This window comes from Myxococcales bacterium (assembly GCA_016720545.1).
In the GTDB taxonomy this organism is placed as follows: domain Bacteria; phylum Myxococcota_A; class Polyangia; order Polyangiales; family Polyangiaceae; genus JAAFHV01.
The window spans coordinates 1-48,341 of record JADKKK010000020.1 but is presented as its reverse complement, the minus strand read 5'-3'; the positions used below and the strand labels follow the sequence as shown (position 1 = coordinate 48,341).

At 72.5% G+C, this 48,341-nt stretch carries 38 protein-coding genes and 1 pseudogene; 11 read left to right on the top strand and 28 right to left on the bottom strand.

All coding sequences use genetic code 11. From position 1 onward, the window contains the following. The 5 genes and pseudogenes from IPQ09_25040 to IPQ09_25020 all read right to left on the bottom strand — a co-directional run bounded on the left by IPQ09_25040 (position 1) and on the right by IPQ09_25020 (position 5,535). A pseudogene (locus IPQ09_25040) lies at positions 1–2,056 on the bottom strand (elongation factor G). A 222-nt stretch (positions 2,057–2,278) separates the two neighbouring features. Beyond that, positions 2,279–2,752, bottom strand: a complete 474-nt coding sequence (locus tag IPQ09_25035; protein MBL0197435.1) for an acyl-CoA thioesterase — start codon at positions 2,750–2,752, stop codon at positions 2,279–2,281. 198 nt (positions 2,753–2,950) lie between these two features. Then, the gene (locus tag IPQ09_25030) at positions 2,951–4,045 is read right to left on the bottom strand and encodes an endonuclease/exonuclease/phosphatase family protein (protein MBL0197434.1); all 1,095 of its coding nucleotides are present in this window, start codon (positions 4,043–4,045) and stop codon (positions 2,951–2,953) included. Positions 4,046–4,084: 39 nt separating this feature from the next. Further along, positions 4,085–5,008 (bottom strand): hypothetical protein, encoded by a 924-nt coding sequence (locus IPQ09_25025; protein MBL0197433.1) that lies wholly within the window; start codon positions 5,006–5,008, stop codon positions 4,085–4,087. A 209-nt stretch (positions 5,009–5,217) separates the two neighbouring features. Continuing rightward, positions 5,218–5,535 carry a hypothetical protein gene (locus tag IPQ09_25020; protein MBL0197432.1) on the bottom strand — a complete coding sequence of 106 codons (318 nt, stop codon included), beginning with the start codon at positions 5,533–5,535 and terminating at the stop codon, positions 5,218–5,220. Between the two features lie 111 nt (positions 5,536–5,646). Here IPQ09_25020 and IPQ09_25015 point away from each other — a divergent pair, with 111 nt between their 5' ends. Together IPQ09_25015 and IPQ09_25010 are read left to right on the top strand one after the other, a co-directional pair. Continuing rightward, the gene (locus tag IPQ09_25015; protein ID MBL0197431.1) at positions 5,647–6,888 is read left to right on the top strand and encodes a hypothetical protein; all 1,242 of its coding nucleotides are present in this window, start codon (positions 5,647–5,649) and stop codon (positions 6,886–6,888) included. Then, entirely contained in the window at positions 6,885–8,207 is a 1,323-nt protein-coding gene (locus IPQ09_25010; protein ID MBL0197430.1) for a sigma 54-interacting transcriptional regulator, read from the top strand. Before IPQ09_25015 ends, IPQ09_25010 begins: the two co-directional genes overlap by 4 nt. Before the next feature lie 37 nt (positions 8,208–8,244). Here IPQ09_25010 and IPQ09_25005 read toward each other — a convergent pair whose 3' ends face one another. From IPQ09_25005 to IPQ09_24985, 5 genes are all read right to left on the bottom strand, one after another. After that, positions 8,245–9,363: a YdcF family protein gene (locus tag IPQ09_25005; GenBank protein ID MBL0197429.1), complete on the bottom strand. Its 1,119-nt coding sequence runs from the start codon at positions 9,361–9,363 to the stop codon at positions 8,245–8,247. A 226-nt stretch (positions 9,364–9,589) separates the two neighbouring features. Beyond that, positions 9,590–9,847, bottom strand: coding sequence for a hypothetical protein (locus tag IPQ09_25000; protein MBL0197428.1), 258 nt, complete (start codon positions 9,845–9,847; stop codon positions 9,590–9,592). A 43-nt stretch (positions 9,848–9,890) separates the two neighbouring features. Further along, entirely contained in the window at positions 9,891–10,118 is a 228-nt protein-coding gene (locus tag IPQ09_24995; GenBank protein MBL0197427.1) for a hypothetical protein, read from the bottom strand. 125 nt (positions 10,119–10,243) lie between these two features. Continuing rightward, entirely contained in the window at positions 10,244–11,641 is a 1,398-nt protein-coding gene (locus IPQ09_24990; protein ID MBL0197426.1) for a protein kinase, read from the bottom strand. A 25-nt stretch (positions 11,642–11,666) separates the two neighbouring features. Next, complete coding sequence (locus IPQ09_24985; GenBank protein ID MBL0197425.1) at positions 11,667–13,202, bottom strand: protein kinase; 1,536 nt, start codon at positions 13,200–13,202, stop codon at positions 11,667–11,669. A 478-nt stretch (positions 13,203–13,680) separates the two neighbouring features. Here IPQ09_24985 and IPQ09_24980 point away from each other — a divergent pair, with 478 nt between their 5' ends. Together IPQ09_24980 and IPQ09_24975 are read left to right on the top strand one after the other, a co-directional pair. Then, a complete protein-coding gene (locus IPQ09_24980; protein ID MBL0197424.1) occupies positions 13,681–14,634 on the top strand; it encodes a hypothetical protein in 954 nt (317 codons plus the stop codon). Continuing rightward, the gene (locus tag IPQ09_24975) at positions 14,627–15,616 is read left to right on the top strand and encodes a hypothetical protein (protein ID MBL0197423.1); all 990 of its coding nucleotides are present in this window, start codon (positions 14,627–14,629) and stop codon (positions 15,614–15,616) included. The genes IPQ09_24980 and IPQ09_24975 overlap by 8 nt, the downstream gene beginning before the upstream one ends. A gap of 80 nt (positions 15,617–15,696) precedes the next feature. Here the strand turns inward: IPQ09_24975 and IPQ09_24970 are convergent, their stop codons facing one another. The 7 genes from IPQ09_24970 to IPQ09_24940 form a co-directional block, all read right to left on the bottom strand. Continuing rightward, on the bottom strand, positions 15,697–17,355 hold the full coding sequence (locus tag IPQ09_24970; GenBank protein MBL0197422.1) for a hypothetical protein: 1,659 nt from the start codon (positions 17,353–17,355) through the stop codon (positions 15,697–15,699). Beyond that, positions 17,280–18,260, bottom strand: a complete 981-nt coding sequence (locus tag IPQ09_24965) for a VCBS repeat-containing protein (protein ID MBL0197421.1) — start codon at positions 18,258–18,260, stop codon at positions 17,280–17,282. Before IPQ09_24965 ends, IPQ09_24970 begins: the two co-directional genes overlap by 76 nt. Further along, positions 18,257–19,663: an FG-GAP repeat protein gene (locus IPQ09_24960; protein ID MBL0197420.1), complete on the bottom strand. Its 1,407-nt coding sequence runs from the start codon at positions 19,661–19,663 to the stop codon at positions 18,257–18,259. Before IPQ09_24960 ends, IPQ09_24965 begins: the two co-directional genes overlap by 4 nt. Before the next feature lie 1,057 nt (positions 19,664–20,720). Continuing rightward, entirely contained in the window at positions 20,721–21,659 is a 939-nt protein-coding gene (locus tag IPQ09_24955) for a serine/threonine protein kinase (protein MBL0197419.1), read from the bottom strand. A gap of 11 nt (positions 21,660–21,670) precedes the next feature. After that, positions 21,671–22,588, bottom strand: coding sequence for a hypothetical protein (locus IPQ09_24950; GenBank protein MBL0197418.1), 918 nt, complete (start codon positions 22,586–22,588; stop codon positions 21,671–21,673). Positions 22,589–22,612: 24 nt separating this feature from the next. Then, the gene (locus IPQ09_24945; protein ID MBL0197417.1) at positions 22,613–23,857 is read right to left on the bottom strand and encodes a sigma 54-interacting transcriptional regulator; all 1,245 of its coding nucleotides are present in this window, start codon (positions 23,855–23,857) and stop codon (positions 22,613–22,615) included. A 176-nt stretch (positions 23,858–24,033) separates the two neighbouring features. Then, a complete protein-coding gene (locus tag IPQ09_24940; GenBank protein ID MBL0197416.1) occupies positions 24,034–24,348 on the bottom strand; it encodes a hypothetical protein in 315 nt (104 codons plus the stop codon). Between the two features lie 729 nt (positions 24,349–25,077). Here IPQ09_24940 and IPQ09_24935 point away from each other — a divergent pair. Next, on the top strand, positions 25,078–25,638 hold the full coding sequence (locus tag IPQ09_24935; protein ID MBL0197415.1) for a hypothetical protein: 561 nt from the start codon (positions 25,078–25,080) through the stop codon (positions 25,636–25,638). 116 nt (positions 25,639–25,754) lie between these two features. On the opposite strand, the gene IPQ09_24930 is transcribed toward IPQ09_24935, so the two are convergent. The 3 genes from IPQ09_24930 to IPQ09_24920 form a co-directional block, all read right to left on the bottom strand. Beyond that, complete coding sequence (locus IPQ09_24930; protein ID MBL0197414.1) at positions 25,755–26,525, bottom strand: hypothetical protein; 771 nt, start codon at positions 26,523–26,525, stop codon at positions 25,755–25,757. Between the two features lie 388 nt (positions 26,526–26,913). Further along, positions 26,914–28,338, bottom strand: coding sequence for a benzoyl-CoA 2,3-epoxidase subunit BoxB (boxB, locus tag IPQ09_24925; GenBank protein ID MBL0197413.1), 1,425 nt, complete (start codon positions 28,336–28,338; stop codon positions 26,914–26,916). Positions 28,339–28,346: 8 nt separating this feature from the next. Then, positions 28,347–30,008, bottom strand: coding sequence for a benzoyl-CoA-dihydrodiol lyase (locus IPQ09_24920; GenBank protein MBL0197412.1), 1,662 nt, complete (start codon positions 30,006–30,008; stop codon positions 28,347–28,349). Positions 30,009–30,153: 145 nt separating this feature from the next. Here IPQ09_24920 and IPQ09_24915 point away from each other — a divergent pair, with 145 nt between their 5' ends. Both IPQ09_24915 and IPQ09_24910 read left to right on the top strand, forming a co-directional pair. Next, on the top strand, positions 30,154–30,966 hold the full coding sequence (locus IPQ09_24915) for a helix-turn-helix domain-containing protein (GenBank protein MBL0197411.1): 813 nt from the start codon (positions 30,154–30,156) through the stop codon (positions 30,964–30,966). Between the two features lie 63 nt (positions 30,967–31,029). After that, positions 31,030–32,565, top strand: coding sequence for a 3,4-dehydroadipyl-CoA semialdehyde dehydrogenase (locus IPQ09_24910; protein MBL0197410.1), 1,536 nt, complete (start codon positions 31,030–31,032; stop codon positions 32,563–32,565). Between the two features lie 9 nt (positions 32,566–32,574). Here the strand turns inward: IPQ09_24910 and IPQ09_24905 are convergent, their stop codons facing one another. The 8 genes from IPQ09_24905 to IPQ09_24870 form a co-directional block, all read right to left on the bottom strand. Further along, positions 32,575–33,339: a hypothetical protein gene (locus tag IPQ09_24905; GenBank protein ID MBL0197409.1), complete on the bottom strand. Its 765-nt coding sequence runs from the start codon at positions 33,337–33,339 to the stop codon at positions 32,575–32,577. Positions 33,340–33,510: 171 nt separating this feature from the next. Next, complete coding sequence (locus tag IPQ09_24900) at positions 33,511–35,400, bottom strand: methyltransferase domain-containing protein (GenBank protein ID MBL0197408.1); 1,890 nt, start codon at positions 35,398–35,400, stop codon at positions 33,511–33,513. Further along, a complete protein-coding gene (gene psd / locus IPQ09_24895) occupies positions 35,397–36,227 on the bottom strand; it encodes a phosphatidylserine decarboxylase (GenBank protein ID MBL0197407.1) in 831 nt (276 codons plus the stop codon). The genes IPQ09_24900 and psd overlap by 4 nt, the downstream gene beginning before the upstream one ends. 99 nt (positions 36,228–36,326) lie before the next feature. Next, a complete protein-coding gene (locus IPQ09_24890; GenBank protein ID MBL0197406.1) occupies positions 36,327–37,946 on the bottom strand; it encodes a hypothetical protein in 1,620 nt (539 codons plus the stop codon). Continuing rightward, on the bottom strand, positions 37,943–40,723 hold the full coding sequence (locus tag IPQ09_24885) for a DUF4175 domain-containing protein (GenBank protein MBL0197405.1): 2,781 nt from the start codon (positions 40,721–40,723) through the stop codon (positions 37,943–37,945). The genes IPQ09_24890 and IPQ09_24885 overlap by 4 nt, the downstream gene beginning before the upstream one ends. Before the next feature lie 191 nt (positions 40,724–40,914). Further along, positions 40,915–42,576, bottom strand: coding sequence for a serine/threonine protein kinase (locus tag IPQ09_24880; protein ID MBL0197404.1), 1,662 nt, complete (start codon positions 42,574–42,576; stop codon positions 40,915–40,917). Positions 42,577–42,795: 219 nt separating this feature from the next. Continuing rightward, positions 42,796–43,566 carry a hypothetical protein gene (locus IPQ09_24875; protein ID MBL0197403.1) on the bottom strand — a complete coding sequence of 257 codons (771 nt, stop codon included), beginning with the start codon at positions 43,564–43,566 and terminating at the stop codon, positions 42,796–42,798. A 79-nt stretch (positions 43,567–43,645) separates the two neighbouring features. After that, positions 43,646–43,894: a hypothetical protein gene (locus IPQ09_24870; protein MBL0197402.1), complete on the bottom strand. Its 249-nt coding sequence runs from the start codon at positions 43,892–43,894 to the stop codon at positions 43,646–43,648. A gap of 184 nt (positions 43,895–44,078) precedes the next feature. Between IPQ09_24870 and IPQ09_24865 the strand changes: the two genes are divergently transcribed. The 4 genes from IPQ09_24865 to IPQ09_24850 form a co-directional block, all read left to right on the top strand. After that, positions 44,079–44,495 (top strand): Rrf2 family transcriptional regulator, encoded by a 417-nt coding sequence (locus IPQ09_24865; protein MBL0197401.1) that lies wholly within the window; start codon positions 44,079–44,081, stop codon positions 44,493–44,495. A gap of 2,301 nt (positions 44,496–46,796) precedes the next feature. Next, a complete protein-coding gene (locus tag IPQ09_24860; protein ID MBL0197400.1) occupies positions 46,797–46,958 on the top strand; it encodes a hypothetical protein in 162 nt (53 codons plus the stop codon). Between the two features lie 354 nt (positions 46,959–47,312). After that, on the top strand, positions 47,313–47,468 hold the full coding sequence (locus IPQ09_24855; GenBank protein ID MBL0197399.1) for a hypothetical protein: 156 nt from the start codon (positions 47,313–47,315) through the stop codon (positions 47,466–47,468). Between the two features lie 662 nt (positions 47,469–48,130). Continuing rightward, positions 48,131–48,341: hypothetical protein (locus IPQ09_24850; protein MBL0197398.1), on the top strand; the 211-nt coding region annotated here is incomplete at its 3' end.

Here is a 48,341-nt window from a genome sequence, read left to right as displayed (position 1 = left end):
GGACGACGGCGTAGCGCGAACTCCATGGTGAACGTGCCCTTGCCCTGGGGGCGGAGCGGAGGTCGGTGGAGTAGCCGAACATGGCGTTCAGCGGCACTCGGCGGTGACGTTGACGCTGTCGCCGGCGACGGTCTCGAGGATGACGCCGCGGCGCTGGTTCACCTGGCCGACGACGGCGCCCTGGAACTCCTGCGGCGCCTCGATCTCGACCTTCATGATGGGCTCGAGGATGGTCGGGGCTTCGCGGTCGCGTAGGCCTCACGGAAGCCCATGAGCGCGGCGGTCTGAAGGCCATTTCGGACGAGTCGACCGCGTGGGCGGCGCCGTCGTTCACGACGCAGCGGACGCCGACGATCGGGAAGCCGATGAGCGTGCCCTTGCGCACGCCGTCGCGGAAGCCCTTGTCGCACGACGAGATGAACTCGCGAGGGATGGCCCCGCCGGTGACGTCGTCGAGGAACTCGTACGACTCGACCGCGTCGGCCGGGAGCGGCTCGATGTAGCCCATGATCTTCGCGTACTGGCCCGAGCCGCCGGTCTGCTTCTTGTGGGTGTAGTTGATCTCGCCGCGGCGCGTGATCGACTCGCGGTAGGCCACCTGCGGCTTGCCGGCGATGACCTCGCAGTTGTACTCGCGGCGCATGCGCTCGATGTAGATGTCGAGGTGAAGCTCGCCCATGCCGGCGATGATGGTCTGCTGCGACTCCTCGTCCTGGTGGACTCGGAAGGTGGGGTCTTCCTTCGTGAAGCGGTTGAGCGCCTTGGAGAAGTTGACCTCCGTCGAGCGGTCCTTCGGGGCGACGGCGAGGGAGATGACCGAGGCCGGCACGTGCATCGACGTGCGGGTCCAGTTGACCTGCCGTCGGTGAAGGTCTCGCCGGAGCCTGGCCTCGATACCGTAGAGCGCGACGATGTCGCCGGCCTCGGCCGAGGGGATCTCCTCGCGGTCCTCGGAGTGCATACGGAACATGCGCGGGACGCGCACCTTTCGCATCTCGTTGCTCACGTTGAAGATGGTGTCGCCCGCCGAGACCGTGCCCTGGTAGACGCGGAAGTAGGTGAGCTGGCCGTACTTGTCCTGCTGGAGCTTGAAGGCCAGGCCGACGAACGGCTTCGACGCGTCGGACTCGACCACGACCTTGGCCTCGTTGTCGTCTGGTCGAGCGTCCGTTGACGACCTCGGTGGGGCGGGCAGGTAGTGGACCACGCCGTCGAGCAGGAGCTGCACGCCCTTGTTCTTGATGGCCGAGCCGCACATGACCGGGGTCATCTTGAGGGCCAGCGTGGCGCGGCGGATGGCGGCGCGGAGATCGTCGACCGAGATGGGCTCCTCGTTCAGGAACTTCTCGCCGAGCTCGTCGTCGACGTCGGCGACGTCGGCGATGATCTTCTCGCGGGCCGCCGCGGCGGCGGCGGCGTAGGCCTCGGGCACGTCCTCCTCGCGGATGGTCTCGCCGTCGGCGCCGTCGAAGTAGAAGGCCTTGCCCACGATGGGGTCGATGATGCCGGCGAACTCGTGCTCCGCGCCCATCGGCACCTGGAGGTTGACCGGGTGGTGCCCGAGCTTCTCCTTCAGCATGAGCGAGACGCGCTCGTAGTTCGCGCCCGGGTTGTCCATCTTGTTGACGAACGCGATGCGGGGGACGTGGTAGCGCTTCATCTGCCGGTCGACGGTGATCGACTGGCTCTGCACGCCCTTGCCCGAGTCGAGCACCAGGATGGCGCCGTCGAGCACGCGGAGCGCGCGCTCCACCTCGATGGTGAAGTCGACGTGGCCGGGGGTGTCGATGATGTTGATGTTGATCGGCTGAAACTGCTGCTGCGAGCCGCGCCACTCGCAGTACGTCGCGGCCGACTGGATGGTGATGCCCTTCTCGCGCTCGAGGTCCATCGAGTCCATCTTGGCGCCGACGCCGTCCTTGCCGCGGACCTCGTGAATCTTGTGGATCCGGCCCGTGTAGAACAGGATGCGCTCGGTGAGCGTCGTCTTGCCCGAGTCGATGTGCGCCGAGATGCCGATGTTGCGGATGCGGTCGAGGGGGATGCGAGCGGCCAAGGGAATATCTCTTCGTAAGAGGGCGGTGGTTTCAGGGCTTGCGCGTGCCACCTACCACGTCGGGCCCAGCGTGGGGACCTCCCGTGACGCGAAACATGCCGCCGCGCCTCGTCGGCGAGCCAGCGCGCCGCCCCGGCCGCCTAAGAGAACGACAAAAGGTAAACAGTTTTCGACGGTTGAAGCGATGGCGCCGATGCAGACCGGCGCGACCTCGCGGCGGCGTCAGGCGCCCAGCAGGAGGGCGCGGACGTCGTCGGGGATGGCGACGGCCCGCAGCGACGGCGGCGAGGACCCCGTGGCTTCGGCCCACACGCGGGTCTCTTCGCCTTCGACGACCCCGCGATCCCCGATCGCGAGCCGGTGCTCCACGGTGAACGAGCGGCTCCCGACGCGCGCCACTCGGCTCGTCGCCAGGAGGGTGTCGCCGTAGGTGGCGGGGGAGCGGAAGCGCGCCGCGGCCTGCACGAGCGGGGCGCCCGTCAGGCGGTAGCGCTCGCGCAGCACGTCGTGCCCGAGCCCCACGCCCGCGAGGAGCGCGTGGGTGCACTCGTCGAACCACGCGTAGTAGCGGGGGTAGAAGACGATGCCCGAGGCGTCGCAGTCGCCCCATGAGACCTCGACGCGCCGCACGGCGCAGAGGCCGGGGCCGTCGCGATGGGGGCTGGAGGTGGAGTCGCTCGAGTCGCGGAGTGGCATGGTCTGCGGGGGGGGGTCATGCGACCTCCCGTTGCGCTGGTGCGCAGACCGCCCACGCTAGTCCCCTGGAGTCGTGGTTCGTATCAGAAGTCGGGTCTTCGGTGTCATTCCGAGGAGCGAGGGGTGCCCCGTTTTCGGCGGCGGCGGCCCGTCCTCAACTCGGACGTCGTTCCGCGCGGTGGAGGCGGCGCTTTGCGCTCAGGGGACAGTGGTTTCGGGTGTGACCGCGCGAGAACGCCGACCTCGAACATGAGTATCCTCCCACCGCCGCCGAAAACGGGACACCCCTCGCCCCTTGTGGCGAAAGGCCGAGGCGCGCGACTTCTGGAAGGGATCACGTTTCCAGGGGACTAGCACCCCGTTGATGAACTCCCACGGGGTGTCCTTACGGAGTCGTGGGGCGCCTCGCTGGAGCTCAGCCGTAGCGCGCGCACACGAGCGCGTGGTCCGAGTCGATCGTGGGCTCGCCGCCAAACGGGTGATCGCGGAGCGCCTCGTTGAAGAAGGCCACGGACGTGGCGCGCGTGCAGGCGCTCGGTGTGGAGGATGTGATCGATCTGCTCGGGCTCGCCGCGGTGGAGCGCGGAGAAGCGGTCGCTCGTCGGCGCGCGCGGCCGCCGCGTGCAGTGAGGGCTCGAACCCCGAGCCGAGCACGACCCGCACGGGTACCGAGTCGAGCGTGTCGTTGAGGTCCCCCATCACCACCACCTCGGCGCCCCCGGCTGCGGAGCGCTCGATGGCGGCGCGCACGAAGAGGGCCTCGGCGGAGCGAGACACGAGGCTGCGGAGGTCGGCCTCCGCGCGCTGCGTGCCGCTCGTCCAATCGAGCTCGCTGCCCTCCTCGTCCTCTTCGGCCTTCGGGAGCTTGCTCTTCCAGTGCATGCAAAATACATGGATAGGCAGGCCGAGCGCTCGGAGCGCTACCCGCACCACGCCTCGCCGGAGCGGCAGCCGCCCCGCGAACGGAGGCGTCGCCGCGGCGGAACACCGGGAAGGGGAGGGACTCGGCGCGGAGCACCTCCCGCTCGAGCAGGGCCACCCGCGCGAGGATCGCGTTGCCGATCCCGCGGCGATCGGCGCCGCCGAACACGACCTCGTACGACGCGCCCCCGGGCACGCGCGCGAGCACCTCGCGGAGCAGCGCCTCGAGCCGACCTCTTGGAGGGCGACCACGTCCGCGTCGGCGCGGGCGAGCTGCGCCGCGATCCGGCGGACTTGGCCGCGCGCACGGGGGAGGTTCCGTGGGGACTCGAAGTAGTCTTTGACGTTGAACGTCGCGAGCGTGAGCGTCACACGCTCATGCTACGCCGGCGCGCGCGAGGGTCGCGAACGTTACGAGTTGCCGAGCGCCTCGTCGACGAGGGCCTTCGCCCGGGCGATTTTCCGCTCCTCCTCGGCGGACCTGGGGCGCTTCGTGGGCGCGGGCGTCTTCGCGTCGACCTTGCGGGTGAAGAGGCGGCCGAGCAGGCCCTTCGGCGGCGAGAGCTCGAACGCCCCCGCCTCGAGCAGCTCGGGCGTGTCGCGGAGCTGGGCCACGATCACCGGGTTCGAGTCGACCCAGGCGAGCGCCTCGTCGAAGGCCTCCGCCTGCGTGACCTCGAGGTGCTTCTTCACGCGGCGGGGCTCGTGCTCGTACACCCGGCAGAAGACGGCGAGCGTCGCGGCAGACTCCTCCACCGTGAGGTGCGTGGCGCGGTGGAGCTTGATGCCGCCGCAGCCCTTCGCGTACACGGCCGCGCCGTTCAGGAGCAAGATCCCGAGCCCGAGCGCGGCCGCGCACACCTCCGACACGGGGCCGACCTCGCCCGGCGAGACCTCCTCGCCCCCTTCGGCCAACACGAGCGTGCCCACGGAGCGGGCGAGGGTGGTCGTCAGGGTGACGGGGCTGCCCGCGTCGCGGACGTCCACCACCACGCCGTAGCCCTGGTCCATCGAGATGACGCGCCCGCGCGCTGTGGGACCACCGCTGCCGCCGCCCGTCCCGCAGCCGCCGCTGCCGCAGCCGCCGCCGGCCTTGCCCGTGTCCTCGGGTTCCTCGAAGCCCACGCGCAGGGGGAGGTCTTCGTCGAGGGGGGTGTACGACACGAGCCGCGCGAGCAGGCGCTCGGTGCCGTCGTGGTCGAGGGTGAAGTCGTCCGGGAAGAACTCGCCGGTGGGCTCCACGAGGACAGGGACGCCGATGACCTCGCCGTGCGACGCGCGGAGACGCGCGGCCTGGGCGATGAGCCAGGAGAAGGTGTCGGGTGAGAGCTCCATGTCCCCGGAGCTTAACCCGAGATCCACGGACGTCCAGCGCGTCTGCGGGCGCACGCTGGATGCGCTCCGCCGGACGACGCCCGGCGCCCCAAAGGCGAGCGCAGCGCAGAAAGGGCCGAGCGCCCTGGGAACTTGGTTATCCTCTCGCCGACCATGTACCGGCAGCCGCCCACGCCCTCCGAAGAGATCAACCTCTACGTTCGCACCTACTACTCCTTGCTGCGATCCACTGGGGAGGTGCGCATCCGCGCGCTCGAGGAGGCCCACGCGTTCTCGAGGTCGGCGCTCCACCTCGACGCGCTCTCGGCCAAGGTCGACCTGTCGGCGTTCGGGTACGCGGCCGGGCGCCTGCCCACGTGCTTCCCTCGCGTCCGCCAGATCGTGCTCGGGCAGTCGCACGAGCTCTTCGAGGCGGCCGGGTTCGACGTGCGCACCTGGCAGATCGTCAAGACGCGCGGTCGGCGCCGCCCCATCCGCTGGGACGAGGGCTCGCGCCTCGCCGTGTTCATCGCGAGCGTCAGCGACATCGACGACCTCGTGCCCATCCTGGTCGCCTACCAGATCGAGTGGAACAAGCTGCACAACGCCCTCCGCGGCTACGAGGGGCGCGAGGCCGAGCTCGTCGCGTCGCCCGAGCCTTGGCCGGCGCGCTGTCCATCGAGCCCGGCGACGTGGAGCGCCTCGTCGACGCGTTCGGCAAAGACCACTACGCCGACGGCCTCGCCGAGGTCATCGCGCGGCCCCTCGACCTCCGCGCCCAGATGCTCGCCTCGTCGTACTCGCAGTACCAGCGCGCGGCCCAGCGCTGGTGGGGCGGCATCGAGCCCTCGTACCTCGAGAAGAGCGCGAGCCGCCGCGCCCCGGTGTACTTCGTGTCGTCGAACACCCACGCGGTGGCGAACCTGCTCGGCGGGTACGCGCAGTCGCATCGGCGAGAGATGATCGACTGGGCCATCCGCGCCGACCCCGAGGGCCTCGGCGAGGACGTGGCGAAGGCCGCCGAGAGCGGCCGCGAAGAAGAGGTCGCCCCCCTGCTGTACTACCTGCTCCGCGCGTTCATCCACGCGGGGCGCGACGACTCCAAGATGAACGAGGTGCGACGGTTCGAGTCCACCAAGGGCCTCCTGCACCTCTCCGGCCCAGGGCGCATCGACGTCGACGCGCAGATCCTCCGGCTCTCCGACCTGGACCCCACCGCCATCGATCCGCGCCTCCGCGTGCCCGGCGTCGAGCGCCTCGCCCAGAGCGAGGCGGTGCTCATCAACATCGACTACCCGCTCGGCATGGCGGCCTACCACCTGCTGTCGCGCGTGGGCCAGGGCGTGGGCGAAGTGCGTGGAATCTACATCATGGGGAAGGCGGCGACGCTGAACGGGCGCGTGGGCGACGTGCTGCTCTCGAACACGGTGTACGACGAGCACTCGGGCAACACCTTCCTCTTCCGCAACGCCATCACGGCCGACGCGGTGGCGCCGTTCCTGCGCTTCGGGAGCGTCTTCGACAACCAGTCGGCGGTGACGGTGCGGAGCGCGTTCCTCCAGAACAAGGACTACATGGCGACCTTCTATCGGGAGGGCTACACGGTCCTCGAGATGGAGGCCGGCCCCTTCCTTGGCGGCGTGCACGAGCTCTCGAACCCGCGGCGGCTCCCGTCGAACGAGATCGTGAACCTCACGCCCGACGTGCACTTCGACGTGGGCCTGCTCCACTACGCGTCGGATACGCCGTACTCCCGTCGGCAGTCGCTGCTCTCGAAGAGCCTCAGCTTCTTCGGGGTCGACAGCACGTACGCGTGCGCGATCGCCATCGCCCGCCGGATCTTCACGCAGGAGCTCGCGCGGCTCGACGATCGCCGGCCCTCGCGGTGGCCGGGACCTTGAGCGCGGGCCTCACGCGAAAGCACACGCGGACGCCCGCTGCCGCGATGGCGCCCGCGGCGCGCCTCTCGCTCACCGTGGCTCGTGGGGTCGACGCGGGCAAGCACGTCGAGGCCGACGCGCGCGCTCCGCTCTCGATCGGGACCGCGGCGGACAACGGCTTCGTGCTCTCCGACCCCACCGTGAGCCGCTATCACCTCGAGCTCGAAGCGAGCGAGGCCGGCGTGCGGGTGCGCGACCTCGGCAGCTCGAACGGCACCTACTCCGGGCGCTCGCGCCTGCGCGACGGCGACGTCCCCTGGGACACCGCGCTCCTGCTCGGCGACACGGTCCTCGTGGTCTCGCGCGCGGCCGACGCGGCGGCGGAGGCGCCTCGTGCGCTGCCAGGCTTCGTGACGGTGAGCCCGCGTATGCTCGAGGTCGTCCGGCAGGTGAGGCGCCTCGCGGCCTTCGGCGGCTCGGTGCTCGTGTTGGGCGAGACCGGCACCGGAAAGGAGCTCGTCGCGCGCGCCCTGCACGACGAGGGGCCGCGCCGGGCGGGCCCGTTCGTCGTGGTCGACTGCGGCGCGCTCCCGCACGCGCTCGTCGAGTCGGAGCTGTTCGGTCACGAGCGCGGGGCCTTCACCGGCGCCGTGGCGAGGCACGCGGGGGCCTTCGAGCGCGCGCGGGGGGGCACCGTGTTCCTCGACGAGATCGGCGAGCTCTCGCAGACCGCGCAGGCGTCGCTGCTCGGCGCCCTCGAGCGCCGGCGCGTGCGCCGCGTGGGCGGGGAGCGCGAGATCGAGCTCGACGTGCGCGTGGTCTCGGCGACGCACCGCGATCTGCGCGCCGAGGTGAACCGGGCGGCCTTCCGCGCGGACCTCTACTATCGTCTGGCCGGAGCGCTCATCTCGCTGCCCCCGCTCCGCGAGCGGCCCGAGGACGTGCCGGCGCTCGTCGCGCACTTCACGCTCGACCTGGCGGGCGCCGCGGACGCGCTCCCGGCGGAGTTGGTCGAGCGGTGGCGTCTCCAGCACTGGGCGGGCAACGTCCGTGAGCTGCGCAACGCCGTGGAGCGAGCGCTCGCGGGTGAGCTCGACGCGCACCCCGGGTACCCCATGCCCGCCATGCCCGCCGCGGGAGGGGCCCTCGAGCCCGCGGACGGCGGCGCCGCCGTCGAGCGGTACCGCGACGCGCGCGCGCGCGCGGTCGCCGAGTTCGAGCGGTCCTACGTGGCGGCGCTGCTCGCGCGCGCCCAAGGCAACGCGTCGGAGGCCGCGAGGCTCGCGAAAATGGACCGCCCCTACCTGCTCTCGCTCCTCAAGCGGTACGGTCTTCGCTGAGGCGCGCGCGCGCCGAGGTCCGTGTATACTGCACGTATCACCGGCCCGGCCCGTCGAGCGGGCCCGTGACGCAGGTGACGGGCTCGCGCTCCGCCCAGAAGCGGTAAGGCGTGTACCAGAACCCACCCTCGAGGCCGCGGCTCGCCCGCCGCCACGCGCCCAGCAGGTAGCCGAAATCGCGCAGGCTGCGCTGGTCGACCGAGCCGCCGAAGAGGTCGAACGCCGTGAAGTCGGAGAGGTACGCCGACTGGAGCCCGCCATCGGTCACGAGGTAGGCCGTTCGCGCGCCGAGGCCCACGACCATGGCGCCCAGGTTGCGCAGGTTCGTGTGCGTGTGGTCCGCGCACGGGTCCACGAGGATTCGCTCGGTGGGGACGCCGCCCGCGCACCGCAGCACGTTCGCCAGCGCGAACGCCTCGACGAGCGGCGAGTGCACCGCGCCCCCGCTCACGATCACGACCGGCGCGACGCCCCCACGGAGCGCCTCCGCCGCGCGGCGCGCGCGCTCGACGTTGACGCCTAGGCGCGGGAGCTCGACCTCGGCCGCCCAGTCCCCACACGCCGCGTCCGGCGGAGCGCCGACGAGCGCGCTGTCGCCCTGCGCGGCCGCGCCGTAGCCGGGTACCAGCACCGCCGCGTACGCGTAGGCGCGGAGCGGCGCGCGGGAGAGCGCCGCGAGCGCCCGGAGCGCCCGGGCGTTCTGCCGCGCCGCGTCGCTCCGAACCGAGGCCGCGAGCGGGCACGCGAGGTCGTGAGGGAGCGCGACCGTGTCGCCGTCCGCGATCGCGTCGTAGGCCAACGCCAGCCGCGCGACGTGGGCGAATGTCGCCTCGGTGGGGAAGCCGCAGCCGGCGGGCGTCGGCGAGGGCCGCGCGCCCGCGGGCGTGTGGGTGACCTCGACGAAGCAGCTCTGCGCGGGCCGGAGCTCGGCGAACGAGGTGTGCGCGCTCGCCTCGCGGTCGTACCCGACGGCCCGTCGCCACTCGCCGCACAGCAGCGCGTGGCGCGTGTCGGCCGGGGCTGCGCCGAGCATCGGGCCCGGAGGGAGCGCGCGGGCATCGCGCGGGGGCACCGTGTCGCGCGCGCAGCCGGCGAGGCCCGCGGCGAGCGCGGCGAGCGCGGCGAGCGCGGCGAGCGCGAGGCAGGGCGCGGGCATCGCGCGGGGGGACGGGGCAGCGACGCGGCGGGCGCTTCGAGAACGCACCCGCGCACCATAGAGCATCGGGCAGGCTGGAGCCGGGCGACCTTGGCCCTCGAGCTGCGCTCCGCGCCGGCGCGTTGACCCGCCTCAGTCCTCGGCCGCCACCGACGCGAGCGCGCCCCGAGGTCTGTGCAGAATGCACGTGAGTGGCCGAGCGTGCGCGGCGACTCAGACGCCGGGCTCACTCCTCGGCGGGCCACTGCCGGTACGCTACGCGGTGCGCGGCGACCACGACGCCGCCGAACAGGGCGAGCACGAGGCATGCCCACGTCTCGTGAAATCGGCATGGAATCAATAGGTTACAGAAGAATGCCGCGAGGAGCGGGTAGAGCAGGAGCCGCTTGCCCACGCCGAGCGGCACCGCGTCGGCGATGGCCGCCAGCGCCCCGCGCCCGCCCGCGTGCGGCGGCTCCGCGCGCCAGTCGCCGCGAGCCGGCACCGTCGAGCCCGCGAGCGCGAGGCCTGAGTCCGCCCCCAGGCGCTCACCGCACTCGTGGCAGGCCCACTGCGTGAGCCCGGCGCCACTGGCACACGGGACACGCCCTCGTGCGCACTCCGGTCGCCACGTGCCACGCTGGCGCGTCCGCGAGCTCCAGCGGCTCGCCCGGCTCGACGCGCGGCGCCTCGCCCTCGACCCCGCGGGGCGGCGGCAGGTCGAGCTCGGGGACGGGGAGATCGGGCGGCAGGTCGCGCAGGTCGAGGGAGTCCATGCTCGGACGTCTTGCAACCCGAAGGCCAGCCGCGCGGGAGTCCGAGCACGCAGGATTCCTCCGCGCGCGAGGCGAGCTCCCCGGGGCTGGCCCCTACGCTGTTGGCCCCGGCCTACAGGCCGGCGTCACCCATCGCCCTCGACGCGGCGCCGCACGTAGAAGGCCGCGCACGCGACGCCGGCGACCGTCGCGAAGAACAGCGAGGCCCACCCGAGTCCGACCAAGGCCAGCAGCGCGGCCACTCCAAACCCGTAGGTGGCCACTCGCTTCGAGACGCCGGTCGGGAACACCCCGAGGGGCGCTATCCACGCCGGCACGGGGGCCCGCACCACCATCGCGGGGCGAAAGGGCGTGAGCGCGGAGAGCGCGCCGACGCCGCAGGACGGGCACGTATCGGTCGAGACGTGCAGCACGAGGCCGCAGGTGGCGCAGGCGAGGGGCGTCGCGGCGACGAGCGACTCGGGCTTGCGGGCCACCGCCTCGAGCTCGAGCGGCTCGGAGCTGCGCTCCTCCTCGTCGGGCTCGATCACCCTCTCGGGCGGGCGCTGCCCAGCGCCGGCGGGCGCGCCGAGCGGCGCCACGGAGCTCCGCGACCGTGGGGGTGCGACGGTCACGGCGGCGGCGGGGGGAGGGCGGCGTGGCACGTGGGCAGTCAGGTCCGGCACGGGCAGCGGGGGTGGCGCGGCCGGCGCGCGCGGCTCCGGTGCCTCCCCCCGCGCGAGCGCCGAGAGCGCCTGGTGCAGCTCCGTCGCGTCGGCCGGGCGCGCCGAAGGGGCCTTCTCGAGGCACCACGCGACGAGGTCGATGACGCCCTCGGGCAGCTCCGCCGGCGCCATCATCGCGCCCGGGGGCACGTGCAGGTGCTGGTAGATGAGCGTCGCCGCTTCGCCGGCGAACGGGGGCGCGCCGGTGAGCATGCGGTAGAAGAGGATGCCGAGCGCGTACACGTCGGCCGGCGGCCCCACCTCGTCGCCGCGGATCTGTTCGGGGGACATCGACTCGAGCGTGCCGATGAAGCTCCCGGGCTCCGTGAGCGTCTGCGCGTTCTGTGCCTTCGCGATGCCGAGGTCGAGCACCTTCACGCGCGCGCCACCCTCGACCAACATCACGTTGTTCGCGGACAGGTCGCGATGCACCACCCCCGCCGCGTGGAGCACCGCGATCCCTGCGGCGATCTGCTGGGCGAGGGCCAGGAATTCGTCGAGCGGCATCGGCCCACGAGCGGCGCGGGCGCCGAGCGACTCGCCCTGCAGCAGCTCCATCACGAGGTACTGTTCGTCGTCGCTCGAGACGGCGACGTCGAAGACCTCGACGAGGTTCGGGTGACGGAGCTGCGCGGAGAGCTTGGCCTCTTTCTCGAAGCGCTGGAGGTAGACCGGATCGCCCTGCAGGTCGTACGCGAGCAGCTTCACGGCCACGTCGCGCTCGAGCCGCAAGTCCCTGGCGCGGTACACCGTCGCCATCCCGCCTTGCCCGAGCAGCGCGACGAGGTTGTATCGGTCGCCGAGGACCTGCCCGATCACGGCGCCACGGCCCACTCCGCGCGCGTCACTCAGCCGCCTCGATGCGGCGGCGCACGTAGATGCCGATGCCGGCGAGGGTGGACACGACCGCGAGCCCCCAATAGGCGATCTTGGCATCGACCTGGAACGCCCAGAGCCCCGCGGCCGACGCGCCGCACAGCAGGATGACGACGATCGCGAGCCAGATGGGGAGCACCGCGAGGGGCACGAGCCACACGGGCGGCCCGTCGCGCTCGAGGAGGGTGCCCGGCGCGCGCTTGACCCGCGCGAGCGCGACGTCGCCGCTCCACGGTTCGGCCAAGCGTACGCCCGCGCGGACATCTCCCGGCGCGACGCCACCCAGCGCGGACTCTCGCGGCGCGCTGTCTCGCGGGGCTCGTGGCGGGGCTTGCGGCGCGCTGCACGCCGCGCAGGTGCGGGTCCCGGGGGGCACGGCGACCCCGCACGCGCCGCAGGTCGGACCCGCCGGTCGCGCCATGACCTCGGTGCGATCGGGCGCGCTCGGGCTGGGGTGGCGCCTCGTGCTGAGGTCGAGCTGGAGGTCGGCCACGGGGGCGGGCGCGAAGACGGGCTCTCCCGCGCGCGGCGTCGGCACGGTGCGCTCGAAGGCCGCGCTGATCTCGACCTCGATGAGCGGCTCGGCCGCGCCCTCGGTCGGCTTCGCGGGCAGGCGCTCCGGCGCGGTCGGTCGGGGCCGCGCCTGCGCTGGCGCGCCGAGCGCCTCGTCGAGCGCCGCGCGGAGCTCGCTCGCGTTCTGAGGGCGATCCTCCGGTGACTTCGACAGACATCGGAGCACGAGGTCTTCGAGCGCGCGCGGGATACCCGCCTCGGGGACGCGGACCGAAGGGCGCTCGGGCGCGACCTCGAGGTGGTGGTGGATGAGGCCGGAGCGCGCCGCCTTCGGGAAGAGCGAGGAGCCGCAGAGCATTCGGTAGAAGAGCGAGCCCAGGGCGTAGACGTCGGCGCGCGCGTCGAGCGGCGCCGAGCCGAGGATCTGCTCCGGGGCGATGTACTCGAGGGTGCCGAGGAACATGCCCGCCTCGGTGAGGTGGGTGGTCGCATTCTCCGACTTGGCGATGCCAAAGTCAAGTATCTTGACCAAGTCGTGCCGATTGCCGTGGCGGACGAGCATGACGTTCGCCGGCTTGATGTCGCGGTGGATGAGCCCCGCCGCGTGCGCCGCGCCGAACCCGTCGCAGAGCTCGCCCGCGAGCGTGACGAACTCCTCGAGCGGGATGCGGCCTTCGCGCTGGAGGCGGACCGCGAGCGACTCCCCCCGCAAGAGCTCCATGACGAAGAAGAGGTCTCCGCTCTCGGTCTGACCGAAATCGAAGACCTCGACGATGTTCGGGTGCCGGATCTGCGCAGTGCTCCGCGCCTCGCGGAGAAAGCGCTCGCGCGCCTCGGGCGAGTTCGCCTGGGGGCGCACGACCTTCACCGCGACCTGGCGCTCGAGGGTGAGGTCCGTCGCCCGGTGGATGGCGCCCATGCCGCCCTCGCCGATGAGCCCGTCGAGCCGGTAGCGCCCCCCGAGGACGGTCGTGCGCGGCGAGGCCTCCATGACCCGTGAGCCTAGTGGATCTCCGGGCCCGAAGGGGGACGAACTCAACCCCAGCGGGCCCTCCGACAGCCGCCGGCACGCCGACGACCCGAGGTGCTGCTCTCGGCCTTCAGCGCCGCTGGACGCCGCGCCTTCGGCGCAGCGATCAGCCCGCCTCGCGCTCGACAGCTCGCGCCCGCGCGGATCGGCGCGCACGGGGGGGCGACGAACCCAGCCTGCCGGAAGGGGCGGCGTCGCGTGCGCGAACGTGCGATCGCTCAGCGCCCGAGGCGCCACCGTCCGAGCCGTCCCCGGTCTGCCACCCGCGACGTCGGCGCGCGACGCCGTCGGCGCTCGTAGGCGAAACGATGGGGCCGCGCCCAGGAACGGTGCCGTCCGTTCGCGCTGTTGGACAACCGGCAGCGGCGTGGTTCGTGCTCGGCGACCTTGACACTCACCCCGAAATTGGGGAAATTCGCGCATGTATCCACAGCGTTCAGTGGTCGCTGGAGCGACCAGGCGCCGCCTCCCGCTCCCGCTCCCGGTCGCTGGTGTTCTCACGGGCCTCGTGCTGGTCGCGTGCACGTCGCTCGAGGGCCTCATGGGAGGCGTCAAGCCCGGCGACGACGGGGGCACTCCCGTCGAGGACGCGCGCGCGGACGACGCACGACGCCCAGAGGACGCGCGCGTCGAGGACGCGCTCGCGGACGGCAGCGACGCCGCGGCGGACGTGACCCTCGATGGCGCCTCGATTCCCGTGCCCGACTATCTGCTCGCGCTGGGCGACTATCAATACGCCGGAGTGGGGGCGCCCACGCTTACGCAACTTAGCAACGGCAACGTCCAGGAGAATCGCCTCCTCGTTCCGATGACGGGGTCGATGACGGTTGGCGGGCCGGACTGCTACACCTTCACGATGAGGGCGGCCATTCGCCACACCTGGAGCCTCGACTTCTGCAGGAGTGGAGATCGACTCCTCGAGGTCAGCGGCAAGGACATCCAGACGTGGTTCGGCACGATGACCAACACGGCGAGCTGGCGATGCGACGCGGGGAACCCTTGGTTCGGACCCGCCGTCGAGCGCGATCTGACCGCGATCCACGACTGCCAGGGCCAGAACTCCGTTCCCGCCACCTCGTTCCGGCAGGCGGGGTTGATGACCTTCCTGGGTCGCAAGATGATCGACGTCGAGGGGGCCGATGTGCCCGTGTTTGGGGTCGAGGTGCGGCGCACCGTCAGCGGCGCCCAGGCCGGCACCCAGACGCTCAAGCTCTGGATCGCCGTCGCCACGGGGGTGCCGGTGGAAGGAGAGCGGGCGGCCAACGTCACCACTACGGCCCCGGTCGTCGGTACGGTCGAGTTCGAAGAGATGACGAGCTTCAAGATTTACTCGATGAGGCCGTCGAGCCCCGATGCGGGCGCGGACGCTTCGAGGGATGCCCGCGATGATTGAGCGCTCCGGCACGCGGCTCGTCGCCGTCGTGGGGCTCGTCGCGCTCTGCTCGACCCAGGCGGGGCTCGCGCTCGCGGCCGACGGGCCGAGCGCCCCCGCCGCACCACCAGCGCCACCCGCGGCCGAGCCGACGAGCGAGCAGCAGGCGAAGGACAAGCTCGCCTGCGTCACTTCGTACGAAGACGCCCAGCGCCTGCGCCTCGCGAACAAGCTCCTCGCGGCGCGCGAGCAGCTGCGGGTGTGCCGCGGTGACGTGTGTCCAGGGCTCGTCCGCAACGACTGCGAGAAGTGGCTCGGCGAGGTCGCCGAGAGCCTCCCCTCGGTGGTGCTCTCGGCCCGAGATGGCGGCGGGCGCGACCTCTTCGACGTGAAGGTCACGATCGACGGGGCGCCGCTCCGCGCGGGCCTCGACGGGACCGCGGTCGACGTCGATCCGGGCGCACACACGATCGTCTTCGTGCGCGGCAGCGACACGAAAGAGGAGCGCGTCCTCGTGCGGCAGGGCGAGCACAACCGCGTCGTCGTCGGCGTCTTGGGGCGGTCCCCCGCCGCGGCTCCGCTGCCCGCCCCCGCCCCCGCGCCGGCCTCCACGCAGCCCCCCCCTGGCGACGAGCGTGGCCCCGGCACGCGGCGCGTCGTCGGGCTCGTGGTCGGGGCAGCTGGCCTCGTCGGTCTCGGCGTCGGCGGCGTGCTCGGGCTCACGTCGAACGGCGACGCGCGCGAGCTCCACGACACCTGCGGTCTCACCCGGAGCTGCACCCAAGACCAGCTGGACGCGATCATCGGTCGACGCACCGTGGCGGGCGTCGTCGCGGGGATCGGGGGGGCGGCGCTCGTGACCGGGATCGTGCTCTACCTCACGGCGCCGCGCCCAGCGTCGGCCCACGGGCTCGCGCCTCACGAAGGCCCCGCCTCGCGCTGGACGTGGGGAGCGGCCCCGGTGCCGGGTGGCGCCCTCGGGGCGTTCGGCGCGTCGTTCTGAAGGGACGGGCGGGCTCCGCGCTCGACGCGGCTCGGCGAGGGCGTCGGGCTCAAAGAGCGGGCGATCGAGCTCCGCTCATTCTACCGAGTCGCACGCGAGCGCAGGCGCAGCGCGACGGTCCTCAGCGAGGCGGTGTCCGCGTCGGCGTCGACGTCGCGCGCGCCGCCCGGGGGCGCGGCGGTGCCCTTCTTGAGGGCGGCGGCCGTGAGTGGGGTGCCCGAGGGCGGGGTGGCGGCCGTGAGTGGGGTGCCCGAGGGCGGGGTGGCGGCCGTGAGTGGGGTGCCCGAGGGCGGGGCGGCGGCCGTGAGTGGGGCGGCGCCCGAAGGTGGGGGGCTCGAGGTGCTCAGTCGCTCGAGCAGCTCGGCGCCCTCCAGGTCGCCCTCAGGCGCGAGGTGATCGATGGCGTCGAGCAGCGCGCTCCGCACGATCGGCTCCTTGGTGGCAGCGACCTTGGCGAGGAGCGCCTTGCGGGTGCCGTCGCCCCCGAACATCGCCGCCATCCAGCAAGCCTTGATCGCCTCGGCGATGTGGGATCGCCGCGCGCCCGTCGCGGGGGTGGAGGGGCCGTCGGTCGCCGAGGGGGGCGCGCTGGGTAACGCGATAATCTCCACGTAGCAGGCGGCGTCGCGGCCGCAGCGCTTCGTGACGCGCGCGGCGCCGGGGAACTGCGCGCGCTGCGGATCCGCGCTCGCGAGCCCCTCGAGTGCGCGGTGGACGGCGTCCACCTGGGTGGGATCCATGAGCTTGACCATGGCGTCGACCGCGCCGGGGGCGGCGCCCTCCGCTTGCGCGGTGCCAAGCTCCTTGATGAGCCAGGGCACGAGGCGCGGATCGTAGAAGCGGGCCGACGCACCCAGCAGAGCACCCCGTCCCCTCGCACGTGGCCCCGCCGAGCCCGTCGAGCGCGCGGGGAGCTGCTCATAGGCGCGCAGGAAGCCCTCCTGCGTCTTCGCGTCGCTCGGAAACCGAGGGAGGCTCAGGGCGAGCATCGTCCGCCGTCCGTCGTCCGTCGCGGCTGCGACGAGCGGCACGAGCCCGTCTCGCGCGGAGCGCGTGGAGAGCAGCGTCAGCGTGTGAACGAGGGCGGCCGGTCCAGCCCCGTCCGGGTAGCTCGCGGCGAGCTTGGCGAGCTCCGGGTCGGCTCCGCTGAGCGCGCCGAGGAGCGCCGGCTCCGCCTCCTTGGGCCTGCGGACGAGCACCGCGGTGGCGCGCTCGTGGAGGGCGGACTTCGTCGGACTGAGCAAGATCGCCACCAAGGCTCTCGCCGCGCGCTGAGTGTGGAGCGTGTCGAGCGCGTCGAGCGCGTCGAGGACGTCGATCGCGGTCCTCTGGAGGTGCTGCACCTGGTCGGTCTGCGACGCGGGGGATGTGTCCGCCGGGGCGGCGAGGAGCGCGATGGCCTTCGGGCCGTAGGTGGGGCTGCGCACCGCGAGCACCGCGTCGCGCAGCAGCGCCGTGAAGAGCACCGAGCGGGATTGAGAGGGACGGAACGCCTCGAGCTGCATCCAGAGCGCCTCCACCAGAGCCGCGGGGAGCTGCGCGCCCTGGCGGACCAGCGCCCTCGTGGCCTCCGCGGCGAGCCGCGGTTCGGCCTCGTGGGCGGGGTCCACGTCGCGCAGCGCGCGCGTGAACGCCCCGATGGCGCGCCGGTCACCGGCGTCGGTCAGCAGGTCGAGGATGTTGACTCGAGTGTCGCGTCCGCGAGCCCCTCCCTCGTAGAGCTTGGCCAGTGGTGGCACGATCTCGTCTCGCAGCGTGGCGGCTCCGTGCCGCCGCGCCGTTGATGGACGGGGGCGTCGTCGAACAGCACCCTCAGCCGCCGGACCGCCGCCGCGCGTCTCTGCGGCTCCTGGAGGCGCTGCGCCCACGCCCTCGCGGTGTCGTCGTCGGGCCTCCCCGCTGCCGCGGCGTTCGGCGCCGCCGGAGATCTCGGGTCTGCGCTGCCGCCGCACGCGGCCACGGCGAGCACGAATGGAGAGAGCCACAGACGGACGCGCATAGACACCTCGCTACGGGCGCCCCGGCGTCGCCACGGGCTTGGAGGATACCCGACCGAGGCGGTGCTCGGCGCGGCCGAAACGACGCGAGCAAACGATGGGCGCGGGCCCTCGCCCGTGGAGAAGCAGCGCTCGGGCGAGGGGCCGCGAGAAGTCGGCTCCGACCGCGAGACGAGCCGGCACTTCCCAGGCCCGACTACTGGCCGCCATTTCGCATGTGGAGTGGCGTGGCAGCGCGCCGGATGCCGGTGGCGAACGAGGCGCCCGAGGAAGTCGACCGCGAACCAGTCGCGCCACCCGCCCGCCGCGTTGGCCGGGATCGTGATGAGGTCCGCCCGCCTGTTGCCGTCGCTGTCTCCGACGAGAACGCGGTATGTCGCCCCGGATCCGCCGTTGCGCATGTGGCCTGGCGTAGGTGTGGCCCACATCGTCGACCGGAACCCGGTGCCACTGGACAGCTCGACCGCGTACCAGGAGGCCCAGCCGCCGCCGCCGTTGGGGCTCACCGTGACGAGGTCGGTGCGGCCGTCGCCATTCAAGTCCGCGGCGACGACGCGGTAGTCGGCGAGGGCGCCGCCGTTGCGCATGTGCGTGGGCGTCGCCGCTGGCCCTGGGCCGGACGAGAAGCCAGCGCCGGTCGAGATCACCGGATCCAGTCCTTCCACCCGCCACTCCCGAGCGGCGACACGGTCGCGATATCGCTCTTGCCGTCTCCGTTGTAGTCGCCCACCAGGAAGCGATATCCACCGACCCCCCCGTTGCGTACGTGTTGTGGCGTGGTCGACGGCCACTCCGCAGAGACGAAGCCCGTCCCCGTCGAGAGGGCGACCGCGTACCAGTCCTTCCACCCGCCCGCACCTCCGCCGAAGGCCGCGAGGTCGATTCGCCCGTCGCCGTTGAAGTCCCCGGGCAGGACCTCGTAGCGCCCGAAGCCGCCGTTTCGAATGTGCTTTGGCAAGCGGAGCGGCCACACCTGCGAGGTGAATCCCGTCCCGGTGGAGAGCTCGACGGCGGCCCAGTCGGCCCAACCCCCGGCAGCGTTGACGCCAATCGTCACGATGTCGGTCTTCTTGTCGCCGTTCACGTCGACGGCGAACACGCGGTAATCCGAGAGCGCTCCGCCATTCCGCATGTGGAGCGGAGTGCTTGCCCGCCAGACGCCCGACGCGAAGCCGGTCCCCGTCGAGATCTCCATGCCGACCCAGTCTCGCCAGCCCCCTCCGCCCGCCTGCGAGATTGTAGCGAGGTCCGTCTTGCCATCCCCGTTGAAGTCACCCGTGAGCGTCTGGTAAATGCTGTCCTTGCCACCGTTACGCATGTGGCGCGGCGTTCGCGCCTGCCAGAGCCCCGAGCCCCCGTTCGAGAATTCCAGCGCGAGCCAGTCGCTCCAGCCGCCGTTGGCGTTCTGCGAGACCGTGGCGAGGTCCGTCTTGCCGTCGCCGTCGAAGTCGCCCGTCAGCACCTCGAAGAGCTTGGCGCGCTGGGGTGGGGCCGGCTGACGATAGCGTGGGCGACCGAAGCCTGCGATGATGCCATTGTTGTAGCGGGTCGTCTTCACCACCGCTTCGCCCGAATTGCCTTCGATCGTGACGACCGAGGTCGGCCACCCCGAGGGATCGGCCACGATTCCCACGTGGTCAATCGAGTCACCACCGTCTTGCCAGTTGAAGTAAATGATGTCGCCCTTCTTGGGCGTATCGAACCACTCGCCTCGTGCTTTGAAAGAGGCTACTCCGTTCGGAGTGTACTCGGTCCTCGGGATCGTGCCATTGGGGCCGACGCTTCCTCCCGCGTCCTCGACCATCGACATCACGAACATTCCGCACCACTCACCGGTCGGATAGCCCCATCGGGAGCCCCAAGGGGTCACCTCCGAGCCGTCCTCCCGATAGCCAATGTGGCGCGAGGCCTGCGCGAGCACTTCGTCGGGTGTTGGGGCACCCTCGTTCAGCGCCGTGCCCACCGACTCGACGTCGACCTCGTGTGGTGCATATGGAGGCTCCACTTCGTCCGGCGCGCAGCCTGCCGCGACGACGAGCAGCGCGAGCAAGGCCGGCGCAAAGGGAGAGGCGGGACGTGCGGACCGGATGGGAGATGGGTGCATCATGCTCACTTCGAGAGCAGGAACCAGGCCAGCTCGAAGTAGCGCGCGTTTCGCGGATCTCGGGTCGCAGCACTCTCGATCAGCGGCCGCGAAGCCGACCGGCGCGGCCTCTCGGCCGCTCGTGGCTGCGCGTGGCGTTCGGGGGCGGACAGGCCGCTCCAGCGCTGGATTCGCGGCGAACGCCGACGACGCCGGCGACGCGGGAGCAACGTCGCCGAGCTCGCCGAGGCGGGCCCTTTTCCGCGGCGAGCTGCCGGCGACGATCCGTGTCCTTCCGACTTGCGCATCGCCGTCGACGCGAGCGCCTCTCGCCGTTGCCGTGGGAGCAGGCGGCGCTACGGCGCCTGCCCATAGGGGTTCGGCGGCGCTCTCGCGGGGATGAGCCTGGGCGGGGGCGGCGCGGGCGTGCCGCGCGTTGCACCCGACGCGGAGGCGGACGCCAAGGCGCTCGCCGACGGGACAGGCTCGGAGGGCGGGCGAGGTGTCGAGGGGAACGCAGCGCTGGGCTCGCGGGAGATCGGAGGGGGCGCGCCGCTCTGCGTGACGGGCGGCCCTGTCGTCAGCGAGTCGTTGTCGCGGCCCAATATGGCGAGCCCGAGGCCGAGGCCCACGACCCCTACGCCTAACAAGACCAGCGCCACGTGCGAGGCACGAAAGCTCCTCGGGAGGGCAGCCTTCTCGGGCGGCGAATGACGTGGGGCCACCACGCCCGGTTCGCCCCAGACCAACGCTGCCGGGACGAGCTCGGGCTCTCCCTGCTTCGACTCGGTGACGTCCGCGTTCACCCGGGGCGGTCCCGAGGCTGGCCCCGGGGCCATGTCCCGCTGTACGAAGGTCGCCGTAGGGAGTCGCTCTGGCTGGGCTACGTCGGCGGTCGAGACGAGGTCTCGCTGCACGAGGGTGGCAGTGGCGAGCCGCTCGGGCTGCGCTACGTCGGCGGTCGGGACGAGGTCTCGCTGCACCCGCACACCCGAGGCCGTGGGCGAGGCCTCGAGCGCCGTGGTCAGCCGCCGGCGACGCTCGACGAGATCGGCCCCCGCCACGCGCTTGACGAGCGCGGCCACCTCCGCGTGGTTCGCGACGAGGTCGGCGGTCGAGCACGAGCCTCCAGGTCCTGCGCCAGCTCGCCGACGCTCACGTAGCGGTCTTCGGGGTGTCGAGCGAGGGCTCGCGCCAGCACCGGGGCGAGGGGCGCGAGGCTCGCCTCGAGCTCGTCGAGCGGAGGCACCTCCGCGCGAAGGATTCGCTTCAGCGTATCCACCTCGTTCGCGCCCTTGAAGAGGCGGCGACGCGCGAGCGCTTCCCACGCCATCACCCCGAAGGAGAATAGGTCGCTCCTCGCGTCGGCGCGCCGCCCCTCGACGTATTCGGGCGCCATGTACCCGAGCTTTCCCTTCAAGACGCCGGTGCTCGTCACATGACCGGCTCCAACCCCCTTCGCGATTCCGAAGTCCGAGATCCGCGCGACGCCGTCGATCCCGACCAGCACGTTGCTCGGTGAGACGTCGCGGTGGACGAGGCCGAGCGGCTGGCCCGCGTCGTCGGTCGCGCGGTGAGCGGCGTGGAGGCCGGAGGCCGCGTCCAGGAGGATCCGCACGATCTCACGGGACTGGCTCGGGACCGGTGCGTCGCTGGCCTCGCGCGAGAGCTCGACGAGCGTGCACCCCTCGACGTAGTCGAGCACGATCACGAGGTCTCCCCCGTCCTCCTCGATGTCGAGCACGCCGACGATGTTCGCGTGGTGAAGGCACGACGCGACCCGCGCTTCGACCTCGAGGCTCGCCACGGTGTCTGGATCGCTCCGGAGGTACGGGTGGGCCCGCTTCAGGGCGACGAGCCGCGAGAACCCCGCCGCGCCGAGCGCCCTGCCGACGAAGACCGTCGCCATGCCTCCGGTGCCGATGCGTACGAGCGCCTCGTAGCGCGAGGTGGACCGCCTCATCGCGGCCGAGGTCACCGAAAGGTCCCCGTGACCATGAGCTGGCCGGGCGCGACGCCGAGCGCCACGGGCGACTCGCGAGCGCCGCCAAAGTTCGTGAAGAAGGCGAGCACGACCGTGGTCGCGGCGAGCACACCCGAGGCCCCCCACGCGACGCGGGCGGCCGTCTGTGCGTCACTCCCGGAATCCGAGGTAGCGCGGCTCGGCTGTGCCACGAACTCGTCGTGACGCGACTTCACGACAGCGGTGAGCGCCACGCTCGTGCCGATAGCGACCGCGCTGAGCCCCGCGGCGGTGGCAACCACGATGGGTGAGAGCCCCGCGGGCGGTGCAGGCGCCAGCCTCGGGGCCTCAGGTGTCGGGGATGGCGGCGCGGTCTGCGGGGAGGTCAGATCGGCGGCCGTCGGAGCTAGCTCGAGGGTGGCTCCTCGACCGACGTTCACCCGGATAGTGAGGGTCGTTCGTCCTTCAGCGTCCACACGCGCCAGAACCGGACCCGGGTTCACGAAGCCAGTGGTTCCGCCCGGGATCGTTCGCTCCTCCACCGTGGCGCGGCAGGCCACTCCGGCCGGGCACGTAAGATGAATTCTGCCCGCCTCCGCGCCAAACCGCCTCCGGAGCTTGGCGGCGAGCGCCGAGAGCGAGCCGTCGACCGCGCGTCGTTCGGCGCGCTCGGCCAAGTCCATGCCGAGCCCCGCGTTCGGAGAGAGCAGCGCCGCCGCCATCGCGAGCTGTAGAGCACGCGCGTTGGGGGCGTGCTCGTCCGCGCGTGCGAGGCGCGCCGCCGCGACCGGGTAGTCGCCGCGATCGTAGGCAGCCGCACCCTCGGCGTAGTCCACGCGCGCAGCGGCGACGTCCTCGCCCCACGCAAGCGAAGGGACGAAGAGGACCCCACACAGCGCGGCGTAGAAGAGAGCGCGGAGCCGAGCCATCCTGGCAAGCATATCGGCTCCGGCTCAGCGCCGCCCGAGCTTCGCGAGCAAGCGCCCGAGGTAGGTCCGGTCGAGGCCCGCCATCTTTGCGGCGAGGGTCTGGTTGCCCCCCGTCTCGGCGAGGAGGCGCTCCACGTAGAGCTCCGTGAATCGCGCCGCGATGCCCTCGCGCTGCTCCAAGAACGGCGTGTCGAGCCGGACACTCGTCGCGAGCGCGGCGTCGAGCCCCGCGGGCGCGGGTGCGGGCGCGGTAACGGCGTCGTCGAGCCCCCCCAGCGCGACGAACGCGCGGACCGTGTTGCGGAGCTCCCGAACGTTCCCCGGGAACGAACGTCGACCGAGCTCGTCGAGCAGCTCGTTCGGGAGCCCGGCGACCCCCTCCTCGCGTGCGAAGAGCGATGCAAGCAGCGCGATGTCTGCCGGTCGCTCGCGGAGCGGGGGGACCCGGAGCCTCACGACCGCAAGCCGATAGAACAGATCTTCTCGAAAGCGCCCCGCCGCGATCTCGGCGGTGAGGTCGCGGTTCGTGGCCGCGATGACCCGCACCTCGACGCGGCGTGGGACATCTTCGCCGACCGCGGAGACCTCGCCGCGCTCGAGCGCTCGTAGCAGCGCCGGCTGGACCTCGAGCGGAAGCTCGCCGATCTCGTCGAGGAGGAGCGTCCCGCCCGCCGCCGCCCCGAACGCGCCGAGCCTCGTCTCGGTCGCACCCGTGAACGCGCCCTTTTTGTGCCCGAAGAGCGTGCTCGCGACCAGGTTCTGGGAAATCGCGCCGCAGTTGACCGGGACGAATGGCCCCTCCGCCACGCGCGAGCCCTCGTGAAGTGCGCGAGCGACGAGCTCCTTTCCCGCGCCCGTCTCGCCCTGGAGCAGAACGGGCACCATCGAGCCGTCGAGCCTCGCGACCATGCCGAACAGCCGCTGCATCACGTCCGACGCACCCACGAGGCCGCGGAACCCGGCCAGCCGGAGAGGCTCGCCCTGGGCGACCACGTCTGGCTCGAGCTCGATCGCGATCGTCTGCGCGCCGAGCCGGATCATGTTGCCGGGCGCTAGGACGATGCGCTCGACGCGGTGGCCGAGGTAGAACGTGCCGTTTCGACTGCCGAGATCGCGTACGAGGACGCCCTCGGGCACGAGCTCGAGCTCGACGTGCCGCCGGGACACCGCGGGGTCGTCGACGACGAGATCGCAGGTCGAACCTGCGCCGAGCGTCGCGGTGCCTTCCTCGATGCGCAGTGGCGCGGTCGAGGCTCCGACGATGCGCACTCGTACAGGCAGGGGCGCGCTGAGGGCGGCGCCCCGCACAATGGTCCGTGTCCTCGATTCGCCCATCTGGCTCACCGTACTTGGAGCGCAAGGCGAATTCAATTCGGCCACCCACCAGGCAAAGTCGACCGCCCCGCGGAGCCCCGCCTCGACCACGGGCTCGACGTCCGACACCGTCAGCGCCTGGCTTCCGGCCTCGTCGAGCGGGAGAGAGAGAGAGAGAGAGAGAGAGAGAGAGAGAGAGAGAGAGGGCACGCGTCGACAGGCGCCAGCCGACCCGCGCGTCGAAGGGACACGCCGCGCGCGAGGGCCTCGATGTGCTTCGTCCGAGACTGCGAGCGCGAGGCGCCGACACCCCCCGAGTTCTTCGCGGTGACCTTCCCGCAGTTGATGTTGCGCTCCGCGTACTTCACCTCGCGGCCATCACGGTCGAACGTAGAGAGCAGCCAGTCGACGCCGTCTGGAGCGCACGCCCCGGCGCGGCACCGCACGGCGCCGAACGCGCCTCCACCGCCGCCCGAGTCAACGTCCGCTCGACGGCGGGAGCCCGTCCGGCTGCAGGAGACCACGAGGCGCGCGACCCAGGCCAAACGACCTTTCGCGAGCCCCGATCGTACTCGGTCAGGAGGACCTTCCCGACCAGGCACGAGTTGCTCTCTCCGGCCCATCCCCAGTTGACTGGCCCCACGGGACCGAGGCGGAGACCGCGACCGTAACGCAGCAGGAGTTCCCTGGTCCGGTCCCCGCTGGCGTGGACGACCGCGACCCCGCCCCCGCAGCCCGTGGTCGCGAGCCGAGAGTGGAAGGCTGGCACGAGAGACGCATCTTCATGGTGTCCTGCTGCGTGTGTTGCCGTGCCAAGGTGGCATCGCGAGTCGAGTTTTGCAGGAACGGTGCCAGGGCGCGCGCGGGGAGGTTGAACGAGGAGCGCGCATCGCGCACGTTCATCCAGCGGCCTGTTGGCCCCGACGGAGTGGCCTGTGAGCCTCTCTTGGCGCTCAACAGGCTTGCGTGGTGGCCTTGGCCGCGAGGGCCCGGCGGAGGGCACCCACGCGGGTAGCAACTTGGACGGCCGGGCCGGGCAAAGCAGCGGCGCGGGCTGTGCGGCCCGCGAGCCGCACCCGAGCGGCCGCCAAGCCCCGAGCCGCAACGTGGCCGTGGCGTAGGCTCTGGCTTCCGCTGGACAACGCGGGTGGCGTGCTCCTTGCTGAGGCCGGGGCATGCACAACACTCCGAGACACACGCTGACGAAGCCTCTTGCCCGACCGATCATGCTCGCTGCGGCCAGTCTGACGCTCGCGTTCTCGAGCGCCTGCGGGGAGACCGTCGAGTTCACGACGCCCGGCCGCGCCCCGCCCGTCGCGGGGGACCTCGTGATCGAGGTCGATGGCGTTCCGCGCGGCTTCGGCAAGCCGCGCCTCACCAAGGACGGGAGCTACAGGCCAATCATCTTTGCAGAGATCGGCGAGACGGCGACCGAGGCGCTCATCCGCATCCCGGAGAAGGCCTCAACGGTGTCTTGCGCCGAGACCCCCAAGGCGATCGTCCTCACGACGAGCAGCCCGCTCGAGCACGCGAACACCGCATACTACCCCATGGACTGGGTGGCCTCCGAGTGTTCTATCACCGTGTCGAGGATCGACGCCGCCGGCGCGCAGGGGGCGGAGGGCTCCTTCTCGGCCACGCTCGTGCGCGCCGGGGATGAGGTCGGTGGCAAGACGGTCGAGGGCCCGAAGACGATCGTGGTGAAGGGGACGTTCATCGCCTCCGCTCGCCGATAGCCCGCCTCCGGACCGTCAGGCGGTTCGCGCCCATTTGCTCGTCGCGCTGCCCGAGTCGCGCTGCCCGAATCGCTCCGACGCGCGCGAGCTGGTGGGTCGCGCGGCCCCTCGCTCGACTACTTGCCGCAGCTCCAGAAGGAGACGTTCTTGAAGACCACGGTGACCGTCGCGTTGGCCGGAGGTGCGCCGACCCACGTCGGCCCGAGCTGGAGCGAGCGCACCGGAATGCGAGAAAAATCCCGAACGAGCGGGCCGTCTACCCCGTCGAAGCGCACCTGGATCGAGCCTCCCGGGCCACCGTCTTCGCTGGGGCGAACTCGATAGTAGACCACATGGGCGAGCGTCCCCGCGTCGTCCGACTTGCTCCGAAACAATGCGCCCGCCATGAGCATGGCGGCGACCGACCAGCCCTCCGCGGCTCGAAAGAGCCCCACGTTGTAGGTGTTGTCCGAGCTCGTCAGCTGTTGAATGCGAAGGGTGCTCTCAGGCGGTGCGCTGGGTTGCAGCTCGAGCACTCTGAACTCGAATTGAACTGCGTAGTCCCGCGCGTCGAAGCCCCTCGCGATCGTCGCTGCCTCGCTTGGCGGGTTGGTGAGCGAGACGCGAACGCCTCCTCCGTCCTCGAGGCGGACTTGACCTGGCTTCGCGCTCTCGATCCAGTCCGAGGTCCCAGCCTCGACGAAATTCGTTTGGTAGACGGGAAGCCCCAGGGAACACTCGTCCTTCGGAGCCGCCGCGTCGGTCGCGTCGGTCGCGTCGGCCGCGTCGGGCTTGGCGCTCGTCTCGGAGAAGTCGAAGTTCCAGCACGCCCACGTGCCCAGAGTCCCCAGCAGCGTCGCGAGAATCGAGGCAAGACGGCGAGCGGCTCTCCGTGAGCGCGAGTTCACGCCGGCACGCTATGCCATCGGCCTGCCCCCGTCGACGCACATTCTGTCGAGACGACGGACGTCCTTCGCGCCGAGCGGGGGGAACCGTGCTCGTTGTCCACTGGCCCGAGTGCCGATCGCCAGGAGCTCCCACGGGCATGTCCGCCGGGCTCTGCCGAGCAGGGAATGCCCTCCTCGCGAAGAGAGGGACTCGGCAGGCCGTTGGTTCACTCCCGTCGGCCCGCCGCGGCCTCTCGCCCGCGCGCGCTGCGGTCCTGAGGTGCGTGCTCACGGAGACGAGGCTCCGCGCGCTCCTTGGCGGGCCGGGCGCGGACGACGAGGGACCTCGGCCCGTAGATCGCGCCTTGCCCGATGCCGCGCGGGCCTCGGTCCGTAAATCAACAGGCTGCTAGGCGTGGCGGACGTACTCGAAGTCGACCGGGCGGCCCTTGATTCCGTGCTTCGGCGCGGCGATCCAGTGGGCCATCTGCGTGGGATCGAACACCGGCTTCTGCATGAGGCTCTTGACGAACGCCTTGTCGGCCTCGGTCGGGAGCCACTCGGCCTTCCGCGCCTCGAACTCGTCCTTCGACAGCACCTTCCCGGTGGGATCGCAGCTCACGTCGGCCGCGAGCCCGACGTGTCGGAAGAAGCGCCGGTGCGGGAGCTTGAGCTCGAAGGACACGCCGGCGGCCGCGATCGTGCGGTTCCATTTGTCGACGCCGCGCTGGCAGTCCTCCACGTACTCGTCGCGGAGGACCTCGTTCATCGCGTTGCGGAGCGGGATGTGCTCGCGAGCGAGCTTGCCGTCGCGCACGACCTCCATGTCGTAGAACGCGTCGAGGGCGACGTGGTCCTCGTAGCGCTCCTCCTTCGCTCGGCCCTTCAGGCCCGCGGCGAAGAAGCTCGCCGCGTTCGACGAGACCTCACCGCCGAACAGGTCGAGCGAGAGGGCGTACCAGAGGTTCAGGTAGCGCTGGATGAGCGGCAGGTCGAGGAGGCCCTGCTTGCGCACGTCGTCCGGGTGCTCGAGGCCGAGCGCCTTCATCTGCGTCGCCGTGCGCTCCACGACGCGGAGCACGCCGGTCTCGCCGACGAACATGTGGTGCGCCTCCTCCGTGAGCATGAAGCGCGTGGTGCGCGAAAGCGGGTCGAACGACGACTCCGACAGCGCGAGCAGCTGGTACTTCCCGTCGCGGTCGGTGAAGAACGTGAACATGAAGAACGAGAGCCAGTCGGAGCACGGCTCGTTGAACGCGCCGAGGATGCGGGGCTTGTCGGGATCGCCCGAGCGCCGCTCGAGGAGGGCGTCGGCCTCCTCGCGCCCGTCGCGCCCGAAGTACGACTGGAGCAGGTAGACCATCGCCCAGAGGTGGCGGCCCTCCTCCACGTTCACCTGGAACAAATTACGGAGATCATACACGGAGGGGCACGACTGCCCGAGGAGGCGCTGCTGCTCGACGCTGGCCGGCTCGGTGTCGCCCTGGGTCACGATGAGGCGCCGCAGCGCGTTCCGGTGCTCGCCGGGCACCTGCTGCCACACGGGCTGCCCCATGTTGTCGCCGAAGCCGATGCGGCGATCGGCGACGGGGTCGGCGAGGAAGATGCCCCAGCGGTATTCGGGCATTTTCACGTAGTCGAAGTGCGCCCACCCGTCGGAGGTGACCGAGATCGCCGTGCGCAAATAGACGTCGTCCTGTTGGAACCCCGCCGGGCCCATGTCGGTCCACCACGAGATGAAGTTCGGCTGCCACGCCTCGAGGGCGCGCTGCAGGCGCTTGTCGTCGCTGAGGTGGACGTTGTTGGGGATGCGCTCGTTGTTGACGTTCGACATGGTGCGCCTCAGGTCCGGTGAAAGTTGAACTCGGGCCGCTCGGGGCGTCCGTAGAGGGTGAGCGCGCCCTTCTCGCCCACGGCGTTGGGGCGCTGGAAGATCCAGTTCTGCCATGCGGAGAGGCGCGCGAAGATCTTGGTCTCCAGGGTCTCGGGGCCGCCGAAGCGCAGGTTCTGCTCCATGCCCGTCATCGCGTCGGGCGACATGGCCGCGCGCTCCTCGAAGGCGATGCGGAGCTCGTCGTCCCAGTCGAGGTCGTCGGGGGCGAACGTCACGAGGCCCGCCGCTAGCGCGTCGCTCGTGGCGAGCGGCGCCGTGGTCTCGAGCAGCCGAGGCACGGTCGCCGGCGCGCCGAGGAAGCGAGACTCGAGCCTCGAGAGGCCGTTGCCCATAGGGAAGAGGCCGCTCTGTGCACGTGTAATCTGCATGAACACGCCGTCCTCGTCTTTCATGAAGACGCGGTCGGACGCGAGGGCGAGCTCGAGGAGCACGCCGGCGAAGCAGGAGCCGGGCCCGGCCACGCAGAAGAGGCTCTTGGCCGTCATGTCGAGGCGCTTCAGCGCGCGCTTGACGAGGAGGCGCACCTCGCTCACGAGCCCGTCGCTCGCGTGCTCGAACAGCACGCGCTCGGCCGCCACCACGGCCTCCGCCGAGCCCTCGGTCTTCACCGCCACGACGCCGATCTCCGGCTCGTTGAAGCGGAGGTCGAGCAGCGCGTCGTCGAGCTCGCGGAACGCGCGCACGAGCCACGCGGCGTCGCCCTTCGCCGCGAGCTCGGCGGGCGTCGTGGGCTCACCGCCGCGGGGCGCCCGCACGGTGAGCTCGGCGGTGCGCGCGGCGCGATCGAGCGCCACCGTCACGTACGTGTACTCGGTGCCATCGGCGCTTCGCGTGGGCGCGAGCGGCCCGAGCTTCATCGGCTGCGCGGGCCGGCGCGTGGAGCGCGCGACGAGCGCCTTCACCCGTCGCACGACCGCCTCGTCGAACTTCGCGCGGGGCGGCGCCTCGTCCACGAGACCCCACTGCACGGCGCGCTTGCCCCGCACGCCCTCGGCGACGGTGGAGAACGCGTCGGCCAGATCCCGCCGGATCTTGCGCTTGTCGGTGAGGCGCGTGAGCCCGCCCGTGCCCGGCAGCACCGCGAGGAGCGGCGCCTCCGGGTAGCTCACCGCCGACGAGCCGTCCTCGACGAGCACGATCTCGTCGCACGCGATGGCGAGCTCGTAGCCCCCACCGGACGCGGTGCCGTTCAGCGCGGCGAGCGTCGGCACACCGCCCTCGGTCGACAGCTCCTCGAGGCCGAGCCGGGTCTCGTTCGTGTACTTGCAGAAGTTCACCTTGAACGCGTGGGTCGAGCTGCCCAGCATGTAGATGTTCGCCCCCGAGCAGAAGATGCGGTCCTTCGCGCTCGAGAACACCACGGCCCGCACCTCCGGGTGCTCGAAGCGCACCCGGTTCACCGCGTCGGCGAGCTCGATGTCGACGCCGAGGTCGTACGAGTTCAGCTTCAGCGGGTAGCCCGGTCGGAGCCCGCCCTCTTCCTTGATGTCGAGCGCGATCTGCGCGACGTCGCCGCCGTACACGGCGGGAAACGAGAGCACCACGTGGCGGTAGCTGTCGGGGTGGGTCTCGAAACGAACGGGCGGGTGCGTTGCAGCGTCGTGCGCCATGCGAGGTTCTTCGCACACGGCCCCAGACCGAGCAAGCGGTATACTGCATGAAGTCAACGGAATGGGCATTATAGTGCGCACGTTGCGCGGGCGCGCGTGTCGGAGCGCTGGTCGGGCCCTCGGGCGCGAACTACGCTCTCGCGCCATGCCCGCGAAGGCCCCCGAGGAGCGCGCCGCGTCGTCGCGCGCGCTGGCTGCGCTCGGCGCCGAGGTGCGCCGGCTGCGCCACGCCGAAGGCGCCACGCTGGCGGAGCTCGCGGCGCGCACGGGCCTCTCTGCGCGGTTCCTGGTCTCGCTCGAAGGGGGCCTCGGCAACATCTCGGTGGTGCGCCTGCTCGCCCTCGCGCGCGCCCTGGGGGTCCGCGCCGCCGAGCTCGTGGACGCCGCCGAGCTCGCCTCCGATCGGGGCCCGCGGGTGGTGTCGCTCGTGGGCCTCCGCGGCGCCGGGAAGACCACCGTCGGCGCGGCCCTCGCGCGCGCGCTGCGCGTCCCGTTCGTCGAGCTCGACGTGCGCATCGCCGAGCGCGCGGCGATGAGCCTCGGCATGGTCTTCGAGATGCACGGCGAGGCGTATTTTCGCAGGCTCGAGCGAGAGGTGCTCACCGATTTCCTCGCGGAGGGCCGCCCCGCGGTGCTCGCCACGGGCGGCTCCCTCGTGACCGCGCGAGACACCTACGCCACGCTGCGCCGGGAGACGCACACGGTGTGGCTCCGCGCGCGCGCAGAGGACCACTTTCGCCGCGTGGTGGCCCAGGGCGACGGGCGCCCCATGAAGGGGCGGGACGACGCGATGAACGAGCTCCGGGCGCTCCTGCGTGAGCGCGCTCCGCTGTACGGGGCCGCCGAGCTCACGGTCGACACCGCAGAGCGCGACGCGAGCGCCGTGACCGCGCTGCTCGTCGAGCGCTTCGCGGGCCTCCGCGCGGCGTCGGCGGCCCGCCCGCGCTCCGGTCGTTGACAGGCCACACACCCTTTGCTCTACCCACGCCATGACCGGATCCGCTTCGTATCTCTCCGGCGCGTGGACGTGTGGCCTCGGGCGGCGGGGCCGGGAGCGGCGCTCCTGAACCCTCCACCGAAGAGGTGGTCGCGACCGCGTCGACCGAGGGCCTCGATCTCGGCGCCGCGCTCGCCCACGCCCGCGACGAGGGCGGCCCGCGCCTCCGCGCGATGTCGTTCGCCGAGCGCGGCGAGGCTCCTCCGCGCGATGTCGAAGGCCATCTACTCGAAGCGCGACGAGCTCATCGGGCTCGCGATGACCAACGGCGGGAACACCCGGTCCGACGCAAAGTTCGACATCGACGGCGCCACGGGCACGCTCTCCTTTTACGCCGATCTCGGGAAAGAGCTGGGCGACGCCCACTTGCTGGCCGACGGCGACGGCGTACAGCTCGGGCGCAGCGCTCGGCTGTTTGGCGCGCACGTGTACACCCCGCGCCGCGGCGTCGCCGTGCACGTGAACGCGTTCAACTTCCCCGCCTGGGGCCTCGCGGAGAAGGCCGCCACCGCGCTGCTCGCGGGGATGCCTGTATTCTGCAAGCCCGCGACCAGCACGGCGCTCGTCGCACACCGCATCACCGAGCTGCTCGTCGAGTCGGGCGCGCTCCCCACCGGCGCGTTCTCGCTCCTCGCGGGCGGCGCGGGCGCGCTCACCTCGCACCTCGGGGCGCAAGACGTGCTCGCGTTCACCGGCGGCAGCAGCACCGCGCGCACGCTCCGCGCCGAGGCCTCGGTCGTCGAGCGCGGTGTGCGCCTGAACGTCGAGGCCGACAGCCTGAACGCAGCGGTCCTCGGGCCCGACGTCGAGCTCGGCTCCGATCTCGAGAACCTCTTCACGGCCGACGTCGCGCGCGACATCCAGCAGAAGACCGGGCAGAAGTGCACGGCCATTCGGCGCGTCTACGTGCCGCGCGAGCGCCTCGCCGAGATCGCCGATCTCCTCGCCGAGCGGCTCCGCGCCATCAAGGTCGGCGTGCCGACCCACGACGACGTGAACATGGGACCGCTGGCGACGCGGAGCCAGCTCCGCGACGTCCGCGAGGGCGCCAAGCGCATCCAGGCCGCCGCCAAGCTCGTCTTCGGCGATCCCGACCGGGTGGACGCGCTCGGCCGGGACGGCGACAAGGGGTTCTTCATGAGCCCCCTGCTCTTCGTGCACGGGGAGCCCAGCGTGGCGGACGTGGTCCACTCTCACGAGGTCTTCGGCCCCTGCGCGACCGTCATGCCGTACGACGGCACGGGTGAAGACGCCGCGCGCCTCGTCGCCGCGGGCGGCGGCGGGCTCGTCACCAGCGTCTACTCCGACGATCCGCGCTTCCTCGCCGCGGCCGTGGTCGGCTCGGCGGCCTTCAATGGGCGCGTGGTCATCGGCTCGAGCAAGGTCGCCTCCCAGGCGATCGCCCCAGGGCTCGTGATGCCGCACCTCCTCCACGGCGGCCCCGGTCGGGCCGGCGGCGGCGAGGAGCTAGGCGGGCGCCGCGGCCTCGCATTCTACATGCAGCGCACGGCCGTGCAGGGCGACCGGGCGCTCCTCGACGCGCTCACCGGCAAGCGCTGAGGTCCGCCCTCACGGGAGGCGTTCGGGCGCGGGCACGGGGAGGCCCGCGCGCACCTCTGCCACCACGGCGGCGGAGAGCGCGTCGTCGGCCCTCTCGCAGGCGCGGGTCACCGCGCCGCTGATGGCCCCTTTGCACTCGCGGCCACGGACCTGGTAGGCCGCCAGCACCTTCGGGCTCTTCAGCAGCGCGGTCTTGGTCGCGTCGGCGTAGAAGCGAAAGGGGAGTGGCGCGGCCTTTGGCTTCGGCGGGACCTTCTCCGTGACCTCGCCGTCGTCGAGCGTGTAGCAGTGCCCGTCCCAGCGCATGACGAGGTACCCGCCGCCGCTGCCTACCACCACGCCGCTCGTCGCGGCGGCCCGGCGGCGCAGCACGAGGACCTCCTCGTCGAAGAGCAGACGCGCCTTCGGGCTCGCGCCGCCGTCGGCGTTCCAGCCGTCCACGTCCCCGCGCATCGCGAGGCGTTTCCACGGCGTCCCCTTCGCGAAGAGCGCGAGGCCGACGTCGGGGAACGACCCGTCGCACAGGCGCTTCACGAAGCCCGGATCGGGCGCGCAGGGCGTGGCCGAGGGCGCGCAGCTCGAGGGCAGCGCCGCGCTCGGGGCCGTCGCGCTCGGGGCCGCGGCGCTCGGGGCCGCCTCGGCGGGCGCCGGCGGTGTGGGCGGCGCGGGCGGCGCGGACGGCGCGGGCGGCGCGGGCGGCGCCGGAGGTGGCGTGGAGGCGCAAGACGTGAGCGCCCCAAGGGTCGACAGGGCCCACACGAAGGCTCGGGACACAGAGGCGGGGCGAGCGGCATGCACGGGGTGACCGGCGGAGCGAGAGCGGAGCACAGCCCACCGTAGCGCCTCTCGCGCCAGCTGGGGCGACCACGGAGCGTGAGCCGCGCCACGGACCCCATGCGTGTAGAATGCACGCATAAGGGCGACCGGGCCGGGCCGACGTACCGCTCAGCGCTTCTCGGCGAGGATGATGATCGACGGCGCCTCGCCGCCGAAGAAGACGCCCGGGGTCTGGATGCGCCCCGAGACCTCGGCCACGCGGAACCCCGCGTCGTTCAGGAGCTTGCCGAGCTCGTGCAGCGAGTAAACGCGCACCGAGTATTCGATCTCCTTCGAACGCCCGTCGTCCATCATCATCGTGCGCTTCACCCGGAGGCGCGAGGTGATGAAGTCGAGGTGCACCTCGTCCATGCAGATGCACCCGTCGCCCTCGAACCAGACGAGCGACGGCACGTCGTGGGCGACGTAGTCGCGGTTGACCACCTCGAGCAGGAACTGCCCGCCCTTCTTCAGGGCGCGGTGCACGTTGCCGACCACCGTCGCGTTCTTCTCTTCCTCGAAGAACCCGAAGCTCGTCTGCCAGCAGTAGACCCCATCGAACGCGTCCTCGAAGGTCATCTCGCGCATGTCGCCCTGCACGAAGTTGAGCTTCTGGTTCCGCTCCTGGGCCTCGTCGGAGGCGCGCGCGAGCATCGCCAGCGACAGGTCGAAGCCGATCACCTGGTAGCCGCGCGCGGCGAGCTCGATCGCGTGCCGTCCGCTCCCGCACGCGAGATCGAGCACCGTGGCCCCCTTCGCGACGCCCAGGCTCTCCTCGATGAACGTGGCCTCGGCCGCGATCTCACGATCGGTCACGGACCCGGTGGTCCGCAGGTAGTCGTCGTTGAAGAGCTCCTCCCACCACGGCTTGCCTCGGCGCTTGCCGTCGAGCGCGCGCGGCTCCGAAGGCGGCGTCGCGGCGGGCGCGGTGGGGGTGGCGCCCACCCGGGGGCCGCCCTCGGCGAGCACCTGATGGAGCTTCGGCGTCGAGACGACCGAGACGGGCTGCGGCGCGGCCGGCGTGGGGAGGGCGGCCGGGGGCAGCGACTCCATGCCGACGCCCGCCGGGAGCGCCACGGCGAGCGGGGCGCTCAGGACGGGCACCGTGGGGAGCGCGGGCGCGGACGGCGGCGTCGCGGGCGTAGGCGGCGCCGCGGCGATCACGGGCAGCACGACCGGTGCGGGCGCGGCGGCGGGAATGATCGGCTGGGGGACAGCCTTCGCGCCCACGGCAGGCACCATCGAGGCGGTCGCCGGCTCGACGAGGAGCAGATCCTCGGGCTCGACCTCGGGCGGGTTCGATGGGACCTGCCAGTCTTCGTCTTCCTCGTCGGGCTCCAAGGGGATTTCCTCGACGTCGGCGGGGACCGACTGCGCCTCCGCCGGCGCCTTCGGGGCCACGGCCGGGAGCGCGGTGGCGGCAGGGGCGCCCTCCGCGCGTGGGGCGCTCGCCTCGCGGAGCTCGATCGCCGTCGGTTGCCACGGGGTCCAGCTGTCCTCTTCGGCGTCGTCCGCGAAGGGCCCCTCCTTGAGCTCCTCGAAGCGAGGCTCGTCGCCCAAAACGGGGGGCACCGAAGGGGAGGAAGGGTCGGGCTCGATCAGCAGGATCGACGCGGAAGCCATCGGGATTTCGCTGCTGTCGTCGGGGCCCGGCGGCGGGGGCGGCACAGTGTCCGAGGCGTCGCTTGGAGCGCCGCCCTCCGCCACGATCGCCGCTGCGAGATCGGGCTGGGTCGTCGGCTCGCGCTTCACCTCGGGCCTCGCGACCTCGTCGTCGGGGATTCGCAGCGTGAGCTTCGGGCGCACGCGCTCTTTCTTCTGCGAGTCGGCTTCCGCCTTCGCCGCCTCCGGGGTCTCCGACGCCGGGCGCGAGCCGCGCTCGGGCGCGCTCGCCTCGACGTCGTCGTCGAGCTCGACCGCCACCTCGACCTCTTCCAACGACGGCCGGCTGGCGGCTGGCGCTCGTGTCTCGTCCTTGAGGGCCGCGATTTCGACCGTCTCGTCGGGGTCGAAGCTCATGCGCCTGCCTCGGCGAGGGCTTGCCCCATCTTGATGGGGCCCTCCTGCGCGACGAACCTCGCGAAGCCCTTGGGCTCGAAGAACACCACGGCGGTGGAGCCAAGGTGGAACATACCGAGCTCCGCTCCTGCCTCGAGCTCGAGCGGCGCGTCGAGCGTGTGCGTGCCGTACGGCACGTCGCGGGCGTCGATGCCCGTCACCGTGATGCGCCCGACGACCATGGCCGCCACCATGACGACCGTGACGCGCCCGAACGACTCGGTCTCGATCGCGAGGGCGACCCGGCGGTTTCGGACGAACAGGTTCGGCACGTGGTCGAGCCCGATGGAGTTCACCGGGAAGTAGTCGCCCGGCATCGAGCGGACGCACACGAGCTTGCCCGCGGCGGGCGTGTGGACTCGGTGGTAGTCGCGCGGCGACAGGTACACGACACACCCGCCCCCCCCCACGTAGCGCCGGGCCTCGTCCCGATCGCCCACGAGCTCGTCGACCCGGTAGGGGCGGCCCTTCACGAGGTAGAGGGAGTCGGCGGTCACGACCCCGGGCGACTCCAGCCGGCCGTCGGCGGGGGAAACCCACGTGGCGCCGTCGGCCAGCGGTCGGGCGCCGTCACGCAGTCGGCGCGTAAAAAAATGGTCGAAGCTCGCCCACCGGTCGGGCGCCTCGCACTCCTCCAGGGCCACGTCGTAGGCACGGCAGTACGCGCCGAGCACCGCGCGCTCGAGTGGGCGCGGCCACTGCACGTCGGCGAGCTGCCCCATGAGGCGGGATATTCGCTCTCGCGGCATCACTCGCAAGAGCTGGGCGGAGGCATACGTGAGCTTCATCGGGGAGACTTCATCGGGGAGGCTTCATTCGCGCACCTCACGGCAGCTCACCGGGAAAGAGCGAGGGTCACCGATCCTAACCTTCGCCCGCCGCGCGGGTCAATCCGCCGAATCGCGGGGCGGCGCCGTGCGCGCCCCGTTGCAGAGCGGGTCGACGCCATTCACGCCGGCATCCGCGCCGGCCGGGGCCCCGCCTTTGGGGCGGCACGCGAGCTCCTTATCGAACGGATCCTCGCCGATCCCCTCGGCGAACGAGGACTCCGCGCCGGGCTCGTCCCCCTTCGCCCCGAGCACGCGCCCCCGGAGGGCCCACCACGGCGCGAAGCTGGAGGCGACGTCTCGCGGCTCGCGCACGAGCGGCCCGGCCTCGTCGAGGCGCTCGAGCGCTTCGAGGATCCGCCCGCGGAGCGCGCGCAGCGCCGGATCGTCGGCGGTTCCCTCGGCCCCGTCGACCCGATCGCCCCCTTCAAGCTCCGCCGCGGCCGCCGCGGCGTGCCCCTGCGCGAGCAGCAGCTCGGCGAGCCGCACGCGATCGCGGAGCGAGGTGCCCGGGTTAGCCTCGCGGGCCTCGCGAGGCCCTCTCGCCGGTGCGGGCTCCGGCGCGAGCTTCGGGAGCTGCGCTCGCCACTCCGCGTCCCACGCGGGGAGATCGCGCTGGGTGACGAACTTCAGCGCGTCATCGACGGACTGCCCGTTCTTCAGCGCGAGCAGCACCCTGGGGAGCGTGTCTTTGTCGCCCCGAGAGGCGAAATAACGAACGAAACTGGTCACTTCCGAGAACGCGACCTGGGCCGCCTCGGCGCTCGGCAGCATCGCGATGCTGGGCCCGAGCTTGTCGAGCGGCAGGTCGAGCTTCCGGGCGACGCCGCGGACGACGATGGCGTCCGCCGACGGGCGGTCGTCGAACGAGGACGGCGCGCGCCAGCGCACCTCCTGACGCTTCGCGAGCCCCTCCTGGAGCCAGAGCGGCGCGCGGTCGGCCGAGGCGCGGGTGATCGCGAGGTGCGTGAGCTCGTGGGCCACCGTGTCGCGCCAAGGGTAGCCGTGTCGCGCCGCCCGCGGACTGAGGAGCGTCACCTTGCCCCACTTCGCGACCGCCACGGTCCCGGTCGTGCGCGCCGCCTCGTAGGGCAGGCCCGTCATCGCCGAGAGCGAGAGGTGGTCTCTCACCACCACGAAGCGGGTAGGGCGGGGCCAGTCGACGCCGAGCTCCGCCGTGAGCATCGCGCGGGCGCGCTCGATCGTCTCGACGAGCAGCGGGAAGAGCGTGGCGTCGTGCTCGTCTTGGAACTTCACTTCGACGCCGCGGGCAGCGTCGGTGAGCACGACCACGCCGGCCGTGACTCGCGCGCACCCGCGCGCCACGTCGGCGAGGGCCCGCGCGTTCTCGTCCGCCTGCAGCTCGCGTCGCGCGAGGAGCGTCGTGGCGAGATCGCAGTCTCCCGTGAACACGGCCAGCCGGGCTCGGGCCGCGGCGATCTCGGGGACCTCGAGGTCGGCCCCCTCGAGCTCTTTGGCCGCGAGGTCGAGGTCGAGCCGCGTCGTGAGCTCGAACGCCGTCCGCGCCTGCGACGGCGCCAGCGAGGCCAGCGAGCGCGGGCCCTGCGGGGCAGAGACCCCGGGCGCCGGCGCCTCCGCGCGCACGCGCCGACCGCCCAGGCTGAGCGCGGACGCCGCGACGAGGAGGGCGAAGAGGAAGAGCCGCTGGGCGAAGGTCATCGGAGGAGGCCCTCGGCGTACCGTGTCACAGCGTCCCGCTGGCGGCCAGCGGCGGGCTGCCCCAGCCCTCGCAGCACCCGCTTCCTGAACTCCTCGGGTCCCTTGTGGGCGTCGGCCTTGGGGATCGGGGTCGCGCCGTCGGCGCCGCGCGGGTTGAGGTCGGCTTCCCCGTCGTCGTTCGAGGAGCCGAGCGCCCGCCGGGCGGCCTCGAGCTTCGCCTGGGCCTCGCGCTGGGCGCTCTGCCCGCGGTCCGCGTCGCCGTGCTTCAGCGCCTCTGCCGCCTCCCGCGCCGCGCGCGCGGCCTCGCGGAGTCCGTCGAGGGCCGGCTCGGGGAGCGCACCCTCCCCGTCGCCCTTCCCCCCAGTTTCTCCTTTCTTCAACAGATCCGTGGCCTTGTCCGAGAGCTGTCCCTCGGCGCTGCCGTGCTTGGCCAGATCCCCGCGCGCGCGCGCTTGGGCCCGCGCCTTCATCTGGGCCAGGCGATCCTCTGCCCACCGCAGCTCGGGGCCGAGCTTCCTCTGGGCCTCGTCGAGGAGCTCTTGGGAGGCGCCGCTGCGCATCAGTCCGCCGCGCGAGGCGAGGCGCTTCGCCTCCTCGAGGGCAGCCATCGCGCTCCGCCCGCCGGAGACGGCATCGGCCGGGCTGCCCTGCTCGAGCGACTGGGCCATCTGCTCGGCGAGCTCGCGGGAGGCCGCGCCCTTGCTCGTCCACGAGCCGCTCCCCCCGCCGACCGAGGGCAGGTCGCGCACCGCCTCGCGCACGGCGTCCGCGTGCTTCTTGGCCTCTTCCATGAGCGCCTTTCGGTCTTCTTCGGAGGCGCCCTCGGCGAGCGCCTGCTCGACCTTGCCCATGTTCTCCGCGTGCTCTGCCGCGAGGCGATCGAGCCCCTGCGCGGCCTCGTTGAAGGCGCGCTCCGCGTCGCTGCCCTCGCCCTTGCCACCCCCCGAGCCAGAGCCGTCGCCCTCGCCTTCGCCCTGGCCGGGCTGGCCGCTGGACTCGCCGCCTTCGCCCTTGCCACCGCCACCCCCGCGTGAGCCGAACGAGGGATCCGGCTGGCGGAGCCGGGCCGCCAGATCGCGCGCCGCGAGCTCGGCGTGGAGCAGGTCGGCCTCCTTGCGTGTGCGTGTCACGCGCAAGAGGCCCGCCGCCGTGATCTCGCCGAGATCCTGCCCGAGCCAGCCGAGCCGCTCGAGCTGGCGTTGGCCGCCACGGAGCACCGCCTCCGCCGCGTCCATTCGGGCGCCTTCGGCCGCCGCGCTCGCCGTCTTCGCGCGCGCCTGGGCCGCGCCGACCGAGAGGTCGTCGGCCACGTCGGCGAGCTCCTTCGCCGAGGTGCGCGCGTCGCGATGACCCAGGCCGCGGATCACCGCGTCGACGACGAGCGCCATCTGCTCGGTCGCGGCGCGCGCACCGCGTCTCGCCTCGGCGCTCTTCGAGGTGGCCTCCTTGCGCTCGGCCGCGACCACGCGGCGCTCGCTGGTGCGGAGTCTCGCCGACAGGCGGCTGCTGATCCTGAGCCCGGAGAACGACCCCCCGAGGACCTCGGAGAGCCGCTCGGCTGCCTTGCTCGACAGCTCGTGGAGGCGCGCGGCGTCGATCGCGTCCTGGCCGGCCTCTCCGTGGCGGAGGCGGTACGCGAGCGCGTCTACGTAGGCCCGCCGTACGGCCCGCAGCGCGTCGAGGCGCATCGCCTCCGGCTCGCCCACGTCGGGCGGCACCACCGTGAGGGCCTCGCTCTCGCCCCACTTCGGGCCGGTGATCGGGTCGTTGTCCTTCGCCGCGACCCTCACCTCCACCGGCACGTGGCTCCGCTTGAAGAAGGGATCGGTGGGCCGCAGCACGTGGCCGCCGCGATCGGTGCGCGTCTCGCCGTCGAGCCGTGACAGCACGCGCCGCTCCTCGCGCGCCCCGGCGCGCAGGACGAGGTGGACCTCCCGCAGGCCGTGGTCGTCTTCGGCATGGTAACGTATGGGAATTTCAACGGAATCTGCGTCTCGTGCGAGCGAGATTGTGCGCGGGGCGCCCTCGAGGGTGACCACGGGCGTGGCGTCGGGGATCGAGGTCACGCGCGTGTGCGCCGGCTCTTCGATCACCACGTCGCCGAACCGCGCGACCACTCGGAGCTCGGCGGTGTCGGCGAGCGACCAGCGGGCCACCACCGCGCCCGTGCCGTCGTCGACGAACGGGACCTCGACCTTGCCGTCGGTCATCGCGAGCCTGCGCCCGCTGTGGATGGGGGTGCCGCGAAAGGAGAGCAGCGTGCCGCGCGGCAGCTCGAGCTCCTCGCCGTAGGGCTCATGGCGCTCGCCGCGGTGGAGGTAGTCCGGCGCGCGCGCGGAGAGCTCCGGCTGCGCGAGCCACACGAGGTCGACGGGCGCGCGGCCCCCCCGGGCCACGAGCACGTCGGCGCCCTCGACGAGCCCCCACGGGTTCTGGGCGCACGAGCCCGCGGCGACCGCGACCACGAGCCCGGCGCCGACGCGGAAGCGGAACGCGAGCCGCCGCGCCCGCCCGACGACCTGGCCCTCGGGGATGGCCGCGAAGGCCCGCGCGACGTGGAGCTCGGCGAGCTCCCGGGAGGTGCCGTCGCGGGTCTCGAGCAACGTGAGCGCACGGCGGGCGCGCTCCGCCTCGGCCGGCGCCGCGGGGCGCACGATGTGGTTCAGGACCTCGCGGGGTCCGGAGGTCCGTCTGCGCGCGCGCACGTCGAGCGCGAGGAGCGCGGCGGCGAGCGCCACCAACGCGCCCAGCGCGCCGCTGCGCGGGCACCGTGCCACCCCGAGCGAGCAGCAGCCCCAGCACCAACGCGAGGGCGATCACCGCGTAGCGGAGGCGCGCGCGTGGGGCGGCGAGCTCCTCGCGGAAGGCGCGGAGGTGGGAAGCGAGCGCGTCGGGGAGCCCGGGCACGGAGGTGACGGTACCAGCCCCCGCGCGCGCGCGCCAAGCCGGCGAGCCCCCGCGCGCGACCTCAGTAGCCCGGGGGCCCCGAGGGGACGACGGGCCCCGACGGCGCCGGGCTCGGCGGGCCCGGCGGGCTCGGTTGCAGCGGGAACGCGGGCATCGGGAAGGGCGCGCTCGGCCACGCGGTCGGGAGCTGAAAGCTGGGGAGGGCCGTCGGGAGAGGCGGGAGGGCGAGCGAGGGCAGCGGGGGCGCGCTCGAGCTGCTGCTGGGGGACGGCGGCGCGCCGCTCGGTGTTGGCGGTGCGCCGCTCGCCTTCGGCGCCGCGGTCGCGGGGCCCGGCGGCGTCTGGAGGGGAGGGACGTTTCCCAGCGGCGGGGTGGTGAGCGGCCCGACCGGGTCCGTCACGCCCGGCGCGACGGTCGGGAGCGGGGGCACGACGCCGAGGCCGGGCGGCGGGGGCGCAGGGGTGGAGCCCGTGCCCGTCAGCACGACCGCGGCCGCGATCCCCGCGCCAAGGAGGAGCGAGCCCACGATCAGCCCGGGGATGAGGCGGGAGCTCCGCCGCCGCGCGGGTTCGGCGCGACGCCGGTCCGGAGGAGCGTGAGCGTAGGGAGCTTGTGCGCGAGGCGCGTGAGGCGCGTGAGGCGCGTGAGGCGCGTGAGGCGACGCGAGGACGGGCGCGAGCGCGGTCCCACGCGCCTCGGCCGGAGCCGCCCACGCCGCGTCGCCAGGGGGCGAGGAGGCGCGCGGGGCGGGTTGTGGAGGTGGCGCGGAGCCTTCGGTCGGTGCAGGGAGCGGGAGTGGCGCCCCCATCAACGTGCCCGTGCCCGCCTTCGCGGTGAGCTCCGCGAGTCGCGCGGAGGAGAGCGATCCGGCGCGCGCGTCCGCCGCGGCCTCGAGCGCGAGCCGCATCTCGGCGGCGGAGGCGAAGCGGAGCTCGCGACGGAACGCCATCGCTCGGTGCACGAGGCCGGCCAGCTCGGGCTTCACGCCCGGCGCGGCGCGCACGAGCGGCACCACCTCGCCGCGCTCGATCTTGAGCGCGATCACGCGGCCGTCGTCGCCGGACACCGGCCGCGCCCCCGCGAGCATCTCGTAGAGCATCACGCCGACCGCGTAGATGTCGGCCCGCGCGTCCACAGCGTCGGCGGAGTACGCCTGCTCGGGCGCCATGTACTCGGCGGTGCCCATCAGCACCCCGGCGACGGTGAGGTTTCGGCCCCCCGCGCCCTCTCGTCGGAGCTTCGCGATACCGAAGTCGATGAGCTTCAGCACCGGACGGTCGCCGACGTAGGTCACGAACACGTTCTCGGGCTTCAGGTCGCGGTGCACGACGCCGAGCGCGTGCGCGGCCTCGAGCGCGAGGAGGATCTGCCGCGTGTATTCGCAGGCGGTGGAGGCATCGAGGCGGCTCTGTCGATCGAGCATGTCCGCGAGCGACTCGCCCTCGAGCAGCTCGATCACCATGAACGCGACGCCGTCGGCGGTGCGCTCGACGTCGATCACGTGGGCCACGTTCTCGCTGCGGATCCGCGCGGCGACCATCGCCTCTTGCATGAAGCGTTCGATCAGCCCCTCGCGACGCGCCAGCTCGGCGTGGAGGATCTTCACGGCCACCCGCGTGCCGAGCACGAGGTGCTCCGCTTCGTAGACGGCGCCCATGCCGCCCTCGCCGAGCAAGCGCCCGAGCTTGTACTTCGAGGAGAGGACCTGCCCTGAGCCGACCACGGCAGCCCTTTAGCACACCCGGCGCGCGCGCCCGGCCCGAGCCCGAGCGCGGGCGCCGGCGCTCGCCGCTCTCGACGTCGGTCGTGGTCGTGTCCGTGGCCTGACCGAACGGCGATCGGCTCCGTGCGGACACTCCACGGCGGGGGCGAGGTCAAGCCAAGCGGGGTCGAGTCGAAGCTCCGGCCGCGCCGGCGCCACGCAGAAACCCCGCGGCCTCGTTCACGCCGCGTCGTGCAGCGGCGGGGGCAGGGAGGGGCTCGACCGCTTCTGGAGGACCGAGAACGCGGTCTCGGCGTCGTCGATCTGGGAGAACATCGGCACGAGCTCGTCGCCCGGCGGCTGCGCCTCGCCGAACGCGCCGCTCGCCGCCAGCGCGCGCGCGCGCGGGCCATCGAGCACGAGGAAGAGATCCTCGAGGCGGCGCATCGACGAGTCCGAGGGGGCGGTGATGACGTAGGCGATGCACCCCCGATCGAGGGACAGCTCCTCGTGGCCGCGGCGGATGAGCACTCGGCGGTTCGTGACGAAATACCGGGTGACCTTCGCGAGCTGCCCCGGTTTCACCCACGACGCGTAGGCGACCACGAGCGATGCGCCGACCGCGAGGAGCGCGCCGAGCGCCACCGAGCCCGCCAGCACGCCGAAGGTGGTGGCCGGGAGGACGTGGAGGCGGAGCACCCGGAGCAGCGCGGGGACCGACCGCATGAGGCCGCGCGCCGCCGCGAGGAAGAGCACCGCGGCGAGCGCGGAGGCGAGGGCGCGACGGACCGTCCAGCGCGCAGCCCGCGGCGTGCCGGACCACAGCACTCGCTCTCCGACGTCGAGGCGCTGGGCGAGAGGTCGTTCGCCGTCGCCGAGGGTGGCCGAGGGCATCACGCCGCGCACCGCCGCCCACACGCGATCGGGGCTCTCGAGATCGACGAGCACGAGCGTGAGCGTGCGGCGCAGCGCGCCGGTCGGGACGGCGCGTACAACGACCAGATCGCCCACGCCGGGCGCGCGAGGTTCCAGCGTATAATTGCGTAACTAATGGTGAATCTGTCGATCGTTCGGCGGAAGCGGCCGCGGCTCACGACCACGTGCCCTCGGTCACCTCGTAGGTGAGACCGGCGCGGTAGAGCCTCGGCCCCTGCCACAGCGCGAGCGCGGCGGTCGCGCACCAGGCTGCGCCCAGGAGCAGGCCCGCGTAGGTGGCGTGCAGCGCGAGGGCGGACACGATGGCGAACCCGACCAGCATGGCCGCGGCCGACGCGGCGGCGGCGGCGGCGGCGAGCAGGTAGGTCCGTGGGCGGGCACGACCTTGGGCCGACCCGACCACAGGATGGGTTCTCCGAAGAGGAGTCACGCGCCATGAGCCGGTGCCTCTCCCGGGCACTCCCTCGATTGTGGTGCCGCGCGAGCGCCGTGTAAAGCCCGGCTCGCGCAGCGGTAGTGTCGGGCGCGACGCGCTGCTAGAGACCGCCAGAGATTGCGTAGACCCGTCGAAGAGCGGACGCGACCCGGTGATCACGAAGACAAGCGAATATGCGCTCCGCGCAGTGGTACTTCTGACCGAGAACGAGGGCGCGCGCCTCACGCTCCAGGTGATCGCGCGCCACACGCAGGTACCGTCGAGCTATCTGTCGAAGGTGCTGCAAGGCCTCGTGCACCACGGCGTCGTCACCTCCGTCCGGGGTCCCGCCGGCGGCTTCGCGCTCGCGCGGCCGCCGTCCTGCATCACCGTGTACGATGTCGTACAGGCGGTCGACCCCATCCCGCGCATCACCTCGTGCCCGCTCGACCTGCCCGAGCACGCGCGGGCGCTCTGCCCGCTGCACCGTAAGCTCGACCAGGCCGCGGCGCTGCTCGAGAAGAGCTTCCGCGCCACGCCGCTCACTCAGCTACGCGAGCACGCCTCTCTCTCCGAGCGCGAGGACTGAGGCGGGAGGTCCTCGCGGGCGCCGCCGCCCTCGAGGGCGGCGCGGTCGACCAGCTCGAGTCCCTCCGAGGTGCGGCGCACCACGCCCACGCGCTCGAGGCGCCGGAGCTCACGGCACACCGACTCGTGGCGGATGGCCAGCAGCGCCGAGCTCTCGCTGGCGCAGTCGCCGGGGAGAAGGTCGAGCTTCCGCGGCGCGGAGAGGCCGTCGGCGAGAGGCGCGAGAGGAGGCGGCTACGCGCTCGCCGTGGGGCGCCCCGCGCGTCGGCGAGGCGCTCCATCCGCGCGAGCGCGGCCTGCTGGAGCCAGAGCAGCTCGCGGGCGAGGCCCGCCCCATCGGGCCCGGCGAGGCCTTCCTCGAGTCGCGCGGTGGGCACGCGCAGAGCAGCGCGGGCCCCGCGGCGAACGCCGTGACGCCCGGGCGGTGAGCGAACGGCGAGCGCAGAGCCGGGCCCGACGACGTCGATCACCGTGGCGCGCCCGTCGCGTCCACGGCCTCCTTTGACGATGATGCCACGCCGCACGAGCGTGAGCCCCGAGCCCGCGAGCAGGTCCGCCGGCACCGTGGCGCGGGCGACCAGGGCGCAGGAGTAGAATGGGCACGCCAGGCGCCCCCCCGGCAGCGCGTCGAGCAGCGAGGTCGCGCCGGGACAGTCGGGGCACCGCGTGCCGCGTTCGCGGCTGGTCAGCGTCCACGACCGCGGCGGACGATGGCCGCTCCACAGCGCTTGCTCCTCCATGGCTCTCCTGGCGCCGCGCGTGCCCACGCGTCGGCTTCGCGAGAAGCTACCGGTCCCGCGGGCGGCGCTCGTGCGAAACGTCAAGTCCCATCGGGGGGCGACCCCTCTCCACCCGGGTCGCTACGCTTGCGCGATGGAGGCCCCCCGCGAAGCGCCTCGCGTACACCCTGCGCGAGCGCGCCCTCGAGCGCTCGCTCATCTTCAATTTCTTGGTCTCGGCCTGGCGATGCTCTCGATGGCCGCGCTCCTCCTCCCGACCCTGCCGGGCGGCACGGCGACCTCCGGGGCGGCCCGCATGGCGACGATCGCGGCGCACCGTGGCGCTTTCGCCTCGGCTGGCCCGTGGCAGCTCTGCGCCGTCGCCGATCCCCCATGGCGTTGGCGATGGTGGCGCGTGCGCTTGCTCACCGAGCGCGGCGTCATGGAGCGTGCTCGCGCTCACGCTCGTCGCCGTCGCGCCGGACCAATACGCGCAGGCGGTGTGGTCACTCGCGGGGTCACCTCGCGGCCGCCGATCCGGAGGGGTACCTCGCGCTCGAGCGCGCGCTCTTCCCTTTCACCGCCGGCTGGGGCGCGCTCTTCTACACCGCTCGGGGCGCTGGGGTGGACGGTGCTTCGCGCGCGCGGGCACGTGGTCGCGCGCTCACGCTCCCCCAGCGGCCCAACGTGGGCGACGATGGCTGTCGCGCTGGGCGGCGCTGCTCCTCCCGGCGTGCGGCCAGGCCCCGTGTTCGTGTCCGCGGCGAACGGGCTGGGTTCACGATGCAGCTCCCGGTGTGGCTCGGCTCGTGACCGAGGCGGTGCTCCTCGCGCCCGTCCGCATCACGCCACGGGGAGGCGCGCGCCGTGGAGCCACCCCGACCCCGGGCTCTTCCGGTCGCCCTCGTCGGACTTCGTCCAACAGCCGCCTCGGTTCTCGGGCGCGCTCGTCGAGCCCGCTCCGCCGAGGTGCCCGAGATGCGGAGCTAGATCCGAGACGTGGTCTGCCGTGGAACTACCTCGTTCCGGTTGCGGCGGTCGAGGGGGCACCTCGTGCCCTGAAGGGCTTGTCTCGAGCGCCTCGGGCCGGACGGGAGGTACGCCTTTCACCTTCCGATTCTTCTTCACGGGCACTTCGGCTTCGCGTTCCTGGGGCCGTTCTGGAGGCTCTCCCGTCTCCCGTGCAGACCAACTGGCGTGTCCACGTGCGCATCCGCATCGGGGCACGACGGATCGCGTTCGTGACGAACGCGATCCGAGCGTGGTGCCTGCGCTGGGCGCGAGGCTGCTCTACCGAGGGGATGCTGATGCACGTCCTCGAGCGCGCGGAGGTGACGCGCGCGGAGGACGGCGCGATCACGGTCTCGCCCGCCCGGCGCGGCTCCGCGCCCGACGCGTCGCCGAGCTGCGCTTCTCCGGCCTCGCCCTGCGCCGCACGTCCTCACGGGCGCGTGGGCCGAGTGCTGGTCGAGCTGACGCGTTCCTCGCGTACTGCGTGCTCAAAGATCGCGCGATGTCGAGCCAGTTGCTCCGCGGGCGCATCTCGCGCCAGGGGAGATATCGACCTCGCATTTCCCCACGGCGTGCTGCTCCCGGAGTGGCACCGTGGTCTCGCGCGCGGCCAGGGCGCGCCTGGGCGACGCGGCGCGCCGCTCTGCTTTCACGTCGACCGCGTGAGCTTCTCGTTCTCGGTGGAGGCGCACGACCCAGGCCCTGACGCTGCCAAGGAGGCCCTCCATGACTAGAGCGCCGAACCGCTCGATCCGGTCGGTTTTTCGCCGATTTACGCTTCGCCGTGCTCCGTGGCTCCTGCTCGCCCAAGCGCCGCGCTGGGTGAACCACCCACACGTGCAAGGTCGCCGTCGCGCTCGGCGTGCTCGTGCTCGTCGGGTGCGGTGCGCGCACGGGGACACGCCCCGACTGCGCGGAGCTTCAGGCCGAAGCGCTCGCCTTGATCGAACCACAGCGCGCCTGCACGGTCGACGCCGACTGCGTACTGTTCACGTCGCCGCTCACGTGCAAGGGCCAGGGCGTCCCGGCGTCGGGACCGACACCACGGCGCTCGGAGGCCCTAAGGCGTCTCGGCACTCACCGCGTGCGTGACCGCGTCCCGAGGTTGTGAGGCCTGCGCGAAGCCGGCCTACCGGTGCAAGCTGGACTATGTCGTCGCGGGCCGGGCGTGCAGCGGGGGTCGCTGCGTGAGCGACGTGGACGACTACGCGCACACGCTGCGGGCGGCGTCGGGAGGCCGCTGAGGCGCCGCTGCCTCTCGTGGTTATGGCGCTCGCGCGGCGCGAAACCCGTAGCGGTGCGTCACGAAGTGGAGCCTCGAGGAAGCTCTGCCTTCCGTGGCGCCCCACCAGCGAGAAGCGCACGCCGCGGGTGGCGTCCCAGTCTGGCAGCCTCCTCCGGGCCGCGGTGGGGAGCGGAGAGCGCGAGCCGCTCGCCGAAGGGAGAGCGCACCGCGAGCCCCGCGAGCACGAGCCACACGCTTACGGGGCCGCGTCCGCGCGACGCGGCGCTCGACGTGAGCGCCACGCAGACGATCCTCCTACCTCCGATGTGGTCACGCTCGAGCCGGAGGATGCCGGAGCACATGGCTCCAGGCATGGGGAACGCGGCGCTTCGCGAAGCGCGCTGCCGCGGGCAGTGGTGTACGCGACGGCCTGCATGACCTCGCCCGTGCCCGCGTAGGTGCGGGAGCACGGCGCGGCGTCGCGTCCGCGGTTTGCCTTCGGCGAGCCTGACGACGCGCGTGCGGATGTGCGCCTCGTGGACCGGCAGCGTCGAACTGGCCTGATCGCCCGCAGGATCGGGCGCACGTGAGCCGCCACAGGCGGGGAAGCGCCACTCGCTGCGCACGGTAGAGGCTTGTTGAAATGCAGGGTCCTCGAAGAAGGCCATTGGTGATCGCCGGGTGAACCTGCTCGGGCGCGAGGTCAGACCGGCGGTTCTCGGCGATGCGGTCAACGACGCACGCGGCGCCTTCGGCCTCGTCGCCCGCGCTGCCTGGTCTCGCGAGCGCAGCTGCTCGTCGAAGAAGGTCGCGCCCACCCGCAGGCCTCCTGAGAAGCGGCTCGTCGGCGGGCGCATCAGCCGGGACGACTGGAAGGCATGGCGCGCGCGGC

What these genes read in the sequence shown, in the direction of transcription:
- IPQ09_25025 (MBL0197433.1), bottom strand. Translation starts at nt 5,008, where the DNA reads ATGGAGCTCTCACCCGACACCTTCTCCTGGCTCATCGCCCAGGCCGCG.
- IPQ09_24975 (MBL0197423.1), top strand. Translation starts at nt 14,627, where the DNA reads ATGATTGAGCGCTCCGGCACGCGGCTCGTCGCCGTCGTGGGGCTCGTC.
- IPQ09_24955 (MBL0197419.1), bottom strand. Translation starts at nt 21,659, where the DNA reads ATGAGGCGGTCCACCTCGCGCTACGAGGCGCTCGTACGCATCGGCACC.
- IPQ09_24950 (MBL0197418.1), bottom strand. Translation starts at nt 22,588, where the DNA reads ATGGCTCGGCTCCGCGCTCTCTTCTACGCCGCGCTGTGTGGGGTCCTC.
- boxB (MBL0197413.1), bottom strand. Translation starts at nt 28,338, where the DNA reads ATGTCGAACGTCAACAACGAGCGCATCCCCAACAACGTCCACCTCAGC.
- IPQ09_25005 (MBL0197429.1), bottom strand. Translation starts at nt 9,363, where the DNA reads ATGCCCGCGCCCTGCCTCGCGCTCGCCGCGCTCGCCGCGCTCGCCGCG.
- IPQ09_24900 (MBL0197408.1), bottom strand. Translation starts at nt 35,400, where the DNA reads ATGAGCTTCGACCCCGACGAGACGGTCGAAATCGCGGCCCTCAAGGAC.
- IPQ09_24915 (MBL0197411.1), top strand. Translation starts at nt 30,154, where the DNA reads ATGCCCGCGAAGGCCCCCGAGGAGCGCGCCGCGTCGTCGCGCGCGCTG.
- IPQ09_24935 (MBL0197415.1), top strand. Translation starts at nt 25,078, where the DNA reads ATGCACAACACTCCGAGACACACGCTGACGAAGCCTCTTGCCCGACCG.
- IPQ09_25035 (MBL0197435.1), bottom strand. Translation starts at nt 2,752, where the DNA reads ATGCCACTCCGCGACTCGAGCGACTCCACCTCCAGCCCCCATCGCGAC.
- IPQ09_24985 (MBL0197425.1), bottom strand. Translation starts at nt 13,202, where the DNA reads ATGGAGGCCTCGCCGCGCACGACCGTCCTCGGGGGGCGCTACCGGCTC.
- IPQ09_25020 (MBL0197432.1), bottom strand. Translation starts at nt 5,535, where the DNA reads ATGTCGCTGACGCTCGCGATGAACACGGCGAGGCGCGAGCCCTCGTCC.
- psd (MBL0197407.1), bottom strand. Translation starts at nt 36,227, where the DNA reads ATGAAGCTCACGTATGCCTCCGCCCAGCTCTTGCGAGTGATGCCGCGA.
- IPQ09_24890 (MBL0197406.1), bottom strand. Translation starts at nt 37,946, where the DNA reads ATGACCTTCGCCCAGCGGCTCTTCCTCTTCGCCCTCCTCGTCGCGGCG.
- IPQ09_24995 (MBL0197427.1), bottom strand. Translation starts at nt 10,118, where the DNA reads ATGGACTCCCTCGACCTGCGCGACCTGCCGCCCGATCTCCCCGTCCCC.
- IPQ09_24920 (MBL0197412.1), bottom strand. Translation starts at nt 30,008, where the DNA reads ATGGCGCACGACGCTGCAACGCACCCGCCCGTTCGTTTCGAGACCCAC.